This window comes from Metabacillus mesotrionivorans (genome assembly GCF_052171315.1).
GTDB lineage: Bacteria > Bacillota > Bacilli > Bacillales > Bacillaceae > Bacillus_P.
On sequence record NZ_JBQMFF010000002.1, the window covers coordinates 287,187 to 344,857 of the forward strand.

51 protein-coding genes, 1 riboswitch and 1 other annotated feature (2 of these 53 cut by a window edge) are annotated in these 57,671 nt (G+C 43.8%); of the genes, 7 read left to right on the forward strand and 44 right to left on the reverse strand.

The genetic code is table 11. The features are described 5' to 3' along the window. The 6 genes from ACTSEZ_RS06320 to ACTSEZ_RS06345 all read right to left on the reverse strand — a co-directional run. Positions 1–977 carry the 5' portion of a glycosyltransferase gene (locus ACTSEZ_RS06320; protein WP_369733331.1) on the reverse strand. 157 nt of this gene lie to the left of the window's left edge, so only the first 977 of its 1,134 coding nucleotides appear in the window; the start codon lies at positions 975–977; its stop codon lies off the left edge, out of view. After that, positions 940–2,106, reverse strand: a complete 1,167-nt coding sequence (locus ACTSEZ_RS06325; RefSeq protein ID WP_369733332.1) for a glycosyltransferase family 4 protein — start codon at positions 2,104–2,106, stop codon at positions 940–942. The genes ACTSEZ_RS06320 and ACTSEZ_RS06325 overlap by 38 nt, the downstream gene beginning before the upstream one ends. 57 nt (positions 2,107–2,163) lie before the next feature. Beyond that, positions 2,164–3,984 carry a polysaccharide biosynthesis protein gene (locus tag ACTSEZ_RS06330; protein WP_369733333.1) on the reverse strand — a complete coding sequence of 607 codons (1,821 nt, stop codon included), beginning with the start codon at positions 3,982–3,984 and terminating at the stop codon, positions 2,164–2,166. Next, positions 3,971–4,123, reverse strand: coding sequence for a hypothetical protein (locus ACTSEZ_RS06335; RefSeq protein ID WP_369733334.1), 153 nt, complete (start codon positions 4,121–4,123; stop codon positions 3,971–3,973). The genes ACTSEZ_RS06330 and ACTSEZ_RS06335 overlap by 14 nt, the downstream gene beginning before the upstream one ends. Before the next feature lie 222 nt (positions 4,124–4,345). Then, on the reverse strand, positions 4,346–5,002 hold the full coding sequence (locus tag ACTSEZ_RS06340; protein ID WP_369734064.1) for a CpsD/CapB family tyrosine-protein kinase: 657 nt from the start codon (positions 5,000–5,002) through the stop codon (positions 4,346–4,348). Next, positions 4,995–5,723, reverse strand: a complete 729-nt coding sequence (locus tag ACTSEZ_RS06345) for a YveK family protein (protein ID WP_369733335.1) — start codon at positions 5,721–5,723, stop codon at positions 4,995–4,997. The genes ACTSEZ_RS06340 and ACTSEZ_RS06345 overlap by 8 nt, the downstream gene beginning before the upstream one ends. A 346-nt stretch (positions 5,724–6,069) precedes the next feature. Here ACTSEZ_RS06345 and ACTSEZ_RS06350 point away from each other — a divergent pair, with 346 nt between their 5' ends. Continuing rightward, positions 6,070–6,441, forward strand: coding sequence for a helix-turn-helix domain-containing protein (locus ACTSEZ_RS06350; protein ID WP_369733336.1), 372 nt, complete (start codon positions 6,070–6,072; stop codon positions 6,439–6,441). Positions 6,442–6,480: 39 nt separating this feature from the next. Here ACTSEZ_RS06350 and ACTSEZ_RS06355 read toward each other — a convergent pair whose 3' ends face one another. From ACTSEZ_RS06355 to ACTSEZ_RS06390, 8 genes are all read right to left on the reverse strand, one after another. Further along, positions 6,481–6,879, reverse strand: a complete 399-nt coding sequence (locus ACTSEZ_RS06355) for a MaoC/PaaZ C-terminal domain-containing protein (protein ID WP_369733337.1) — start codon at positions 6,877–6,879, stop codon at positions 6,481–6,483. Beyond that, positions 6,876–7,325, reverse strand: a complete 450-nt coding sequence (locus ACTSEZ_RS06360) for a MaoC family dehydratase N-terminal domain-containing protein (protein ID WP_369733338.1) — start codon at positions 7,323–7,325, stop codon at positions 6,876–6,878. The genes ACTSEZ_RS06355 and ACTSEZ_RS06360 overlap by 4 nt, the downstream gene beginning before the upstream one ends. Before the next feature lie 14 nt (positions 7,326–7,339). Continuing rightward, on the reverse strand, positions 7,340–8,515 hold the full coding sequence (locus ACTSEZ_RS06365) for an acyl-CoA dehydrogenase family protein (protein ID WP_029565766.1): 1,176 nt from the start codon (positions 8,513–8,515) through the stop codon (positions 7,340–7,342). Positions 8,516–8,613: 98 nt separating this feature from the next. Continuing rightward, the gene (locus tag ACTSEZ_RS06370; protein WP_369733339.1) at positions 8,614–9,009 is read right to left on the reverse strand and encodes an acyl-CoA thioesterase; all 396 of its coding nucleotides are present in this window, start codon (positions 9,007–9,009) and stop codon (positions 8,614–8,616) included. Then, positions 8,990–10,192, reverse strand: coding sequence for an iron-containing alcohol dehydrogenase (locus ACTSEZ_RS06375; RefSeq protein WP_369733340.1), 1,203 nt, complete (start codon positions 10,190–10,192; stop codon positions 8,990–8,992). Before ACTSEZ_RS06375 ends, ACTSEZ_RS06370 begins: the two co-directional genes overlap by 20 nt. Continuing rightward, positions 10,189–10,680 (reverse strand): GNAT family N-acetyltransferase, encoded by a 492-nt coding sequence (locus tag ACTSEZ_RS06380; protein ID WP_369733341.1) that lies wholly within the window; start codon positions 10,678–10,680, stop codon positions 10,189–10,191. The genes ACTSEZ_RS06375 and ACTSEZ_RS06380 overlap by 4 nt, the downstream gene beginning before the upstream one ends. Positions 10,681–10,731: 51 nt before the next feature. Next, positions 10,732–12,945 carry a DEAD/DEAH box helicase gene (locus ACTSEZ_RS06385; RefSeq protein WP_369733342.1) on the reverse strand — a complete coding sequence of 738 codons (2,214 nt, stop codon included), beginning with the start codon at positions 12,943–12,945 and terminating at the stop codon, positions 10,732–10,734. 200 nt (positions 12,946–13,145) lie between these two features. Then, positions 13,146–14,507, reverse strand: coding sequence for an aspartate kinase (locus ACTSEZ_RS06390; protein WP_369733343.1), 1,362 nt, complete (start codon positions 14,505–14,507; stop codon positions 13,146–13,148). Positions 14,508–14,719: 212 nt separating this feature from the next. Between ACTSEZ_RS06390 and ACTSEZ_RS06395 the strand changes: the two genes are divergently transcribed. Then, positions 14,720–15,946: an MFS transporter gene (locus ACTSEZ_RS06395; RefSeq protein ID WP_369733344.1), complete on the forward strand. Its 1,227-nt coding sequence runs from the start codon at positions 14,720–14,722 to the stop codon at positions 15,944–15,946. 129 nt (positions 15,947–16,075) lie between these two features. Continuing rightward, positions 16,076–17,332, forward strand: a complete 1,257-nt coding sequence (locus tag ACTSEZ_RS06400; RefSeq protein WP_369733345.1) for a 3D domain-containing protein — start codon at positions 16,076–16,078, stop codon at positions 17,330–17,332. Positions 17,333–17,404: 72 nt separating this feature from the next. Here ACTSEZ_RS06400 and ACTSEZ_RS06405 read toward each other — a convergent pair whose 3' ends face one another. Beyond that, a complete protein-coding gene (locus ACTSEZ_RS06405) occupies positions 17,405–18,016 on the reverse strand; it encodes a TetR/AcrR family transcriptional regulator (protein WP_369733346.1) in 612 nt (203 codons plus the stop codon). 575 nt (positions 18,017–18,591) lie between these two features. On the opposite strand from ACTSEZ_RS06405, the gene ACTSEZ_RS06410 reads away from it, so the two are divergent. Next, positions 18,592–20,085 (forward strand): peptide MFS transporter, encoded by a 1,494-nt coding sequence (locus tag ACTSEZ_RS06410; RefSeq protein WP_369733347.1) that lies wholly within the window; start codon positions 18,592–18,594, stop codon positions 20,083–20,085. 43 nt (positions 20,086–20,128) lie between these two features. Here ACTSEZ_RS06410 and metE read toward each other — a convergent pair whose 3' ends face one another. Both metE and ACTSEZ_RS06420 read right to left on the reverse strand, forming a co-directional pair. Beyond that, positions 20,129–22,393, reverse strand: a complete 2,265-nt coding sequence (gene metE / locus ACTSEZ_RS06415) for a 5-methyltetrahydropteroyltriglutamate--homocysteine S-methyltransferase (protein WP_369733348.1) — start codon at positions 22,391–22,393, stop codon at positions 20,129–20,131. A 147-nt stretch (positions 22,394–22,540) separates the two neighbouring features. Further along, positions 22,541–22,731, reverse strand: a riboswitch (cobalamin riboswitch). A gap of 70 nt (positions 22,732–22,801) precedes the next feature. After that, positions 22,802–23,581, reverse strand: coding sequence for a GNAT family N-acetyltransferase (locus ACTSEZ_RS06420; protein ID WP_369733349.1), 780 nt, complete (start codon positions 23,579–23,581; stop codon positions 22,802–22,804). A 120-nt stretch (positions 23,582–23,701) separates the two neighbouring features. Here ACTSEZ_RS06420 and ACTSEZ_RS06425 point away from each other — a divergent pair, with 120 nt between their 5' ends. Continuing rightward, positions 23,702–24,949, forward strand: coding sequence for an ATP-binding protein (locus ACTSEZ_RS06425; RefSeq protein ID WP_369733350.1), 1,248 nt, complete (start codon positions 23,702–23,704; stop codon positions 24,947–24,949). Between the two features lie 437 nt (positions 24,950–25,386). On the opposite strand, the gene ACTSEZ_RS06430 is transcribed toward ACTSEZ_RS06425, so the two are convergent. The 8 genes from ACTSEZ_RS06430 to ACTSEZ_RS06465 form a co-directional block, all read right to left on the reverse strand. Next, positions 25,387–26,253: a Cof-type HAD-IIB family hydrolase gene (locus ACTSEZ_RS06430; RefSeq protein WP_369733351.1), complete on the reverse strand. Its 867-nt coding sequence runs from the start codon at positions 26,251–26,253 to the stop codon at positions 25,387–25,389. Further along, on the reverse strand, positions 26,250–27,020 hold the full coding sequence (gene glcR, locus ACTSEZ_RS06435; protein WP_369733352.1) for a transcriptional regulator GlcR: 771 nt from the start codon (positions 27,018–27,020) through the stop codon (positions 26,250–26,252). The genes ACTSEZ_RS06430 and glcR overlap by 4 nt, the downstream gene beginning before the upstream one ends. 214 nt (positions 27,021–27,234) lie before the next feature. Further along, positions 27,235–29,019 (reverse strand): IucA/IucC family protein, encoded by a 1,785-nt coding sequence (locus ACTSEZ_RS06440; protein WP_369733353.1) that lies wholly within the window; start codon positions 29,017–29,019, stop codon positions 27,235–27,237. A 13-nt stretch (positions 29,020–29,032) separates the two neighbouring features. After that, positions 29,033–30,292, reverse strand: coding sequence for a lysine N(6)-hydroxylase/L-ornithine N(5)-oxygenase family protein (locus tag ACTSEZ_RS06445; protein ID WP_369734065.1), 1,260 nt, complete (start codon positions 30,290–30,292; stop codon positions 29,033–29,035). Between the two features lie 37 nt (positions 30,293–30,329). After that, the gene (locus ACTSEZ_RS06450) at positions 30,330–30,881 is read right to left on the reverse strand and encodes a GNAT family N-acetyltransferase (RefSeq protein ID WP_369733354.1); all 552 of its coding nucleotides are present in this window, start codon (positions 30,879–30,881) and stop codon (positions 30,330–30,332) included. Then, a complete protein-coding gene (locus ACTSEZ_RS06455) occupies positions 30,878–32,659 on the reverse strand; it encodes an IucA/IucC family protein (RefSeq protein WP_369733355.1) in 1,782 nt (593 codons plus the stop codon). The genes ACTSEZ_RS06450 and ACTSEZ_RS06455 overlap by 4 nt, the downstream gene beginning before the upstream one ends. Next, on the reverse strand, positions 32,640–34,151 hold the full coding sequence (locus ACTSEZ_RS06460) for a pyridoxal phosphate-dependent decarboxylase family protein (RefSeq protein ID WP_369733356.1): 1,512 nt from the start codon (positions 34,149–34,151) through the stop codon (positions 32,640–32,642). Before ACTSEZ_RS06460 ends, ACTSEZ_RS06455 begins: the two co-directional genes overlap by 20 nt. 11 nt (positions 34,152–34,162) lie before the next feature. Then, a complete protein-coding gene (locus ACTSEZ_RS06465; protein WP_029565786.1) occupies positions 34,163–35,515 on the reverse strand; it encodes an aspartate aminotransferase family protein in 1,353 nt (450 codons plus the stop codon). Positions 35,516–35,968: 453 nt separating this feature from the next. Here ACTSEZ_RS06465 and ACTSEZ_RS06470 point away from each other — a divergent pair, with 453 nt between their 5' ends. Continuing rightward, positions 35,969–37,618 (forward strand): alkaline phosphatase, encoded by a 1,650-nt coding sequence (locus ACTSEZ_RS06470; RefSeq protein WP_029565788.1) that lies wholly within the window; start codon positions 35,969–35,971, stop codon positions 37,616–37,618. A 42-nt stretch (positions 37,619–37,660) separates the two neighbouring features. Here the strand turns inward: ACTSEZ_RS06470 and thiE are convergent, their stop codons facing one another. The 15 genes from thiE to ACTSEZ_RS06545 all read right to left on the reverse strand — a co-directional run bounded on the left by thiE (position 37,661) and on the right by ACTSEZ_RS06545 (position 51,689). After that, positions 37,661–38,302, reverse strand: a complete 642-nt coding sequence (gene thiE, locus ACTSEZ_RS06475) for a thiamine phosphate synthase (protein WP_029565789.1) — start codon at positions 38,300–38,302, stop codon at positions 37,661–37,663. Continuing rightward, complete coding sequence (gene thiD, locus ACTSEZ_RS06480) at positions 38,283–39,110, reverse strand: bifunctional hydroxymethylpyrimidine kinase/phosphomethylpyrimidine kinase (protein WP_369733357.1); 828 nt, start codon at positions 39,108–39,110, stop codon at positions 38,283–38,285. Before thiD ends, thiE begins: the two co-directional genes overlap by 20 nt. Then, complete coding sequence (gene thiM, locus ACTSEZ_RS06485) at positions 39,107–39,922, reverse strand: hydroxyethylthiazole kinase (RefSeq protein ID WP_369733358.1); 816 nt, start codon at positions 39,920–39,922, stop codon at positions 39,107–39,109. Before thiM ends, thiD begins: the two co-directional genes overlap by 4 nt. 210 nt (positions 39,923–40,132) lie before the next feature. Further along, positions 40,133–41,239, reverse strand: coding sequence for a GerAB/ArcD/ProY family transporter (locus ACTSEZ_RS06490; RefSeq protein ID WP_369733359.1), 1,107 nt, complete (start codon positions 41,237–41,239; stop codon positions 40,133–40,135). A 26-nt stretch (positions 41,240–41,265) separates the two neighbouring features. Then, positions 41,266–42,444, reverse strand: a complete 1,179-nt coding sequence (locus ACTSEZ_RS06495; protein ID WP_369733360.1) for a Ger(x)C family spore germination protein — start codon at positions 42,442–42,444, stop codon at positions 41,266–41,268. A 10-nt stretch (positions 42,445–42,454) separates the two neighbouring features. Next, a complete protein-coding gene (locus tag ACTSEZ_RS06500) occupies positions 42,455–43,933 on the reverse strand; it encodes a spore germination protein (RefSeq protein ID WP_369733361.1) in 1,479 nt (492 codons plus the stop codon). 107 nt (positions 43,934–44,040) lie between these two features. After that, complete coding sequence (locus ACTSEZ_RS06505) at positions 44,041–45,393, reverse strand: sodium-dependent transporter (protein ID WP_369733362.1); 1,353 nt, start codon at positions 45,391–45,393, stop codon at positions 44,041–44,043. A 60-nt stretch (positions 45,394–45,453) separates the two neighbouring features. Beyond that, positions 45,454–45,673, reverse strand: a binding site (T-box leader). 73 nt (positions 45,674–45,746) lie between these two features. After that, positions 45,747–46,013 carry a hypothetical protein gene (locus ACTSEZ_RS06510; RefSeq protein ID WP_029565796.1) on the reverse strand — a complete coding sequence of 89 codons (267 nt, stop codon included), beginning with the start codon at positions 46,011–46,013 and terminating at the stop codon, positions 45,747–45,749. A 205-nt stretch (positions 46,014–46,218) separates the two neighbouring features. After that, entirely contained in the window at positions 46,219–46,881 is a 663-nt protein-coding gene (locus ACTSEZ_RS06515; RefSeq protein ID WP_029565797.1) for a carboxylesterase family protein, read from the reverse strand. Between the two features lie 134 nt (positions 46,882–47,015). Continuing rightward, positions 47,016–47,846: a membrane protein insertase YidC gene (yidC, locus tag ACTSEZ_RS06520; protein WP_029565798.1), complete on the reverse strand. Its 831-nt coding sequence runs from the start codon at positions 47,844–47,846 to the stop codon at positions 47,016–47,018. Next, a complete protein-coding gene (locus ACTSEZ_RS06525; protein ID WP_369733363.1) occupies positions 47,789–48,151 on the reverse strand; it encodes a hypothetical protein in 363 nt (120 codons plus the stop codon). The genes yidC and ACTSEZ_RS06525 overlap by 58 nt, the downstream gene beginning before the upstream one ends. A 132-nt stretch (positions 48,152–48,283) precedes the next feature. After that, a complete protein-coding gene (locus ACTSEZ_RS06530; protein WP_369733364.1) occupies positions 48,284–48,742 on the reverse strand; it encodes a DinB family protein in 459 nt (152 codons plus the stop codon). Positions 48,743–48,764: 22 nt separating this feature from the next. Further along, entirely contained in the window at positions 48,765–50,051 is a 1,287-nt protein-coding gene (locus tag ACTSEZ_RS06535) for a helix-turn-helix domain-containing protein (RefSeq protein WP_369733365.1), read from the reverse strand. A 141-nt stretch (positions 50,052–50,192) separates the two neighbouring features. After that, positions 50,193–50,966, reverse strand: a complete 774-nt coding sequence (locus ACTSEZ_RS06540; RefSeq protein WP_369733366.1) for an SDR family NAD(P)-dependent oxidoreductase — start codon at positions 50,964–50,966, stop codon at positions 50,193–50,195. Positions 50,967–51,122: 156 nt separating this feature from the next. Beyond that, the gene (locus tag ACTSEZ_RS06545) at positions 51,123–51,689 is read right to left on the reverse strand and encodes a YtxH domain-containing protein (RefSeq protein WP_369733367.1); all 567 of its coding nucleotides are present in this window, start codon (positions 51,687–51,689) and stop codon (positions 51,123–51,125) included. Between the two features lie 171 nt (positions 51,690–51,860). Here ACTSEZ_RS06545 and pepF point away from each other — a divergent pair, with 171 nt between their 5' ends. Then, on the forward strand, positions 51,861–53,678 hold the full coding sequence (gene pepF, locus ACTSEZ_RS06550; RefSeq protein WP_369733368.1) for an oligoendopeptidase F: 1,818 nt from the start codon (positions 51,861–51,863) through the stop codon (positions 53,676–53,678). A 40-nt stretch (positions 53,679–53,718) separates the two neighbouring features. Here the strand turns inward: pepF and recQ are convergent, their stop codons facing one another. The 4 genes from recQ to ACTSEZ_RS06570 form a co-directional block, all read right to left on the reverse strand. Then, complete coding sequence (gene recQ, locus ACTSEZ_RS06555) at positions 53,719–55,836, reverse strand: DNA helicase RecQ (protein ID WP_369733369.1); 2,118 nt, start codon at positions 55,834–55,836, stop codon at positions 53,719–53,721. Positions 55,837–55,955: 119 nt separating this feature from the next. Next, positions 55,956–56,153, reverse strand: a complete 198-nt coding sequence (locus ACTSEZ_RS06560; protein WP_029280848.1) for a cold-inducible protein YdjO-related protein — start codon at positions 56,151–56,153, stop codon at positions 55,956–55,958. A 256-nt stretch (positions 56,154–56,409) separates the two neighbouring features. Continuing rightward, positions 56,410–56,619 carry a cold-inducible protein YdjO-related protein gene (locus tag ACTSEZ_RS06565; protein WP_029280847.1) on the reverse strand — a complete coding sequence of 70 codons (210 nt, stop codon included), beginning with the start codon at positions 56,617–56,619 and terminating at the stop codon, positions 56,410–56,412. A 123-nt stretch (positions 56,620–56,742) separates the two neighbouring features. Then, positions 56,743–57,671, reverse strand: partial view of an ATP-binding protein gene (locus ACTSEZ_RS06570; RefSeq protein ID WP_369733370.1) — the 3' portion only. Its footprint extends 181 nt past the window's final position; the window shows 929 of its 1,110 coding nt (coding positions 182–1,110); the start codon falls outside the window, past its right edge — the gene reads right to left on this strand; its stop codon occupies positions 56,743–56,745.

Genomic DNA, 57,671 nt, shown 5'->3' on the forward strand with positions numbered 1-57,671 from the left:
TTCCAGGCAACAGAACAGTGTGAAGTGTTGAATTGCCTTAGCGCACGTTTAATCTGATCATTGCTTATGATTTCTTTCAGCTGGCCTGATCTTTCAGCAAATGAACTTTTGTTTGATTTGCTGATTGTATTCAACCCTAGACCAAGAGTATTTAAGCTGATTCGATTTTTAAGAACCGCTGTGTACTCGTAGCCCAAATTTTTATCTTTAATAAAAGTTTCCATTATTTGATAAAGAGTAAGAAACTGACCGGTTAATTTAGAATTATACTTAGTGGTCACTGAAGATTCATTTGCACGCCAATAGTGATACAGTGGTTTATTGATAAAGACAATAGAGTGAGCGTGATAGACAGCATGTATGTTAAAAAGAGTATCTTCATTGCTGCCGATTAGTTTTAAATCTGTAAAATAGAGATGATGGTTTTTTATCAGTTCAGCTCTGTACAACTTGGACCAAACAGTTCCCCATGAATCAAGATTCTCAGGAGAAGCAGCCTCTTTATCAGTGGGGCCTATAAGTCTCTTCAGAAAAATCGACTGAACTTCAGAGTCCCGATATACGACGACTGGATGACATGAGAATTTTTTTACATTCGAGTGAGTTCCAAATTCCCGTACATACGATGACATTACAATGTCAGCATTTTCTTTTACAGCTGTTTCGTAAAGTTCGTGATACATAGCTGGATGAATCCAGTCATCTGGATCAACAAATCCAATATATTCTCCTTTAGCTATCCTTAATCCGTCATTCCTTGCTTCTGAAACACCGTTGTTTCTTTTATTCATGACGATCAGTTCAGGATGATTTTTTTGAAAATCATGAAGTATGTTCCCGCTTTGATCTGTCGAACCATCATTGATGCAGATTATCTCTGCATCTGTAAACTTCTGATTTAGCAGGCTTTCAAGACACCTTGACAGATATTTTTCTACATTATATATAGGCACGATTATACTGATTTTCGGATTCATTTTTTTCCCTCTGCATGTATGTGTTATAGATTAATTCAAGCTCTCTGATAACAGATGATGTATCATATTTCAAAAGCTTCATTCTGCTCGTTTCTCCGAATTGCTCTCTCAGGACTTTACTGTTGCTTAGTTCCGCCACTCTTTCAAACAATGAAAACTCGTTTTGGTCTGAAATGATAAAACCATTCACCCCGTTCTCCACAAGTTCTCGATGCCCTCTGTTTTCTGTTGCGATGATTGGCAGGCCGCATGCCATTGCCTCCATAATGTTGACAGGAAGACCCTCCCTCAAGCTGGAAGCTACTCCCACATCGCACATGGGGAGGATGTCTGCAATGTCTTTTCTGAATCCCAAGAAATCAACCATTTCCAGGATGCCATTTTCCGCTGCAAACTGTTTGCATTCTTCTAGAAGGTTTCCTTCTCCTGCAAGCAGCAGCTTGGCATTCGGAAGTTTGTCTTTGAGTAGACACATTGCCCGAAGAAGAAGCTTTTGGTTTTTGTTTTTGTTAAATTCTGCAGCGTAAAAGAGAAGAAAGTCGTTTTTTTTGTAGTTGTACGATTGTCTCCTGATTTCTTTATCTTCAGAAGACAGGGGGCTATACTTTTCGACATCAACCCCCACCCCATGTATATGCTCTATTGCTGCCGCTTTAAATTTATGCTGACGTGCAAGTCTGTAATCTTCTTCATTGATTGTGAGGAGGCAGTCCGTTTTTGAGGACAGCCATTTTTCGACTGGATAATATGTGAGCCAGTTTAAGAGTGGGGCACCTTTGCAGAAATGAAATCCATGCGCTGTGTAAATCACTTTGGTCCCTTTTGTTCTGGCTTCTCTGGCTGCCAGTCTTGTTAAAACCCCTCCTACAGGAGTATGACAGTGAACAATTGAGTAATGCTGAGTATCAATCAGCTGTTTCAGCTGTTTGTATGCTTCCAAATTCCTTCTGTTAAATGGTGATCTCTGAATGGAAAGATTGAATTTTTTATCCGTATAGGGAAGATTTATGTTTCCGTTTGCGGCTACATGTACTTCCCATCCCATATCCCGGAACCATTTTAATACAGGAAGATGGAAGCTCTTAAAATGATAATCTACAGTTGCAGTGAACAGTATTTTCTGCTGCATTTCATCACCACCTGTTTAGACATTAAAACCAAAATACAGGTCTTTCTATAAGCTGATTCAGCTGGATATTGGCAGCAGTTTTTCTGGTTTCAAAGAGCAGTTTGCAAGTTCCAGCAGTTTCACCCGAAGATCTTCTTTTGTCATTTCTGAATATGAGCCGATGATTTCATTGATCTCATCGATATACAGGGCTGCTGTTTTTCCGATGTAGATTTTAGGATAGACCTGCTGTTCGTGAACTTCCTCTTCTTTCAAAAGCTCTTCAAAAAGTTTTTCTCCCGGTCTCATTCCCGTTATTTCAATTTCAATATCATCTAAAGAGTGTCCGGACATTTTTATGAGATTCTTTGCCAGGTCAATAATTTTTACTGGTTCCCCCATATCAAGGACAAAGATTTCTCCTCCCTTAGCAAGAGCTCCGGCCTGAAGCACAAGTCTCGAGGCTTCAGGGATGGTCATGAAATATCTGACCATTTCGGGGTGAGTGATGGTGACTGGTCCCCCTCTTTCAATTTGCTTTTTAAATAGGGGAATAACACTCCCTCTGCTTCCAAGAACATTGCCAAACCTGACAGCTACAAACTTTGTGCTGCTGATGCGGTCGAAATGCTGTACAAGCATTTCTGCCAGCTTTTTTGTAGCTCCCATTACACTGGTAGGATTGACTGCTTTATCGGTTGAAACCATTACAAAGGTGTCTACGTTAGCCCAGCTTGCAGCAGCCGCAGCGTTTCTGGTTCCGATTATGTTATTTTTAACTGCTTCGTCAGGGTTGCGTTCCATAAGGGGCACGTGTTTATGAGCGGCAGCATGGTAAACGATATTCGGTTTATGAGCCATCATGATGTCGTGCATTTTCTTTTCATCCTGAAGGTCTGCAATTTCAGTGGCGATTATCGTCCCATTTGCCTCGGCTTCAATAAGCAATTCCATTTCAATTGTATAGATGCTGTTTTCTCCGTGTCCTAAAAGCACCAGTTTTTCCGGCTTAAAAGGAAGAATCTGTCTGCAGATCTCGGACCCAATCGACCCCCCTGCTCCTGTAACCAGTACTGTTTTTCCTGATACCTTCTCTGAAATGCTTTCAATATTCAGCTCAACCGGCTTTCTTCCAAGTAAGTCTTCCACTCTCACTTCCCTGATTTGATTCACAGAAACCTTCCCGGAAATCAAATCCTCAAGCATTGGGATGATTTGTGTTTCTGCCTTTGTTTTAAGGCATTCATTAAAAATGTTTCTCAGTTCTTTTTTCTTTAGTGACGGAATCGCTATTATAATGGTATCAATTTGAAGTTCCGTTACGTTCTTTTCAATGGATGCTACATTCCCTACTACCGGAATCCCCATTATATCGAGCTTATGTTTTACAGCATTATCGTCAATAAATGCGGCGGGATACAGGTCAGATTCCGGATTTTTCAACAATTGCCTTGCTACCATAGTACCGGCTGATCCGGCACCAATGATCATCGTTCTTTTTTTAGAACTAGTTTTTAATATGTATGTATCTCTGAGCATTCTCCACAAGAACCTTGATCCTCCAATAAGAAGCAAATGGATCATCCATGTTGCTGCCAGGAGTCTGAAATCAATACCAGCTTCAGCAGTCACCTGCACCATTCCCGCTGCAGCAACCGATAGTGTAACTGTCTTGAAGATAATGTTCAGTTCCCCTACACTTGCATACTCCCATGCTTTGTTGTAAAGCTTGAAACGGAATGAAAAGAGGTGATGGCAAATAAACAGGGTCAGTGAACTTAAAACCAGCGGAATCGTCCACTCAAACATGTCAAGGAGGAATCTGCTGAAGAAAACGGCAGAAAGGACGATCAATGAGTCAATTAACACTATGAGAGATAATCTTCTATGATAGGTCATCCAGAATTCCTCCCTTTTCTTTTTTTGTGAGAATGAGATGAGTGCTGTTCACTTTTTCCAAAACCGGAGCATTGTATGGTCCATTTCCATTCAGCATTGACACAATGGCAAATTCAGGCTGGAGTTCAACTGATTCCATTTGAAACTCTCCTTTTCGGTCATATAGATTTAAGCGGAGCGTTCCCTAGGGTAACACTCCGGTTAAAACTACATAATTGGGGCATTAAACCCCTCCTCACATCACGCCAGCGACGACCTGCGTCTAAGGCTAATAAGCCCACAGCGTGACCGAGTGCCACCATTGATAACGGATAGGAGACATCACCGAATTCTTTATAAAGAACATATAAGTTAAAAAAATTTACTTGCATTCATTTAAAACGATGCCCAGCAAAGTCGCTCTTGCTGAAGTAAGTATTTTATTTGCTTCTGCTGCTTTTTCTTTATGAGTCTTCCCGTTGTGCACAATCAGCACGACGCCGTCGCATTCATTAGCCAGTATTTTCCCATCAACTGCATCCAGCAGCGGCGGGCAGTCTACTAAAAGATAATCGTACTGTTTCAGCAAAGCTGTCATCAGATCCCTCATGGCCTGAGAAGCGATCAATTCCGACGGATTATGGGGAACTGTGCCGCTTGTCAAAACATCGAGACGGCCAATTTCTGTATGGTGGATTGTTTCTTTTAAGACGGCATTTCCAATGAGCACGTTTGTCAGCCCTTTATCATTGTCTAATTTAAATAATTCGTGCATGGAAGGTTTCCTTAGATCCCCGTCTACAAGAACCACCTTCTCGCCTTGAAGGGCAAGTGAAACCGCCACGTTGGCGACGGTCGTTGTTTTTCCCTCACCATAGCCCGGAGATGTAAACAGCAAAGACCGGAATGACTCGTCAATGGATGAAAACTGCAGGTTTGTGATAATTGTTCTGTACTGGTCAGCAATCACGCTGTTTGGATTCATGTATGCAATCAAGCTTTTTTTTTGTTTGGATACCCTGTTAAATAGACTATGCACCAAAGCCTTCACTCCTTGCCTGCTTCTTCTTTACATTGCTTTTTGCTGTATTGCGCTTAGAGATTTTCGAAACTGCGCCAAGAACCGGCGCATCAAATATTTCCTCCGCATCCTTTTTGCTTCGTATGCTGTCATCAAGTGAATCGAGCAGAAAAACAAGTCCGATCGAAAGGATTAAACCAGCAGCTGCACCGAGCAGGATGTATCGGGAGTGATCTTCATTAATCGGATAATAGTTTGGCTTAGCTTCAGCCAGGACTTTCATTCCGTCAATAACAAGGAAATCAGGAATTTCATCCTTGAAAGTGACAGCTGTTGTATTTGCGATTTGTGCGGCGGTATCCGGATCAGGATCCACAACTGAAAGATTAATAACCTGTGAGGCGCCGATTGTCTCCACATTGATTTGTCCGCTGAGAGCTTCCCCTGAACGGTTCAGTCCTAGTTTCGCAGAAACCTTTTCCAGAACGGCAGGGTCCCTGATAATAACATTCAGAGTGTTAAGTGTATCAGGAGTCGTATTAACAGCTATACGGGTTGACGTTGCGTAAAGCGGATTTGTATAAAAAAGACTGTAAAATGCTCCTAAAAAAGTTGTCAGAGCAGTTACTACAGCAATCATCCAAATCCTTTTTTTCAACACATTGAAAATTTCCTTTAAATCAATTTCTTTCTCCTTTCCTGTTTTTAGAGGTTCATCATGGAAAGTGTGATTTTTCATGGTTTCCACCTTTCAGCCTTATGAGTTCTAAATAATGAACAAATAATATAAATTATGTACGTTTACTTGTTTTATGCTCTCATTGTAGTTCTTTATAAAGAACATGTCAAGCATATAACCTGTATTTTTATCAGCTCTGCATGAGTCTCTTTCTTTTCTCCTGCATTCAGTGAAAGAGAGGAGCAAATATGCTTATTTTCGTTAAAAAGAACAAAAATCACTTGCTTTCTTTATAAAACTCATTCTATCATAGAACTATAATATTTTATATAGAACGAATTTGTTTTCTATAAAGAAAAAGTCGGATTGTGAATCTATCAGCCGAGACTGATTAAGGAGATATGAAATGCTTGGTGATCAAATAAGAGAACTCAGACTTCAAAAAGGGTATTCAATAAGTGAATTAGCAGATCTCGCAGGTGTATCCAAGTCCTACCTGAGCTATATTGAAAGAAATATTCAAAAAAACCCCTCTCTGCAGTTTCTGCAAAAAATTGCTGCAACACTCGAGGTTGAAGCGGAATATTTCCTTGGTCAGGATAAAGAAAATGATGAAAATGATATTGACGATGAATGGAAGGAACTGCTCAATAAAGCCATTGCGGAAGGCTTAAGCAAGCAACAGTTTAAGGATTTTCAGGAGTATATTAAATTTCAAAAGTGGAAAAATGGGAAAAAGCAGATTCTTGATTTTATGGACGAAGAGAAATCTGAATAAATAAGGCCTCTTATCAATTTTAGATAAGAGGCCTTTTATTTACATTCGTTTCATCCTCACCTTCCCGCTCACAACCTCCTCCCCGTTCTGATTAAGCGCTCTAACAAAAAATAATGCAGTATCTCCATTCATTTCTTCTGCAGCTGCTTCCAAAGTAAGCACATCCCCCAAAAACACCATCCCTTTAAAGCGGACCGAATAATCTTCTATAAACCATTCTCCAAGGTATGGCGAGAACAGCTTCCCGAGGCTGCCCATGGTCCACATTCCGTGAGCGATAATCCCCGGCAGTCCCGCTTTTTCTGCTTCTTCGTCAATGGTGTGGATGGGATTGTAGTCGCCGGATGCGCCGGCATATTTTATGAGAGTGAGTCTGTCGACGGGAGGAAGTGTGATGCTTCCTAGTTTTGCGCCCGGCCGGAGTTCACCTATTGTCATACGGTCATCCCCTTTCTGGCGGCTTGCGTCATAATGACTGACTGCGTCATTGTGAAGATGACTTCTCCTTTTTCCGTTTCTCCCGTTCTTTCAATTGTAAGGATGACCATGTTTCCTCCACTTCCAGACCGTTCTTTGCAGTTTGATAGTTTGGAAGAGCACCAGATTTTTTCGCCGGCGTAAAGAGGGTGCTCATAGTGAAAGGTCTGTTCACCGTGGATCAAACCTTTTGAAGGCAAATTCAGGCCTTCGATTGTGCCGTAGTTCAGGGTGACGGGAAAGGTTACCGGTGCGATATTCCTTTTGAAAGCTGACTTTTCACCTGCATCAGTGTCAGTATAAAGCGGATTGTCATCGCCGATTGCCAGGGCAAATCTGCGTATGGCTCCAGGTTCGACCGTGTTTTTCACTTTATCGGAAGCGCTTCCAATTAAGTGTTTATACATTTGACCCTCTCCTTTTAAATGAATTGGCCGATCTTTACGTTTCCTTTGATCAGGTTCCTTGAGAGGATCAGGCGCTGGATTTCATCTGTTCCGTCATAGATTCTCCAAAGTCGGGCTTCGCGGTACCAGCGTTCGATCGGCAGCTCTCGTGTGTAGCCCATTCCGCCGTGGATTTGAAGGACGCGGTCGACAACTCTGTTGCCCATGTTGGAGCCGTAGAGTTTAGCCATGGATGCCAGGTGCCTGTTGTCTTCGCCCTGATCCAGTGTGAACGCAGCATTGAGCACGAGCCATTTCGCAGCTTCGATTTCAGTTGCTGAGTCTGCGATTTGCCACTGGATTGCCTGGCGGTCTGCGATCGGGCGTCCGAAGGTTTCGCGCTCTTTTGAATAATCGATGGCCATTTGCAGAAGCCGTTCTGCTGCGCCTACTGCCGTCGCGCCTACAATCCATCTTGCAAATCCTATCCATTCAAGGCCGAGCTTATAACCCCCATGAAGCTCTCCCAGAATGTTTTCTTCCGGAACGCGCACGTTGTCAAAGATCAGGGCTGCAGGTCCCCACTCACCCATTGTGTGAATGTATTCAGACTTCCATCCCATATCTCTGTCAACTATAAAGCAAGTCACCCCATCACGGCCTGTTGCACGGTGTTTTTCTTTGTCGGTAATCGCAATAACCATGACAAAGTCGGCTTCATTTCCGCCTGTGATGAACGTTTTTTCTCCGTTCAGCACCCATTCGTTTCCGTCTTTGACGGCCGTCATGCGGATATTGCGGGTGTCAGAGCCTGCTGCAGGCTCGGTCATTGCAAAACATGATTTTTTATCGCCATTAATCGTGGGAAGCAAGTATTTTTCTTTTTGTTCTTCGTTTGCGTAGTAAAGAATATTATCGGCCGATCCTCCAAACCTGAAAGGTACGAACGTTTTTGAAACTTCCATCTGTACGATGGCAAGCATCATTTGGCCTAGGTTGACGCCGCCGTACTCTTCCGGTGTGTTGATCCCCCAGAACCCTGCCTTTTTGGCTTTTTGCTGAAGCTCTTCCAATTGTTCTCTCGATAAGCTCGGGCGTCCTTCCAGTTCATTCCTCAGAACCGTATTCTCAAGAGGCATTAATTCATTTTCCACAAATTTTCTGATTGTTTTCTGAACCATTCGCTGCTCTTCTGTTAAACGCAAATGCATTCCATTCACTCCGTTTCTTAGAAATACTAACCAGTTGGTATGTTACTAGTTTATTTTGAAATTTCAGAAAAAACAAGTCTGAATTCAAAAAAAGCCCTCTAATTTTCATAGAGGTGCTTCTCAAGAGCATATCTGATGTCACTTGGAATGGATTCGGACTGTTTTTCATGCACATTGTAGTGGACATAAACAGCGGTCCCTTTTGCGCAAAGTGTACCATCCTGGTGAATCTCTTCATACAATTCAAGGCTTGAGTTTCCGATCCGTTTGATCCAGCAATATACCTCTGCCTTTTTTCCAAAATAAAGCTGGTTTTTAAATTCAACATTCATGCTGATTATAATCATTTTCCAGTCGCTGAAAGAATGACCAGGATTGAATAACTGGAAAAGGCCGTTTCTCCCCGCTTCAAACCAAACAGGTATGACGGTATTGTTTATATGCCCTACACCGTCGGTTTCCGATACTCTCGGTTCAATCACTGTATGAAACACGCCCTGACACCCCTTCTGCTTTCAGATGACCATGAAAGGCAGCAGTATAAATCCGCTTTATGTCATCTCGTAATAATGGCTTGGGACTTCTGGCAAGCAGCCTTGTCTGTTTGGCTCCATTGTCTGCAAGTCTGTCAAGATCTTCTTCTTTTATTCCATACTCTCTTAAACTCAGTGGAAGTCCTGTATCCTTAATCAGGTGCTTCATTTCAATAACAGCCAGGCGGGCAAGTTCTGCATCTGTCCGGCCGTTTTTTTCAATTCCGAGCCGCCCTGATAAAACGGCCATTTTTCCGGTGCAGGTATCCCTGATCTCATCCATTACATATGGAAGGAGGACGGCATTTGATTCGCCGTGAGGCATTTTGAAAAGTCCGCCTAAAGGATAAGCCAGCGCGTGCACTCCTGCTACACCTGCATTAAAAAAGCTTAAACCGGCAAGCATACTTCCCCAGGACATGCTGTTTCTTGCTTCTTGATCAGAACCATTGAGCACTGCTTTTCTTAGACTGGATGCTATTTTACCTGCAGCCTCCAGCGCAAGAGTATCTGTCAGAACATCAGCATGGACGGACAGATACGATTCTATGGCATGTGTAAGGGCATCAATCCCGCTTGAAGCCGTGGCCCTTGGCGGGAGACTGTAGGTGAGCTCAGGATCAATGATGACCGCATCTGCAAGGAGATAAGGATGTGTGATGACATCCTTTGAATCTTCAAGGGAGAAAACGGCAATGTCCGTCATTTCCGCCCCGGTTCCTGAAGTTGTAGGAATTAATAGTTTAGGAAGTCCTTTATTTGACAGTGATTTTGTTCCCGTCAGATTTAAGTAATCCTCGACGGCACCTTCATGGCTTGATAAAACCGCAGCCGCTTTGGCAAGATCAAGACAGCTGCCTCCTCCTATTCCGATAACAAGGTCAGCGCCTGACGCAGCAAGTGCTGCTTTTGCCCGGTTTCCGGCTGCAGCAGTGGGTTCAGGCTGAATGTCAGAAAAAATTTCAAGTTCAATCTTTTTTTCTTCAAATGCCTCAAGGAGCGGTTTCAGCACTTTTAACCTGATCAGCACCGGATCTGCAAAGAGATGCACTTTCTCTGCTTGAAGCTGTTGAACAAGTTCAATGATCTTCTGAAAGGATCCTTCACCTGTAAGGATGATTGACGGGGATCTGAACGTATTCACAGTGCCCCCTCCTTATTGCCGGAGTAAAAGGTTTGGATCTGCAGGCCATCTGAAGAAATGTTTGAATACTCTCCGTCCGCTGACATGGAAATGGTCTTTTCCCAAAATCTCCTGGCCGGCACGTTTCTTTCGATCTGAGTAACTTCCCATTTTCCCTGATGAATCCTGAATAAATCATGTGCAACAGCCGTACCCAGAGAATTTCTTCTGAACTTTTTTAAAATAAAAAATTCCGCTATCGAAAACACGTTATCGGACATATCAAATCTTACGAGGGCAAATCCGGCATACTCGCCGTTTTGCCGGATCAAATACGGAAATCTTCCTTCTTCAACCCAGTACTTCTCCAAATAGGCATACGGATTAAATAATCCGTTATGATTGACTGCCGCATCGTTAAACTCGCTGAAATCATATAAGTAAAACTGCATCAGATTTTCAAATACTGGTTTTTTCGAAACATCTGCCAATGATAGTTGATAAGACATAGCTTCACCCCTTGTTAGGTGAAATTCTAGTTAAACATCATTGTTCCTGCTTCAGAGCGGCAATTGCGCAAGTATTTGCCTGACTGTTTTTTCAGATTGAAGTCTTGCAGCTACATAAGGCGGCTTAATGCGGCCGGCCCCTTCAAAAGGCTGTCCAATCCACATAACCGTGTCATCAATGGCTATGAACGGAAACGGGAGGTCTTCCTGAACCCAGTCCCCTTTTATCGGCTGTTTTACAGAAGAAATGAATGTGACAGCAGCATCGGTCTTGTTCAGCTGTTCTTCCCAGTCTGTGTTTACCCTTACCGATGCAGGAATGCTGAGCACAATTTTTCTGCGGGCTTTCTGAATATCCGTAAAAACAGGTTGGACTTTCAGAGCGTGTATCCACCTGAGCATGGGGTGCTGGTTTTTGATCCAGGTTCCGATTTGCTGATGGGCAACAGTCTGTCCCTCTTTTATTTGATGATCCAAAAGCTGTCTGATGGTCTTTCCTGTATACACTTTTTCTCGAAGAAATTGTGTGTCACTTACATGAATAAACTTTCCTTTTGTCCTTGTAATGGCAACGTTTATCAGTCTCGAACTGTCTTTGCCGGTCAGCAGCATGCCAGCTTTCTTTTCAGGAAAGCTGTCGACACTGTCAAAAACCATCACATCCCGCTCGCTGCCCTGAAATTTATGAACGGTAGCGGCCAAAATATCCGCATGCTGCACTTCAGCCTGATAAAGATCATCAAGAAGCAGCTGCATCAAATGGGTCTGGGCTCTATATGGAGCTGCGTATCCGACTGACTTTGCTCCCGATAGGACGGCTTCATGAATGCTTTGAAAAGAAAGCAGAAGATGCCAGAGGTTAAATTTTGAGTGAGATGTCCGTTCTTTTAGACAATACTGCCCTGTGAAGCTGGCATCAAGGAGGATCGATGCCCTTCCCGGGAACGGAGCAAGTTCTGAAAGACTGCTCCGCCTGTTTAGTACATCGGAATGGTCTCCTACTTTATTCTGATAAATATACCTGTTTGTAAACGATGATATTTCCGGATGCATTCTTCTCTGTTCGTTCAAGAGCAGCATATGGGGATGAAGGCCACCGCTTATGTCTGAAACACCGGATCTTACAAAGATATCTTCTTTTAGCCATTTTTCAGTCAGTTCGTGACGCGATGAAGCGATTGGCGGAAGCTGTTTAAAGTCTCCGCACAGAATTGTCCGTTTTCCAAGGGAAGCAGCAAATGCAGCCTGCGGAACATATGCCATACTCGCTTCATCAACAAACACTGCATCATAGTCGGTTTCATAAATGGCAGGGTCACTTGCAGCTTTGGCAAACGTGGTGCCGATAATTTTGGCTTCTTTTGCAAACTCGGTTTCCTGTCTGCGGATCTTCTCAAGCACCCTGCTGATTTTCGTTTCCAGATCAAGAAGCGCATTTGAATCTCTTTTACTGAAAGAATGGGACAAATCCGATTTTAAAAGCTTCCTTTCGCTGAGAAGGTTCTGCCGTTCTGCCGCAATGGCCGGAGATTGTTCTGCAAGCAGGTCACTTACTGTCAGAGGGACTTTAAATGAATAGCCGCTTCCGGATCCGTAGCGGACAATATCTCCCGCTTTAAACTTTTCCCGCTTCAGGACGAATTGGGCAAGCTCATTCATCAGAACGTCAACAGCATTATTGCTGTGGGACAAAATCAGTATTCGTTTGCCTTTAAAATAGAGATTCGCCGCTGTTCTCGCAAGCGTATAGGTTTTTCCTGTTCCAGGAGGCCCCCAGACAAACGTGATGGGGTTTGAGATCGCTCTTTGCAGCAGCTCATGAACAGCATTTTTAGCTTTTTCAGGATGTTTTGCAGGCATGGAAGAATCCATAAGCTTTTTTATTCTTGCGCGCTTTTGCCTGCTTTTTTTCATCTCTTCAACTCGTGCTGCTAGTTCTTCAAGCAGTTCCCACGGGTCGTGAAAAAGAAAGGCTTCCGGGATCAGGTCTCCAAATGTCCGTTCAAATGAAAGAATGATGCTGTTTCCTTCTGAAGACAGAACACGTCCATTATGTTTCACGCCGTCCCATTCAAGTTTTACCGACGAGCCGACGGGAGCATTGATTTTCCCTGTACCTTCAAAATAATAAGTAAAAGCATCTCCGGAAGAAAGCAGATGCCCGTTTATGACTCTGTATTTTGTACTGCCGTATTTTTTCAAGTAGCCGATTTCAATCCCGATGGCCTGAAGCCATTCTTTTATGTACTGTCTGGTTGTCATCATGTTTGTTTCTCTCCGTTCATGAAAAGAAGCAGGACTCTATGCCTGCCTGTGTGAACTATTAACTATACATGATTTTTCATTCTTCGTCATGGTGAGTGGGTGTATTTCCAGAAATTCATCAGGAAGATGCATCGTGTTTTTTGAAAGGCGCCGGGCGCATAATAAAAAGCACTGCCCGTAACTGTGCAGTGCTTTCTTTGCTAAACTAATACCTTTGCAAAAAATTCTTCATACAGAGCCTGGACAGCCCTTTTTTCCTGCGCTTCTTTTACACCGAACATCATGCTGACCTCAGACGAACCCTGATTGATCATTTCAATATTGACGCCTGCATCAGCAAGAGCCTTTGAAGCTCGTGCCGCAGTGCCGATATTGCGGCGCATGCCTTCCCCTACCATCATGATCAGGGACAGATTGTGTTCAACCTTCACTTCGTCTGGCAGAAGATCTGCCTGGATGCGTTCGAGAATTTGTTTTTCAGTGTCCGGAGTCATCTGCTTTTGTCTCAGGATAATACTTAAATCATCAATGCCCGACGGACTGTGTTCATAAGTAAGGCCAAAGTCTTCCAGGATTGAGAGCAGTTTCCGGCCAAAGCCGATTTCTTTGTTCATTAAATATTTGTTCACATAAATACTGCAAAAATCATCATCGCTTGCTATTCCGATAACAGGCCCGTTCGTATTTTTGCGCTCATTTACGATGCGTGTGCCCGGAGCAGCAGGATTGTTCGTATTCTTGATTTGAACCGGAATGCCGGCTTCAAAGGCAGGAATTAAGGCTTCGTCATGAAATACGGAAAATCCCGCATAGGACAGTTCGCGCATCTCCCTGTATGTCAGCTCGCGGATCTCCTTTGGGTTTGGAACGGTATTCGGGTTAACAGAGTATACTGCATCCACATCTGTGAAATTTTCATACAAGGCTGCTCCGGTTCCGTTTGCAAGGATAGAACCTGTTATATCCGACCCGCTGCGGGAAAAGGTTACAACTTCGCCTGCCTCGTTGTAGCCGAAAAATCCCGGGAAAATAAGAATGCCGGGCCATTCAGAAAGTGACCTGAGATTTGTGTACGCCTCTTTTAAAACAAGAGCTGTTCCTTTAGTTTCTTCGACAAGAAGACCCGCAACTTTTGGATCAACATATGCTGCCTGCACTCCCCTGCTCTGAAAATAAGCAGCAATCAGTCTGGCATTGCAGTCTTCACCGCTAGCTTTAATGGCATCTATGTATCTCGCTTCATTTGTATAGTCATTATGAAGAAGTTCATGCAAATGAGTTTTGATGCTGGAAACGATTTCACCTGAGAGTCCCAGCTCCTCCGCAATTTGAGCATACCTTAGAACAACCGCAGCAAGAATTTCTGCTGTTTCTAGCCCCTTCAGCTGTCTGTCTCCAAGCTCAATCAATAGATCCGTCACTTTGCGGTCATCTGCAAAACGTTTTCCCGGCGCAGATACAACTACAATCTTTCGGTCTGCATCCGACACCACAATGTCAAAAACCTTTTTCACCTGCTTGCCTGATGCAAGCGAGCTGCCTCCAAACTTCACTACTTTCACGCGAACATCCCCTAAAGTTTTATAGTTCAGCTTTGCTGATCATACTTCTATAGAATCCATAACTGCCTGAATTTTAAATCTATTTTACTCCTTTTAAGCGAACAATCAAGGATTTCTTTTGATTCTTTTCAATATTTTGATTTCAAGTGCCGTATGATATGGTAAAATACATTTCGTCTATCGAAATATCATACAAAGAAGGGACTTGTAACATGCAAAGCGCTGCAGCTGTAAATAAACACGCACCTAAACCTTCAACGACTGTTTACAACATTTTGTTCATCATCGGCTTATGTCATTTGCTGAATGACGCCATTCAGTCTGTTATCCCCGCCATGTTTCCGGTGCTTGAAAAATCTATGGGCCTCACCTTTACCCAGCTTGGCCTGATTGCGTTTACCCTGAACATGGTTTCTTCTGTTCTGCAGCCTGTGGTCGGCTGGTACACAGATAAAAAGCCGATGCCTTATGCCCTGCCGGCAGGGTTAACATGCAGTTTACTCGGAATTCTGGGGCTTGCATTTGCTCCTTCTTTTCCGCTTATTCTGCTCAGCGTTTTCTTTATTGGACTCGGTTCTGCTGTCTTCCACCCTGAAGGCTCGAGAGTTGCTTATTTAGCAGCAGGAGAGCGCAGAGGTCTTGCCCAGTCTATTTATCAGGTGGGAGGCAACACAGGCTCTTCTGCAGCACCTCTCATTACCGCTTTGATTCTGGTTCCCTTCGGCCAGTTTGGCGCCATCTGGTTTACCATTGCTGCTGCTCTTGCCGTCCTGTTTCTTCTTTATATTGCACGCTGGTATTCGGCAAAGCTTGCCTTCATTCGAAAAGCTGAGAAGAAAAATGGAACGGCGAAAAACAATGGCCGGCTGTCAAAGGGCGTCCTCTCAGCTTTAGCCGTGATCGTTTTTCTTGTTTTTGCAAGATCCTGGTATGGAAGTGCCATATCAAACTTCTATACGTTCTATGCTATTGAGAAATACCATTTAAGTATTGCGGAATCACAGGTTTATATTTTTGTTTTTCTCGTGATGGGAGCGCTCGGAACATTTGCAGGGGGGCCTCTCGCTGACAGGTTCGGCAAACGAAACATTATCCTTTGCTCACTGATTGCCTCTGCTCCGTTTGCTTTGCTGCTGCCATTTGCAGGTCCAAAAACAGCCTATGTGCTCATTGCACTGATCGGGTTTATACTAAGCTCGAGTTTTTCAGTTACGGTTGTATATGCCCAGGAGCTAGTGCCCGGTAAGATCGGTACGATGTCGGGTCTTACTGTAGGTCTTGCTTTTGGAATGGGTGCCATTGGGTCAGTGGCTTTAGGCTCATTAATCGATGCATTTTCGTTAGCCTCTGTCATGACAGGCACCGCAGCCCTGCCTCTTTTGGGGATTTTCGCTTTCCTTCTTCCAAGGGATCAGACTCTCCTTGAATGGCAGCAATAATCGACAGCCTTTGGCGATTTCGCCGAAGGTTTTTTTCTTGTTTTTGTCGCATTATGAATGATTTAACAGATTTGTAATCTAAAAGACCCCGATTTTGTGATATAACTATAAACAGAAAGGGGTTGTTTTATGAAAGTCTCAATGCGTATGATTGCCGCGCTTTCTGCAGGATTTGTCGCTTTATCATCCTATAGCCCTGCCTTTGCGCAAACAAGCGGGGATTCACTTAAACAGGCTGAAAAGCAGCTGAATGAAAACAGTGAAGCTCTTGACAGGAAAGAGAAACAAAAGCAAGCAGTACATACCGCTGTACAGAAAATGGAACACGAACTTGCAAACACGGAAGCTTTAGTCAAAAAAAATGAGAACGATTACGCTTCCATCCAGAAAAAAATCCAGGAAACAAACGAATTAATTGAGCAAAAGAAAATAGAAATCGTCGCACTTCAGGATAAAGTTATAAACCGCGAAGAAATCATGTACGCCAGGCTTACTGCTCTTCAGGAAAATGATCATGCCGATATCGTAATACATACGCTTGTAAATGCCGAAAGTTTTTCAAACTTTTTTGAGCGCATCGGTGCTGTTGCAACTCTATTGAGTGCAGACAATGATATTCTTGAACAGCAGGAAGCCGACCTGAAGCAAATTGAGGAAGACAAAAAAGAGATCGACAAGCAGGAAGCCCTGCTGAAAGAACAGCAGCTGGCACTTGCAGCAAGCGGCGCCAAGCTTGAGGAGGCTCTCCTTCAAAGGCAGACGCAAATGGCTTCGCTTAAAAGCGAATATGAAAAGATCTCAGCCGAGGTAACCCTTGCAGAGCAGGAAAAAAGCGTCCTGCAGTCACAGGTGAAAGCGATTGAGACAAGCATCAAAAAAGAACAGGATGCAGCAAAAGCACGTGCGGCTAAAGCCCTTGCAGAACGGAAAAAAGAAGAGGCTGCACAGGCAGCTGAAGCAAGTGCACGTGCGGAAGCCGAGAAAGCGCGCAAAGCGAGAGCAGCAAAGGCTGCTCCGGCAAAGAAGCAGACCGCAGCAGTCCCGGCAGTGTCCAAGCCTGCTGAAAAACCTGTGCAGGAAAAGCCTGTTCAGGATGAAAGCAAGGTTTTCTATGTTACAGCTACTGCTTACAGTCATGAAGATACAGCAAGCGACTTCACGGCAATCGGCATCAACATTAAAGAAAATGCCAATATGAAGCTGATTGCAGTTGATCCGAAAATCATTCCGCTTGGCAGCAAAGTCTGGGTGGAAGGTTATGGGGTAGCCATCGCAGGCGATACAGGCGGCGCCATCAAAAATCATAAAATTGATGTACTGATGCCTAACAGTGCTGAAGCACGCAAATGGGGCCGTAAAACGGTAAAAATTGAAATTCTTGATTAAAAAAGAGAACCCGCGGGTTCTCTTTTTTGTGTTATAAATATTCTATTTAAATAGCAAATTATTATACTTATTCTATTTATGGACAAGAACAGGTTCCCCTTTAAACAGCCTTTTCATCATGCCATGAAACTGTTCGAATTCAAATACATAGTCTGATCCGCCGTGTATATTTCTCATTCTCAAACCGGATGCCATGACCACAAGGAACTCCGCTGCCTGACCGGCGGCCACTTCTGAAGAGATAACGCCGTTTTTCTGTCCGGACAGAATCCAGAACCTTGAGAACTCTACCATATAATGATCAAATGCTCTAAGTGCATTCCGTGCTGTCTTAGTGTCGTTCCGTCCAGTAAAGTACAGCAGAATCTGATTGACAATGCCCGAGGAATCGTTCATCGCAGAAAAGCTTTCAGCCAGGACAATCGCCGGATCCATCATATCCTCCCCGCTGCTGCCCATCCTTTTTAAAAAGGTTTCATTTGTTTCTTGTATTTTTTCCTCCAGCACCATCGCCAGAAGATCATCTTTGCTTTTTATGTAATGGTAGATTGCCCCCTTGGACAAGCCTGTCCTGTTCATAATCATGGACAAAGTCGTTTTTGAGCAGCCGACTTCGTCTATCAGCTCTGATGCAGCATGGAGCAGAGCTTTTTCAGAGCGTAATCTTCTTTCAAATTGCTTCATATTCCGACACCCCCTTCACTCATCATAAAAACAGACTGCCGGTTTGTAAAGTAGTTTTCTGTCTTCTTTTGATTGTTTTTGTCATTGCATCTTTTTAACTATTACTCCCGCAAAATTTGTTGTTTTTGCACTTTACCCGTTCCTTTCCGCTCCAGGAACTTGCTTTCCACTGGGAGTGCCTGAAGCTTCCTCGCTGCGCTTGCGGGATCTTCCGTGCCCTCTTCATCCCGTAGAAAAGCGGAAGCGTCCGTTTTGCTCGGGCAGTCAGAACAAAATCCCCCGAAAAGTCCGGGTCCCGCCTTTTTGGGGGATTTTGTTCTGACAGAGGAGCCTGAGCGCTGCAGCTGGACAAGGAGTCAAGTTCCTTACACTTCAGTCCACTAGAGTTTTATGCATGTATTCCAAGATACAAAGAACCTGCAATTATCACAAGAAACCAAAAATTGTCTCATATTGGCATGAATGTTAAGTTATTTCAGAAAAATAGTATAAATAGCAATTTTGGTGATTTTTTTTGACAATTCAATTTTAATAGTAGTATTATTATACATGGTAAAAAGGAGGCTTCTTGTAACATGTCATCACTTGACAAAGACAAAATTGTACAAAGTGTACCGCAAAAAGGTTTTTTCGGTCATCCTAAAGGATTATTCACCCTTTTCTTCACAGAATTCTGGGAGCGTTTTTCCTACTACGGGATGAGAGCAATACTTCTGTATTATATGTACTACTCGATGAAAGACGGCGGCCTTGGTCTTGATCAGCCGACTGCCCTTTCGATCATGTCCATTTATGGATCATTGGTTTATATGTCTGGAATCATCGGAGGATGGATTTCCGACCGATTGCTCGGCAACACGAGAACCGTTTTTTACGGCGGCGTTCTCATTATGCTGGGCCATATTATTCTTGCGCTGCCAGGAAGCATTCCGGCATTTTTTGTTTCCATGTTCTTTATCGTAATCGGAACAGGTTTGCTTAAGCCGAATATTTCGAATATTGTGGGTGATCTCTACAGCAAAGAAGATAACCGACGCGATTCCGGTTTCAGTATTTTCTACATGGGAATCAACCTTGGCGGTCTGCTTGCACCGCTTATCGTTGGTACTCTCGGACAGAAATACAATTTCCACCTTGGATTCGGAGTTGCAGCAGTAGGTATGTTCCTTGGACTTGTTGTGTTCATGCTTACGAAAAAGAAAAACCTTGGACTTGCCGGAACGGGTGTTCCAAATCCGCTTACTCCTGCTGAAAGAAAAAGCGTTTTCGGCAGATTGGCGATTGGACTTGCCGTCATTCTTGTTTTAGGTGCTGTATCCATTTCTACCGGTTACCTGACGATTGACCGCTTTACATTCATGATCAGTATTCTTGGTATTTTGATTCCTGCAGCATACTTTATTGTGATGTACCGCAGCCCGAAATCAACAGATGTTGAGCGATCACGCCTGATCGCATATATTCCTCTGTTTATCGCGGCAATGATGTTCTGGGCAATCCAGGAACAGGGTGCAACCATTCTTGGTGCTTATGCTGATAAACGCACACAGCTGACGTTCGGAAGCTTTGAAATTCAGTCATCCTGGTTCCAGTCGCTGAATCCGCTGTTTGTTGTTCTTTTGGCACCGCTTTTTGCTTGGCTTTGGATTAAGCTTGGAAACCGTCAGCCGTCGACATCCAAAAAGTTTGCTTTTGGACTTTTCTTCGCCGGGTTATCATTCCTGGTCATGATTATTCCAGCTTATACAAACGGCACAGATACACTTGTTCACCCAATGTGGCTTGTGCTCAGCTTCTTCCTTGTTGTTCTTGGAGAGCTTTGCCTGTCCCCAGTCGGATTATCAGCAACAACCAAGCTTGCTCCGGCTGCTTTCTCAGCGCAGACCATGAGTTTATGGTTCCTGACAAATGCATCGGCTCAAGCAATCAACGCACAAATCGTTAAATATTACACACCTGAAACCGAAATTGCCTACTTCGGAATTATCGGCGGACTCGCCATTCTTTTAGGGGCAATCATGCTGATTCTTTCACCAAAGATTCAAGCGTACATGAAAGGTGTAAGATAATACGCAAAAAAAGCCTGTCCTTAAACTGGACAGGCTTTTTGCATTAAACGGTTGTCTCTTGAACGGCTTTCTCTCTGCAGACCTTCGCAGCTCTCACCATAATCTTCAGTGCCTCAACGGCCTCTTTTTCCCCTCTTGTTTTGAGGCCGCAGTCAGGATTCACCCAAAACTGGCCAGAATCGAGCACCTGCAGTGCCCTTTCAATATTTCGGATCATTTCCTTTTCAGAAGGGATGCGCGGACTGTGAATATCATATACGCCAAGGCCAATTCCCTTACTGTAGGAGAATGTTTCAAAAGAACGAATCAGTTCCCCGTGGCTTCTTGAAGTCTCAATGGAGATGACATCTGCATCAAGCGCATCAATTGCTTCGATCATGTCGTCAAAGCTTGAATAACACATATGTGTATGAATTTGCGTCTCAGGTTTCACAGAAGCTATTGATCTTTTAAAAGCAGTGACGGCCTCGTCCAAATACTGTTTCTTCTTTTCCTGTTTAAGCGGAAGACCTTCTCTAAGTGCAGGTTCATCTACCTGAATCATGCCGATTCCTGCTCTCTCTAATGCTTCAACCTCTTCCCTCACGGCGAGAGAGAGCTGATTTAACACTGCTGCTCCAGGTACGTCAGATCTTACAAAAGACCAATTTACTATTGTAACCGGTCCGGTCAGCATTCCTTTTACAGGCTTGTCAGTCAGCTTTTGGGCAAAAAGGGTTTCTTTTAGTGTCATCGGCTCCTTAAAAAACACGTCCCCGTAAATAAGAGGAGGTCTTACGCAGCGTGAACCGTATGACTGCACCCACCCATTTGAGGTGACAGTCATCCCTCCAAGCTTTTCACCGAAATATTCAACCATGTCTGTCCGCTCGAACTCACCGTGAACGAGGACATCAAGCCCCAGGTTTTCCTGGATATCAATCCACTTTTTTATTTCACCTTCAATAAACTGATAATAGTCCGCTTCTGAGAGAGTTCCTTTTTTATACTTCAGCCTAGCAGCACGCACTTCTTTCGTTTGAGGAAAACTTCCGATGGTTGTCGTCGGAAGCAGCGGAAGGCTGAATTTTCTTTGCTGCGCCTCTTTTCTTTGAACTGCTCCAACTCTGACAGTGCTGTACTTATCATATGAAGCATGTACAGAATGCCGGTTTCTCAAGTCTGAAGCCTCAAGATCTGCTATCCCTTGATCATAGGCTGAAAGGGTCTCTTCTTCAAAATTTAAAAATTTTGTCAGCAGGGTGATTTCATGCAGCTTTTCATCTGCAAATGCGAGCGCGTTTTTAACAAGGGGATGCAGAGCCCCTTCGCTCTCTGCTGTTACAGGCACATGAATCAGACTGCATGAAGGCTGAAGAATCAGCCGGTCTCTTCCGACCTCATCCAGAATTCGGTTTACCAGTTTGACTGTTTTCTGAAGCTCTGCCTTCCAGATATTGCGGCCGTCGATGACGCCTGCCGCAAGCACCTTGTCCTTTGGAAAACCGAATGCACTCAAATGCTCCAGCGTTTTGCCGCTGTCATGAACAAAATCCAGGCCTATGCCGTCAACAGGCAGCTGAATGAGCTGTTCATATTGTTCAGGACATTCAAAGTAGGTTTGCAGAAGAAGTTTTGCCCTGCCTAAGCCTTCTTTTATTGTTTCATAGATTTTCTTCGTTTTTTTCATAAAGGCTGCATCTGCTGCAGATGTAACGAATATTGGTTCGTCTATTTGTATCCACTCTGCTCCTTCTTCTTCAAGCTCCTTGAAAACCTGAACATATAAAGGGATGAGTTTTTCAAGAATTTCTTCTTTCTTTTCTCCTTTTGAAAGGGCTGTGAGAGTAAGCGGCCCGATAAGTACCGGTTTCCCCGTAATCCCGGTCTCATTCCTTGCTTCTTTATATAGCTCAAGCAAGCGGTTGTGGATAAGGCGGGGCTCTGTTCCGTCAAGCTCAGGCACGATGTAATGGTAGTTTGTGTTAAACCATTTTGTCATCTCTGATGCGACTTTGTCTTGGCTTCCCCTGGCAATCGCGAAATACGTTTCAAGTGATGATGGGTTCAGATCCCTGAATCTTTCCGGGATCAGGCCGAACATAACAGCCGTATCAAGTACATGATCGTAATAGCTGAAGTCGCCGACCGGCACTAGGTCAATGCCCGACTCGCGCTGTTTCACCAAATGAGAGAGCCTGATTTTCTTCATATCCAAATGAAACTCCTGCTCCGTCAGATCTCCTCTCCAAAACGCCTCAAGAAGCTTTTTCCATTCTCTTTTTTCGCCGATTCTCGGATAGCCAAGGTTTGAATTTCTAATTTTCATTGCGGTTCCCCCGTTTTCATAGTTTCTCAGCTCTAAACGCAAAAAAACTCTCCTTTTTAAAAGAGAGTTTAATGGACACAGCTAACTAGAGTTGAGACACAACAAAGGTTTCAACATACCGCATCACCCTCCCTATTTCGCGTAGGCTTAAAGTGCATACGACAGGCAGGTCTCCTGGCTCTGGTTCACTGCATGCTGCTGCCTTCCCATTCCATTTCAGAACAGTGGCTTTGTGCAGAATGCTCCCCATTACAGTGGCGCGACCGCACCGGATTTTCACCGGCTTCCCTTTTAAGCTTCCGCGTAAACGCGTCAGCACCCATCGCTTGTCAACATATTAAGAATATTTTTGTGATTGTTTTTAACAATAGCTGATGTTTCTCAATCTTGCAAGACATTTCTTATTATTCAGAAAGAAATTCCGATCACTTTCCATTTGGCAGTCTCATAAAATCCAAGCTTTTTATAAAGGTTTTCGGCATCCGGATTATTGTAAAATAAATAGAGCTCTCTTTCAGTTCCGAAATCACGGCAGATTCTCTCGATGACTTTTGAGGCATATCCTTTTCTTCTGTATTTTGTAGGAGTGGCAACGCCGGCAATAACAGCAGTCTTTTCGTGATCTGTAAAAATTCCTGCAGTTGCTGCCATCGTGCCGTTTTCCTCGACGTAATACACACTAAGCTTTCCAGAGAGGATGCTTTCATACTGTTCACCGGCAAAAAAAGCTTCATTTGGACCAGTCATTTTATATTCTTCCACCTGCATAAATAACCGGTAAAGCCTGCGGCATTCATCAAGACTTGTGATTTTGCAGACTTCGCCGGATACGCTGCCGGCTGCTCTATTATCGTATTTCATCATAACAGAGTCACTTTCAATCTCGGTTTTGACAATCTTTTTTAATGCCTCAATAAGTTCCTGTTTCCCAAAAATTCTCCTTATGCCGGTTTTCTGAATGACAGGAATAAAAGCTTCAATATCCGCAGGAATGACGGAACTGCAGAAGTATATTTTTTCAGGATAAACTATAAGCAAAGCCGTTAATTCAGGACCTTGATACTGACCGTAAACCCGGATCTGTTCATCCTTAAGATCTTCTGCTATCAAAGCGTTTACATCATGGTCTTTTTCTAAAAAAGCGGCAGCCTGTGATACCTGTTCTTGCTTCAGCAACTTTATCGCCATTTCTCATCTCCCGGGAAAAATTTTAGCCAGTCTATTAGAATATTCTAACATTTTCTTTCCGTTTGATATATATTTTAATAGAGAGGAAATTTCACTATTTGGAGAATTAGGTGTGTGCCCATGGAAATGAAGGATGTATTGTTAAATCTTTTGCTCGTTTTGTCTCCGCTTCTCATCATTCAATTATTGTATATGAGAAAAGAAACGAACAAGAAAATGAAAAAGTGGCTGTTTGCCCTTCTTCCTGCGCTTGCCATTGTCTTTAGCATGCAGTATCCCTTTATGATTGATGGAGAATTTTTCTTTGATTTCAGGCGAATTCCATATGTTATGGGGCTTTTGTATGGAGGATATCCACTTGGAATCTTTTTATTTATCGTCACAGTCGGAACAAGGGTGATTATTGGCGGCAGCGGCATATATCCGACAATTGTCATGGCAGGAATACTTGTTTTGTTAGTCCCGATGCTGTCTTCATATTATCTGAAAAGCAGGCTTAGAATAAAGCTCTGTCTAGTAGCTGCATTAGTTCTGGGCTCTCTGCTGTTCTCCATTATCCAGATTGAGATGATGTATAAAACGGCTTTTCATCCGTCGCATTATGTGGAACTGATCATCTTTCATATTTTTGCAGCGGTTATTGGAACGATTTTGTTTGAAACGATCATTCAGAATTTTTATCTGCTGAAAAGGGTCATTAAAGCAGAAAAGCTGGAAGTTGTCAGCCATCTTGCAGCAAGCATTTCACATGAAGTGCGCAATCCCCTGACAACAACAAAGGGTTTTCTTCAGCTGCTCAGAGATGATGAAATCAGCAGGGAGAAAAGAGAAGAATACATAAAAATCTCATTAGATGAACTGGACCGTGCTACAAATATCATTAAAGATTATTTAACCTTTGCAAGACCGGAGGCTGAGCACCAGCACCCAATTTCTATTCACAGTGAACTAAAGAACTGCATGAATGTACTGACACCCCTCGCTCAGATGGAAAATGTACAGTTAGAGGAAGATTTCAGCAAAGAAGAGCTGTATGTTCTCGGGGATTCCCTCAAGTTAAAGCAATCCTTTATCAACATGCTGAAAAACAGCATTGAGTCATACAGCAACGGAGGACAGGTTCAAATTTCAACACAAAAAGAAGGTTCATATGTAAAAATCACAATAACAGACCATGGAAAGGGCATGACTGAGGATCAGGTGCTGCGTCTTGGTGAACCTTACTTTTCAACAAAATCAAACGGTACAGGTCTTGGGATGATGGTAACCTACAGCATTGTCCATTCAATGAACGGGTACATCAAAGTGAAAAGCGGTCCTGGTCAAGGGTCTGTTTTTCAAATCTACCTTCCTTCTCTGTCAGCCTGATTTCCTGCCGTCGCAACTGTACAGCAATCTTTTACAGGCTTGAATAAGAGCCGTTGAGACGAACGGAGATCTGGTAAATGTCTGGGGAGACTGCCATATTTCCCTAAAAAGGTCTGTGAGTATTTGTTCAGCTGCATCAGCATTGTCAGTTGCTGAACTAATGATTCTGAGAAGAATTTTTTCATACCTGGCATACAAAACTTCCAAAGCGGCCTGTTCCTTTTGAATAATTAAAGCCAGCAGCTGATGGTCTCTCACCCTACTTTCCTCCCTTGTGAAGAATAGTAATTTATGCCCTTTAATTTAGAAATATAAACCATATTCAGGTGGCTGATGTTCGAGAATGAGATACCTCAGCATGTTTTTATGCTTAATTAGAAAAGGAGTTCTTCACTTTCCTGAAGAACTCCTCTTTCTTATATCCTATGAAGACCTTTTTATTTCACAGTTTGTCTAGCCAATATTCGGCGGATGGCAAGCTCTACTCCGTCCTGATCATTCGTGAGGGTGATATCTGAACAGATTGCTTTAATTTCCGGACGCGCATTGCCCATGGCAATGCTTTTACCTGCTGCCTCAAGCATTGACTGATCATTCATGCTGTCCCCAATTGCAGCGGTATCTGCAAGATCTATCCCTAAATGGCCGGCGAGTTTTTTCAGAGCAATGCCTTTTGAGGCCAGTTTATGTTCAAGTTCAAAGTTATGGTCAGCCGATGTGACCAAGGTAAGATTTTCACGGTCTTTAAACTTCTCCCACCCAGCGTCGAGCTTCTCCTGGTGGAATGAAAAGGCAAGGATATTATATATTTCTTCATTTAAAATTTCATTGCAATTCTCAATAAAGACAAATCCCGACTGACTGTACTGTTTGGAAGCAGCATGAAGGAGCTTAGTGCGGTCAGCTTCTGGATTTGCACTCTTGATCCGGTCTATTTCGATCGACAGCAGCTCTCTTCCATGCTGCGGGGTGAAGATTGCTTTTTCTCCAAAAACTTCGTAGTAGTAGCCGTTTTCTTCAAGAAACTGCAATGCTTCTGCAGCCAATTCCTTTTCCATAGGCTGGGAATGAAACAAGGTTCCGTCCGGCTGGTGGATCGTCGCGCCGTTCGCAGCAATCACCCAGGTTTTCACATTCGCCGTTTTAAAAATTTCCATCACATCAAAATGGGCTCTCCCTGTTGCAATGACCACTTCTATCCCTTCTTCCTGCGCTTTTCTCAGCGCATTCAGATTTTCCGCACTCACTTTGTTTTCACTGTTCAGAAGTGTACCGTCAAGGTCAATCGCGATTAATTTTGTCATGGTGTTTCCTCCTCCGCTACAAGCAGCTCTACATTGTTTTTATCAAGCAGATCTCTAAACGATTTATCCGGCTCTTTGTCTGTAATCAGCAGGTCAATCTCATGCAGATCGGCATAGAGGAAAAAGTCGGTCACTCCAAGCTTTGAATGATCGGCAAGCGCAATCACCTGATTCGCCTGGCTGATCATCTTCCTCTTTACCATTCCATCCTCCTCGTGGGCTATAGACAAGCCCCTTTCAGAAATGCCGACGACCCCAATAAATACTTTATCCACATGATATTTAGAGAGTTTTTCAACGACAGATGATCCGTACAGAAAACGGTGCTCCTTCTGCAGTTCTCCTCCAAGCAGATGAATTTGAATCCCGGGCTTTGTTGAAAGAATATCTGCCTGATTGATTGAGTTTGTAATAACAGCTGCATTCGTGACATCCATATATTCTGCACACGCCTGAACAGTAGTGGAAGCGTCAAGGATAATCCGGTCTCCTTCCCGGATGAGGCTCGCTGCTTTTCTGCCGATCAGCTCTTTTTCGTAAGAAACCGTTTCAAGCCGGTTTTGATAATCTTTAATTTCAGTATGAGAGCTCGGCAGGATGGCTCCGCCCCGCGTCCGGATAATCAGCTTTTGCTCCTCAAGCTTCACGAGATCGCGCCTTGCCGTGTCTTTTGAAACATCATAAAGCGAACAAATCTGATCAGCCGTAATCCGCTTATGCTCTTTTAAATAGTCCAATATCGAAATCAAGCGTTCTTCCTGGTACAAATGACACACCTCACTTTTCAGAAATGTTTGTAAAATAACACTGCGCCTGCACCTTATATAAGTGATTATAAGTTTTATGAATTTAAAATGCAAGTTTTTATAAGTTTATACAAGTGATTTTATGTGATTTTAAGTGTTATGCAAGTTTTAAGAGGTGTTCAAGCAGGTATACAAAAAGACGGCAGCATCTTTTACTGACGCTGCCGTCTTTTCGTTAATTTTTAATTGCTGCAGGTCTGCCTGAAGCAAGCGGATTATTCACCCTGCCAAATTCAGAAGCGTGAGGTCTGTCATCGCCGTCGCCGTACCCATAATCAATCATGCGGTTCCGGTTCAGACAAAGCTTTTTAAAAGATGGCCTCAGAAGATCAAACAGTTTAAACCGGTCGTTCAGTTCAGGAAATTTCGTTTGGTATTCAAGAATGGCATCTCTGAGCATGTTCCAGAAAAAAGCTTCATCCAGCTCACCGCTGCGGTGAAGTATGTCTGCAAGATATCTGAAGTGGCAAACAAACAGGCCGGTAAAGATAAACTGGCAAAGCCCTTCCGGCGCTTCGCTTCTTAACACACTTCTCAGCTCTTCTGATATGTGCTGCAGTTCAGGCAGCTTCTGATCGCTGATATTTACATCATCTACAAAATCTTTCACGGCCAGACGGTGCGGTTTACTGTCTTTCAGGATGAGCACTGTATTCTGTCCGTGCGGCGAAAAGACCGTTCCGTACTGATACAAATAATGAAGCAGCGGCGGAAGGATTACATCAAACATTTGTTTTATCCACTTTTCTGCTGTGAGGCCGGCCTTTTTCGCAAGTTCAAGAGCATAGGACTTACCGTCCTCGCCGACATATAAAAGAGCCGCAAGAGTGATGGCCTGCTCCCCTTCCTCAAGAAATGAACAGAGGTTTTCTCTCCATATAACCCCGAGCATTTCAAGAAATTGATAAGGTGCCCCGTTCAGATTCGAATAATTCGGATGGTCATAATTTATGCTTGCGATCTCACCGGGCAGAACCACCCTGCACACATCCCGAAGAAAAGGGTCTTTGTCCCTTATTCCCTGAATATGCCTGGTGATCTCTGGAGCCAGAACCACTCTCTCTGACGGGAGCCCTCTGAATACGAGAGTATTTAATATACTCATAGGCAGCTTTACATGGTGCTTTTTTTCGTCATTCATGTTGACAAAGGTACGGATTGATTGCTGCGGCAGGTATTCGTCCTCCCCTTTTCCTAGATAAATGATGTTCTGTTCAGCCAGCTCTTCAGCAAACTGCGCCACGATCACATGGTTCCACTGCCATTCGTGCACCGGCATGAAAAAATATTCTTCAGGTTCAATACCTGCCCTGCTCAGATTCCGGTTGAACATCTCCCATGCATTCAAACCAATTTCATCTTTTATTAATTGCTCATAGTCAACTTTTTCAATAGAATGAAACGTGCCTTTCCCTTTGGAAACAGCGATCCAGTCCAGCTGCACGGCCTTTTTTTGTTCAGGGGCATATTGGAGGTAATCAGAATAGGAAAAACCGGTTCGACCTTTGTTGTATGTAATCCACGGATGGCCCGTCATTTCTCCTTCCAGTTCAGCATATCCCAGCTCAAGCAGGGATTCCGTCGACCGGTGTTCCTGCTTTGCCATTATGTGAACATCGGCAAGGAGTGTGCGTTTGTATTCTTCAATCAGATAAGCAGCCGTAAACGGCTTAATTCCAACATCCTGCTGGATCAGCAGCAGGAATTCAACAGCGCTTACCTCTCCAAGCCATTCATTACCCGATTGGACTTGTATGGATCCCGGATTCACCCAGTAGCTGTCCATTAATCTTTTTTCCGCTTTGAATCTGATTTTCTTGCCGCCTGAAGATTCAAGATAATAATAGTCTTCCGATTGAACAGCAGTAATCATATCTTCATATAAAAACTCAGCAATCATTTTGGCGGTCAGCCGGCTATTGGCCTTTAACCAATGTTTCTTATTGATGTTCGCTTCCATATTTCTCACTCTCCTAAACCAGTTCTTTTTTTCCGGCAACATGTTTTGTTCCAAAGTGCTGAAACACATTTTTGTCAGACAAATCAAAAACCGTTTTTCCAGCGATGGTATTAATGATATGTGCGTTTCTATAAGCTCCGAGGCCAAGGTCAGGCGCTCCTACTCCGTGCGTGTGAAGCTCTCCGTTTTGAATAAATACACTGTGCAGAGCCCGAGGCGTGTTCATCTCAGCATGATAGTCCCTTGAAATGACCGGGCGCCCGGCCTCGTCCCATTTCATAGCACCGGCAAGCCTACTAAATGCTTTAGGCCAAACGGTTTTGTAGCCTGTGGCTGCAATAACGGTATCTGCTGAAAGAACAAACGATTCAGCCTGCTCGCGCTGATAACAAGCAAGGTCGAGTTCCTCCCCATTGCATGAAATATCCATCACAGCCGTTTTGGCAAGCAACTGTACGTCAGGCTTCCTTCCGGCAATTGTTCTTTCATACAGCAGGTTATATATTTCTGCAATCGTATCAGCGCTTATCCCTTTATAAAGAGAATCTTGCGCTGGCACAATTTGATCCTTGAGATCCTGCGGCAGCTGATAAAAATAATCCGTGTAGTCCGGAGAAAAATGTTCAAGACCGAGTTTTGTGTACTCCATTGGGAAAAATCCATCCGATCTCGTCAGCCAGTTCAGCTTATATCCGCCGGTTTCCTGACCTCTCAGAAGCTCCAGAAAAATCTCAGCAGCGCTTTGGCCTGATCCGATTACAGCAACCGATGCTCCCAAATCTTCTTTTCTTCTGTCCATGAATTCAGAAGAATGATAAAGATTTCTGCTTCCAGAAGCTGTCCAGTCCGGCATAGAGGGAGCACTTCCCATTCCAAGCACCACATGTTTTGTTAAAAATGTTTCTGTTTCTCCAGTTAAAACATCCTGAACAGCCACTTCAAAGCCTGCAGGATGTTCAGCTGCATCCACCACTCTTTTGCCGAACCGACAGGAAGAAAGCTGTTCCGACAACCACTTAAGATAGTGGTCGTATTCTCTGCGGGGAATGTGAAATGACTCCAGGAAGTAAAAATGATACAAGCGGTTCTGCCCATGCAGGTAATTCAGAAAACTGTATCTGCTTGCAGGATTCACCATCGTCACGGCATCTGCCATGAACGGTACCTGCAGAGTCGTTCCTTCAATTAACATGCCTGGATGCCATGAAAATTCGGGCTTTTGATCAAAAAACAACGCCTCAATACCCTCTGTTTCATCAAGCAGGGCTGCCATCCCAAGATTGAACGGACCGAGCCCTGCACCAATTACGTCATAAATCACCGTTCACCCTCCGTTCAAAGTCTTCTCTTGTACATACCATAAACAGCGCCTGTTTATCAGGCAGATCAAGCTTTCTTTCGGGTGAAAACCCGCACTTTGCGAAAATATGAATCATTTTTTCATTGCGAATGTCAGGCTCTGCGACAATACGCGCCGTTCTGTTTTCTGAAAACATTCTCTGCATGATATTCATAAGCATTGGCGCTGCGAGCCCCCTGCCAAGATAGGCAGGGTCGCCAAAGAGCAGATGCACGCCCTGGTCAAAGGGAGCTGCCTCATAGTACTCGCTGATCGGATCTTCCTTTGCCCAGTACGTTTCAAAATAGCTCATTTCGTTCCCGTTCACTGCGCCAATCCACAGTGTTTGATGTTCATCAGCAAGCAACACCTTTAAATGCTTTGAATATTTACTGAAGGGGAAATTCTGGTTCCAAAAAGGGATGACGTGCGGCTCATGATGCCATCTGTGCAGCATGACGGCATCTGTTTCAAATTCAACTTCTCTGAATGTTATCTCTATATCTGTTATTTGCTCAATCATAATGATGCAACTGCCTCCTTAGAAAAAAGAGGATTCGGTACATTCACATAAACAGACTGCGTTTCGAGAGGGCCGACAAGCTCATCCAAATCGTGATAGCCTGTCATGAGGTTCGCCTTGCATGGCAGTTCCTCTTTTTCAAGAAAGTTCTTGATCAGCTGAGAGGGATGTCCGTTCGGAACTGAGCAGCTTTCCAGTTCCTCCCGAATGATCTTCAGCAGTTTGCGTTCGTCTGCAAGGCCTGCCGTACCGAAAGCATTGACCAGACCAAACAAATGATTGAAAAAGAAATAATAGCTCAGCCTCTCGTCTGCCACTGCATCTGAACAAACGGTTTCACTTCTTTTCCCTGCTCCGGCAAGATAGGATTCAAGAATCTCTTTTTTGGATTCGCAGAAGTAAAACCCTTGATTATCCCTGTAATAGAATCTCTCTGGATATCCTCCCTTCAGCTTCACAATGCTGTTTTGCTGATGAGCTTCAAGCGCAATGCCTTTCTCCAGATACAGCCACAGGACAGGCTTCATGGAAATCGCGAGGTATTTCTTCAGCCAGTCTTCACTCACTGCGTTTGTCGGACGGTTTTCTTCGGCAGCCATTTTCCTGATTACACTTGAGAGTCTGGATAAGCCTCTTTTCAGTCCACCCTGGCATAACGATACAACGGCAGCTGCCTGATTTGCCTTCCCTCCGTAAAATGGGTTTTCCCGAAGAATGACCTCAAAACCAGATTCGTTTCTGTCCGGCAGTTTTAATGTTAAAAAGGCAGGATCGTGCACAAAGCCGAAATTTGGAAACTTATCGGCCATTTCCTGCCCGAGGCGTGTTTCCATCAATTCTTTCACCTCAGCCCCCCGCTCCAGTTCCTTCATTAAATTAGTCCGGACAGAATTTGTAATTTTGATGTTCAGTGAAAATTTCAGCATGAACGGGACATCCGGATGATAAACCGTTCTTAATGAGGAAGTTGCAAAGTATGAACGGCCATGCTGCCCAAGGTTTTCTAAAATGCCCTGATCTGCAAGCTTTCTAATTTCAGCATCCTGCAGAACATAGTGAGCCTGCCATGGATGAAGCGGAAGTAAGGCATACCCGTCCTCCTGTGCGTATTTGCTTTTTAACGCCTCTGAGATTTCCGGATCATCATTTACCATCTTCTTTATTTGCTGTATGGCTGAATACGGAAGCAGGGATTTGGAATAGACTAAATCGGCAGGAACCCTGAAATAGTGAAGCGGGAATGCCCCCTTCAGTTCAGGTGAATAGGTCCTGATATCCTCATCGTTCATTCCTTCCCTGCTTTTTGGCGCGGGATGAAGGAGGTGACCGAAAAGCAGTGCCTGCTCGGCCTCAAGAAATTGAAAATCAGTCTTGTACAACTCCTCTTCATCCGCAGATCTTTCGTAAATAAATTCCGCCATCAGCGTGTAGCTCTGGGAAATGCGCTTAAGCAGATCCTTCTTTTTCCCATCCTGCTCGCCTGTGTTCAATTCATCCAGCGTTTTTTCTGCAAACGCAAGAAAGTCCATTTTTTCAGATTGATAGTAAACAGCATGAAATAGATGTCTGCCAGTCTCTGAAACATAAACAGCAGGTATGTACAAATCCTCCTGCCTTTTTTTGAGAGGAAGATGCAGCCATTTTCCTGAATGAACATTTGCAAGTTCTGATGGTGCATCTTCTGTGAATCTTCCCATTCCGGTTTCTCTTATGTAGCAATTCAAGTAGCTTTGCAGTGCAGCCTGTTCTGCAGCTTTCCTAGCTTCTATTCTGTTCATCCTTCAGCCTCCCCGATTCATATCTTCCAATTTCTTTTATTCGCTGCAGTAAATGCATGAGATGATTTGTCTTTAATAAAGGGTTTAATAGCGTGAATTTGAGACAGACGCGGTTATTCACTTTTGTACGGGCAATAACCGCCTCGCCGTCATTCAGCAGCCTGTCCCTGATCCGGCTGTTAAGGAAATCCTCTGTTTCATTTGAAAACCTGCCCTCACCCGTATATCTGAAAACAACCGTGCTCAGCTCCGGTTCATGCACAGGTGTGAATGCTCCGTCGCTCTTAAGCATCGAGTATGCCTCTTTTGCAAGGTAAAGTGTGCGGGAAATGATATCTGACCACTCGTTTTTACCGATAAGCTGAAACGATAAAAATGGTTTTAGGGCGTCAAACCTTCTTGTCGTCTGCAGAGATTTCCCGACCAGGTTCGGCACATCGTCTTCCTCTGGATTAAGGTAGTCTGCATGGCGTTTCATATATGCAAATGAGCTTCTTTCTTTGACGAGAAACGCTCCGCAGCTGATTGGCTGGTAGAACATTTTATGAAAATCAACCGTTATGGAGTCGGCCTCTTCTATTCCGTTTAATTTGTGCTTATGCAGCTCTGTCATGATGAGGCCTCCCCCATAAGCTGCATCCACATGAAACCAAAGGCCGTATTGTTTTGCGGCCAGGCTCATTTCCATTAGAGGATCGATTGCTCCAAAATCCGTTGTTCCTGCTGTTGCGAATAGGACAAATGGATACTCCCCTGCTGTCCTCATCTCCTGGAGTTTTTCGACTAAGTCCTTCATGCACATTCTGTGGGCATGATCGGTTTTAACCGGAACGACCGCATCTTCTCCGAGTCCTAAAACGGCGGCGGACTGCTGCACAGAGAAATGTGCCGCATCTGAACAGAGAATTTTCAGCCTGTGCTGTTCCGGCGGAAGGCCCAGCTTTTTGACATCCCAGTTCCACAGCTTCATGCAGGCATGCTCTCTTGCCAGCATCAGTCCCATCAGATTGGATTGTGTTCCCCCGCTTGTCATAACTCCGTCTCCTTCTGGAAGTCCAAACAGGCGGCACAGCCCATCCATCATTATTTGCTCTACCATCGTTGCGGCTCCGCTTTGATCCCAGGAATCCATCGAAACGTTTAACCCTGAGATCAGTACTTCAGCTGCAAGACCCGGCACCATGGGCGGACAGTGAAGATGGGCGGCACATGACGGATGATGGACTGAAATGCTGTGCTTCCCGACAGCTGCTTTGAGCCTCTGAAAAAGCAGTTCAGAGTTCATTGCCTCGTCAGGATGCACATTCGGAAAGTGAGATTGGAGTGTTTCTTTTATTAGTTGCGGCTTTGCCCCACTAAAAGGTGTTTGTTCGAGAACAACAGATTTCAGTGATTCCATAGCTTGATTCATGACTGACTGATATTCTTTAAGACTCTCCTTTGTGTTGGTCAGGAAATATCGGTCAAATGCCGTTTGTAAGCTCGTTGTCATTGGTGTACTCCTTATACGAAACTTGGAATGAATTCTTTTTCTGCTGCAAGAGCGGCTTCATAGAAAAGCCCGCAAACCGTCTCAAGCTGTTCTTTTGTGATAATCAGCGGCGGAAGGAATCGGACAGTGCTGCCGTGGCGCCCGCCAAGCTCGAGAATCAGCCCGCGTTTAAAGCATTCCTGCTGTATTCGTTTAGCAAGTTTAGGATGAGCAGGATAGCTTCCCAAACCGTCAGCAGAAGCCGTTTTATCCACGATTTCCGCACCAACCATGAGTCCAAGACCACGCACATCGCCGATACTTGAGAGGTCCTGTTTCATTTGATTTAAACGAAGCATCAAAAAGTCTCCTAGGAGTGAAGCTTGTTCATCAAGTTTTTCCTGTTTGATAAACCTCATCGTTGCGGTACCTGCAGCAATGGCCAGCTGATTTCCGCGGAAAGTGCCGGAGTGAGCGCCAGGGCCCCATTGATCCAGATCTTTATGATAGACGACCACTGCCAGAGGAAGTGTTCCGCCTATCGCTTTTGACAGGACGACAGCATCAGGTGTAATCCCTGAGTGCTCAAAAGCAAACATTTTTCCCGTTCTTCCAAAGCCAGTCTGAACTTCGTCTACAATAAGCGGAATTTGCTGTTCAGCAGTAATCCTCCGCACTTCTCTTACCCATTCGTCAGGTGCAGGTATGGCCCCGCCTTCTCCCTGAACAATTTCCATGACCATCCCGGCCGGCTTAACAATTCCAGATTCAGGATCATTCAGCGTCCGGTCAATAAAGGTTGAACCGACCGCTGCTCCTTCATCTCCTCCAATGCCAAATGGACAGCGGTAAGAGTACGGATACGGCAGGAAGTGCACATCCGGCATTAGATTTTGAATACTGGATTTCGGTCCAAGATTTCCCATCAGGCTGAGAGAGCCATTTGTCATGCCGTGGTATCCGCCCTGAAAAGAAAGCATGCCTCCTCTGCCTGTAGCTGTTTTAACAAGCTTCATCGCAGCTTCAATCGCATCTGATCCAGAAGGTCCGCAAAACTGTATCTTTGCATGTTCTGCAAATGAAGGCGGCAAAGCATTGTAAAGCTCTTCAACAAATTCTTCCTTCATGGGAGTTGTCAGATCCAGTGTGTGAAGTGGCCGTTTTCCTTTAATCACGTTTTCCATCGCTTGGATCACTACCGGATGATTATGTCCAAGGGCAAGCGTTCCTGCCCCTGCCAGACAGTCTATGTAGGTTTTATTTTCAACATCTTTTATATAAATCCCCTCCGCTTCACTGATGGCGATCGGTATTCTCCGCGGATACGATCTTGCATTTGATTCTCTTTTGTTTTGGCTGTTTAAATAAAACTCATTGGTCAGCATGAATAATCACCCTTTTTCATATGATAATAATTCTCATTCTCATTTAAAAATAAAAACGGCATGACCGCCGCTTAAACTATCTGATTACATGTGAATATTAATTGAAAATGATTATCAATGTCAATGGAGTTTTAATGATTCAGTTCATCCTGCCCAGATTGCAGGATTCGCCGCTTCTTTAAAATGGAGCTATTTTCCTGCTTATAATATGGCTTATACGTTTTATTAGGGTCATATAGCCCCTCATGCCTGATGCTATATAGCGGATTCACAAGCGCGTTTTTAGTTAACATAATAATATTATTATTATTAAACCTGTGAGATTCCTCCCCCTCCTTATGCATCACCTTTACATTCCGGTAATCATGTATTTATTTTCCTTTTACAAACCATTCATACGTGCTTAACGTATTACCGATATTCTTTAGTTAGATCAAATATTCGGGAGGCTAAATGATGACTTTAAACAAAAAAATCCTCGGCATCACTCTTGCCGGCACGCTCGCAGCGGGATCCCTGGGATTCACGGCAGCCAATGAAAAAGCAGAAGCAAAGAAAGCTAAACCGCAAGCGCAAAATGTGATTGTTCTTGTCATGGATGGCGTGAGTTCATCGACTACTACTCTATCAAGATGGTATAAAGGCGGTCCTCTTGCTATGGATGAAATATTAACCGGAGGGGTGCGTACATATTCGGCAGAATCAGCGATTACAGATTCTGCTCCTGCAGGCACTGCTATGGCAACCGGAAATAAATCAAATGATAAGTTTGTCGGTGTTCTGCCTGAAACAGTTTCATCACCGGGACTTGACAGTTCCCTTGCCGATCAGCCCCACAAGCCTGTTGCAAATGTGCTTGAAGGTGCTAAGTTAAGCGGAAAAGCAACAGGAATTATCTCTACTTCTGAAATTCAGCACGCCACACCTGCTGCTTTTTCATCTCATGCTTCCCACCGTGGAGAGTATGACAATATTGCCGAACAGCAAATCTATCAGGATATTGATGTTGTTTTAGGAGGAGGAAAAGATTCTCTGACAACAGGAACGGCCAAAAACAGCCGGAAGGATGGAGAAAATCTGGTTGAAGTTGCAGAAGACAGAGGCTATGACATCATTGAATCCCGCGAGGAGCTTTTAAATTCGAGATCAAGCAAGCTTTGGGGGGCGTTCGCACCAGCTGCTCTAGCCTATGATATGGACCGTGAGACTACAAATCCGAATGAGCCCACTCTTGCAGAAATGACGAAAAAGGGAATCTCCACGCTTTCTAAAGATAAAGACGGTTTCTTCCTGATGGTAGAAGGAAGCAAACCGGACTGGGCTGCCCATGCAAATGATCCGATCGGCATGATCAGCGATACGCTTGCATTTGATGCTGCAGTTAAAGAAGCGCTGGATTTTGCAAAAAAAGATAAAAATACTATGGTTATCGCTCTTTCTGATCACGGCAACAGCGGTATTTCAATCGGAAACCAGAATACCAGTGCAGACTACCCTTCCATCCCGGTGTCTGAGTATATAAATCCTTTGAAAGAAGCAGAATTGACACTTGAAGGAGCAATGAAGCAGTTAAAGCCTGATCAGTCAAACAAATTGGAAGTGGCAGCACTTTACGGAATTAAGAACCCGACTGCTGAAGAAACACAAGCGATTAATGACAGCAAAAATCTTGCAAAAACGCTCGTTGAGCTCCTTGCTGAACGTGCAAACATTGGCTTTACTTCAGGCGGGCATACTGGAGAAGACTTATTCATGTATTCGTATGGACCAGGTAAACCGATTGGCTTTGTTGAGAACACTGACATTGCCCATATTACAGCTTCAGCCATGGGCTTTGATTTAAAAGAGCTCGACAAAAAACTGTTTGTTGACGCAAAAACGGCATTTGAAGCAATGGGTGCAAAAGTATCTGTAAATGCTGAGGATAAAAACAATCCTGTACTAGTAGTGAAAAAAGGTAAGACTACAGCTGAATTTCCAGTGAATAAAGATCTTGCCATTGTGAACGGCAAAGAAATTGAGCTCGACAGTGTAACGGTTCAAACGAAAGACAGATTCTATCTTTCCAAGGATGCTGTCCAACTCGTTAAAAAGTCCAAATAAGCAAAACATCGGGCACATCAAATTGAATGTGCCCGATGTTTTTTAATGAACAGATTTCAGTAATTCCTCCGCTGCTCTGCATGGATCTTCGGACAGGCTGATAGCTGAAATAACGGAAACTCCGTCCCCTCCTGCATCTTTAACAGCACGGGCATTGGCTGATGTTATTCCGCCGATGCCGACAATAGGAATGGTAATCCCCGCCTTTCTTATTTCTTCAATCAAAAGGGTCCCTTTTACAGGTTCAGCATCTTCCTTCGTTGCAGTTGGATATATGGGCCCTGCCCCAATGTAATCCGCACCATCTTTCATTGCCTTTTTTACCTCTGCCATCGTATGGGCAGAAACGCCGAGAATCCTGCTCCCGATTCTTTTTCGCACCTCTCCCGCATCAGCGTCATCCTGTCCAATATGCACCCCGTCAGCATCAAGTTCGACTGCAAGGTCAATATCGTCATTGACAATAAAGGGAACGGCATGCAAAGCGCAAATCTTTTGGAGACTTCGCGCAAGTTCGCGTTTATCCATTCCTGCGCGTGCATTTTTTCCTTTTTCACGGTATTGAAACATCGTGATTCCGCCTTTTATAGCCTGGAGCAGCACGTCTTCAGGTTCTTTCAGGCAATTGGTGCTTCCCATGATAAAATACAGGTTCAGTTTCTGCCTAAGTATGCTGCTTTCCATATCGTCCCGTCCTTTTTTCCTGATATGCCCAATGATTCGTTGGACCGTGTCCGTTACCAAGCTTAAGATCTTTTTTTATCGCGGCATGAATAAAATCGGCTGCAAGCTGAACTGCAGCCGGAACACTGCTCCCCTTAGCAAGCTCGGCAGTAATCGCAGCGGCAAACGTGCACCCTGTCCCATGTGTGTTTACAGTTTGAATCCGTTCGTTCTCAAAATAGAAAAATTCGTTGCCGTCATAGAGCATGTCGATTAATTGCTCAGTCTCCTCTGCGTGCCCGCCTTTAATCACCACATATTCTGCTCCAAATGCATGCAGCTTTTCTGCCGCACGTTTCCGGTCTTTTAGCGTATTAATTTTCACTCCTGAGAGAACCTCAGCCTCCGGAATGTTCGGAGTGACAACAAGTGCGAGAGGCAGCAGATGTGTGATCAAAGAGTCAATCGCTTCCTGCTGCAGGAGTGACGCACCTCCTTTTGCAATCATAACAGGATCAACGACAACCTTTTCCCAGCCGAATCGTTTAATCTGGGCAGAAACAGCTTCAATGATTTCACTGCTGAAAAGCATGCCTGTTTTCAGTGCATCTGTTCCAAGATCTGTACCTATCGCTTCTATTTGCCTAATGACCGCTTCTGCCGAAAGCGGGTACACGCCGTGCACGCCAAGGGTATTTTGAGCTGTCACTGCTGTTATAGCCGACATGCCAAATGCACATAGCTCCTGAAATGTTTTTAAATCAGCCTGTATTCCTGCGCCTCCGCCGCTGTCAGAACCTGCTATAGTTAATGCTCTTGCAACACTCATGCAAGCACCTCCTCAAGCTTCATGCGTTCTCTCAAAGCTTTTGGCTCAAGATTATAAAGCTTATTTAAAAACTCGATTTGAAAGCTGCCAGGTTCATGTCTGTTCAGCCTTTCCACTGCTGCTTCTGCAGCACATCCATAGAAAGCGGCAGCGGCAGCAGCGGCAAAAACATACTCTTTTTCAACTGCACAAAACGCTCCGACAACTGAGCTTAACAAACATCCTGTTCCAGTCACTTTTGTTTGAAGCTTGTGTCCGTTTTTGCAGCTGAAAAGCCGTTCCCCGTCCGAAATAAAGTCCGTTGTTCCGGTAATCACAACAACGGTGTTCAGCTGCTTTGCAGCTTTAACGGAAAGTGATGAAGCATCTCCAGCTCCTACTGCACCTGAGTCGACCCCTTTTATCTCCCAGTTTTCACCGGCAAGACTTGCTACCTCTGCAGCATTGCCCCGGATCACTGCAATGTCCAGCGTTTCGGCAAGCATTTTGGCCGTTTCTGTCCTGTATGGTGTTGCCCCTGCTCCAACCGGATCTAAAATAACCGGAACGCCATGCTTATTGGCAGATGCCCCTGCAATCAGCATCGACTCTACTATTCTCTCATCCAAAGTACCGATGTTCAGTACGACTGCACCCGCTATTTTAGCCATATCCGCCACTTCTTCTTTGGCATAGGCCATGACGGGAGAAGCCCCAAGAGCCAAAAGCCCGTTCGCCGTAAAATTTGTGACAACTGTATTTGTTATGTTGTGCACAAGCGGATTTTGTTCTCTCACTTTTTCCAAAATTAATTCTGCCTGAATGGACATCATTGTTTCCCCTCCAATATAAATAAGCACTTTGCCGCGGCAAAGTGCTTACAGGTATCCCTATAATTTCCCTGCGCTGGCATTATCCAACAGGTTCATCCGGTCTGCAGCAGTTAGCCGCACTCTCAGCCTGATTCCACAAGCTCCCGTTATGTTATGTACTTTGTTTCAAAGTCTACTCTTACAAGGAGGATTTTGCAACTATTTCTCCTGCTAAGCTGTCTTCTTTTTCTTCAGCATCATCTTAAGAAGCAGGATTACAAGCAGCACCAGCGGAATTCCGAATTGAAATGGAAGGTGGATATACCTAGGGACAAATTCAAGGCCTGTTTTCGTATGCTCGACTATACTTGAATCCATAAAAAAGGTGGATGCGAAACCAGCAGAAATCACCGCGTACACAAGGTGATTGTTATTTACCCGGGGCATTATCTCGGACAAACTTTTTACGGATGCATAAACGAATAGCACTACTTTTATAAACCCGACAAAGAAAAAAACAATGACAGACAGGATCTCAATATGCTGAAAAAAATCCATCAAATCAATGGTTTCAATTGATTTGATGAGCGGAAAGGAAAAATATACCGCAATTTTTGCTCCGAGCATTCCAATGATTGATTCTGTAATGGCAATAATTATAAGCCCGCTGAATACGACAGCCAGCCAACCTCTTTTAAGCAAGTAGGACTGATCATTCACTGCGGGAAAAATCATGAGGAATGCAATCAGTTCTCCGAACGGAAACGTTATTTTTGCAGGAAATACAGATCCTATTACAGTCTTCCAATCAGGCTTAATAAGAGGAAGAACGTTTGTCCATTCGAACATTGGGGTCAAAATGGTTATTAAAGTGGTAAGCACAATCATCATGACACTTCCGAAAAAGAGTAATTCCGATACTCTTGCAATCGCCTCTAATCCCAGAATACAGGCATAACCTGCCAGAAGAACAAAGACAAGACCAATAACCCAAGATTCAATGTTGTAAAATAGCACCATGCTGATGAAAAATTCGAAATCCTTCACTACTCTCATCCCGATATAAAGAAAGTAAACCGCGTAAAGACCCATGAAGCAGGTCCCTATCCACTTGCCGAAGCTTGTCTTTAAAAGCTCTGAAAAGGTTTTTCTTCCAGGATCAATGCGGAGAATCCAGTTATAGAAAAAATAAATTCCTAAACCTGCCGTCGTAGCTACAGCATTGACAAGCCAGGCCTCTTCCTCAGCATCTAAGCTGAGTCCTACTACAACTGTGCTCCCTAAAAGAAATAGCACCATTAAGGAAAAAACCTGATAAGGTGTGATCTGCTGATTCATCATTCATCATCCTTTGCCTGAAAGGGTTAAGGTATTCGGTTCACATCTCCAATATCTTCAATCTTTAAATCCACTTCTACTTCTACGGGGACTTCAGGATATAATTCTTTCCATCTTTTACTGATATCACTAAATTTATATGGGTTTCTTAAGTAGACTTCTTTTAGAAATCCAAGAAAGTCATTGTTTTCTTCCTGACTTTTGGCAATAAGATTTGCCGTCTCATTTTTTAAGTATGCTTCAGTCTGGGATTCTAAATGATAAAGATCATCCTTACGGCATGTACTTTCAAACAGTTCCCCTTTGACCTTTCGTTTGATTTGAAAAGATAGCATGCCTGCTTTGTAGACAGGCTTTACGCTGGTTTTTGACTTTTTAATGTGAATGGTGAATAATCCTTGATCATCAGATCCGCATGTTGTTTCAACTGTTGTCTTTTTTGTGCTGTTTATTAAGCCCAGATAGATTTTGCTCTCATCTCTGGTTAAATAACCTGCAAGCTTGTCCTTCTTGAAATAAGCCATGCCGTTTATGATCAGGAGAACCTCTGGCTCTGGAGAAGATATGTTATCCTGTGAGGAACCTATCTCTTTGTCGCTGCTGAGAGTTACATATGGAATCGTTATTTCTTTAATGTTTCTAAGGAGCTCGTTCATCACTTTAACAGGATATATGCTTGCAACAGATCCAAGATTTAATTCATTGCTGTGAACAATGTCATTGATTCTTTTAGAGGAAACCTTTTCTGCCGGTGTAATGGTTTTTAAGATTTTGCTTGCTGGATAATCTTTTGAGACCATGATTTTTATACTGGTTGAGATCTCTGATTCTGTTAGAAACAGAGCGATAATCTCATGAATTCCTCTTTCTCTAGCTGTCTGTTCTCCAATGACAATCAGTTCTGCACTGTCGAGAAAAATTTTCTTGGGATTACGGTTTAAAATATTTTTGATAGCCTGAGAAATGGTTCTGCCTGATTGCTGGTAGATAATTGAACCTGGTACTTCTCCCGCTGAATCAGGTTTTGCTGCTGTATTAATCATTTGAAGAGTTATCTCATACCCTTCATCACTGGAGTCAATTCCAATGGCACTGACGATGGAAATCGATTTAATCAGGGTATCCTCTACATTCTTCGAAATAAGCACACTGGAGCCAAGAGTAAGAATAGCAAAAAAGATGATTGCCCATGCTTTTTTTTTCATCATATCCTCCTTACTCATTTTTCAGCTGGTCTTTTTCTTCTTTTGTAAAGATTTTCTTATTATTCATCTGTTCATAAATGGGCACCCTCATTGCAGCATCTTTCTGATCTTCAAGCTTAAAAGGAGCAAACGGAGCAAGATATGGCACCCCGAATGATCTTGATGAAGATAACTGAAGCAGATAATACAAAATCCCTGCAATAATGCCGAAAAATCCTAATACGGATGCCAGAAACATAAATACAACAGTCAGCTTTTGAGAAACGGTCGCAAGAGAATAGACCGGAATGATGCTTGAAAAGATGTAAGAGGCACTTAATATAACAAGCGTAAAAGGCTGAACAAGGTAAGCTTCCACTGCCGATTGTCCGAGTACAATGGCTGCAAAAACAGTGACCGTAAAAACAACGGATTGAGGAAGCCTGAGCGAACTTTCGGTAATAATCAGGATCAGAAAATAAAAAACGATCGTCTCAACAACTGTTGGAGCAGGCACAAGTTCCCTCTGCGTGACAATTCCAACAAGCAGATTTGTCGGGATCAGACCGGGATGATAAATCGTAAAAGCAATATAAAGGGCTGGGAGAAGAATGGAAAAGCAGTAGATGAACATACGTGAAAGTCTCTTTGCCATAATCTTTTTTGTCAAAAAATAATAATCATCCGGTGACTGAAACAGCTGCACAAATACAGTCGGCAAAGTGACCACAAACGGTGTCCCGTCAACGATGAGAGCGATTCTCCCTTCCATAATTTCACTGCAGACAACATCAGGTCTGTCCGTTGAAAGAGTCAGCGGGAAAATGGAGTTTGAAGTTTTTTGCAGCGTCTCTTCAAGATAATTTGAATCAAGAATCACGTCCATTTTTATAGAGGAAAGCTCCTCTTTCAGCTCTTTGATGATTTCCTTGTCGGCTTTTCCTTCTATATAAATGATGCAGATTTTAGTTGTTGAATTGATTTCCGGTGACTCTATTCTGAGTGCAGGATTTCTAATCACCTTTCTGATTAATGCCGTATTTGAAGAGATATCTTCGTTAAATCCGATGTCGGGCCCCTTCAGAGTCCGCTGAGCTTTCGGATTTGAAATACTCCTCTCAGGAAACTTGTCTGTTCCGGCTGCCATGCTGCACGTTTGACCTTCTATTAGAATGACCGTATTGCCAAAAAGCAGTTCATTCACTGCCTCATTCATATCCGTAACTTTTCTAGTGTCCTTTAAAGCAATGACATGATCTAATAGGTAGGCTGTGATGTCTTCAGCCTCACTAGCTTTTTCTGCATCAAATGAAGCAAGTGATGGAAGAATCAGCTCCTCCAGCTGTTTGCTTTCTACAATGGTGCTGATATATACGATTAAAAAAGTAAATCCGTTATTTTTCATTTCTTTAAATTTTAAATCTGAACTGTTACCCAGCATCTCACAAATCAGCAATTTGCCGGCATGCAGAGTTTGGGGTATTTTTTCAGGAGCAACCATTTTTGACATGCGCAGTCCCTCAATTTCAATTTAGTCATGGGTTAATATTCCTTAAATTTCCCTTGAGTATACGCAAAAAGGACCCCGCAGCATGCGGAGTCCTTCCTTCCCATTCCTTATAACAGCTTCCAAACACCCAGTACGTCAAGCAAAACCAGGAAAATGGCAATTGGCGCCACGTACCTCATGAGCAGGAACCACACGTTGAACAATCCTTTGGATAAAGAAGATCCTTTAGAAAGCTCTTCATAAAGAGCTGATTTTTTCATTTTCAGCGGTACAAAAATAGAAATAAGCAAGGCCCCGACAGGCATCAGGATATTACTTACCAAATAATCTGCTGCGTCAAAAATGGTTTTGCCGAAAATGCTTACGTCACTCCAGACCCCGAACGATAAGGCAGATGGTATACCCACTGCAAAGATTAGAAGTCCGATTGCCCACGACCATTTTGTCCGTTTTTCCGCGTCTCCCTTTGATAACACAGATACAATAATTTCAAGCATGGAGAATGCCGAAGTCAAGGATGCAAACAGGAAAAGGACCAAAAATGCCGCAAAGAATACCATACCAAATGCCATTTGATTAAATACTGTCGGCAATACGTTAAAGAGCAGCACCGGACCGGCATCAGGCTTCAGACCAAATGAAAACACGGCCGGAAAGATCGCAAGTCCCGCAAGAACCACAATAAAAATGTTCATCCCGACAATTGAAACCGCAGATTGCGGAAGATTCGACTCTTTAGATAAATAAGAGCTGTACGTTACCATAACGGAAACACCGACACTCAGGGTGAAAAAGGATTGTCCCAGTGCTGCCAGAATGGTTTCCGACGTTAATTTTGAAAAGTCAGGCTGAAACAAAAAGCGGACGCCTTCCATTGCCCCGTCGAGCGTAAGCGAACGGAAAATCAGCACGATAAACAATAAAAATAAGACCGGCATCATAAATTTACTGGTTCGCTCAATCCCTTTTTGAACCCCTTTTGCTACAACCGCAATGGTAATTGCCATGAAGACAAAGTGTGCACCAACGCTTAGCACAGGGTCAGTGATCGTTTCCCCGAACAGCTGCCCATACTGCTCCTTACTGAGCCCGCTTAAATCTCCTGTCAGTGTTTTTACGAGGTAGAGTATAATCCATCCTCCAATAACACTGTAAAATGACAGCAAAACAAAACAAGTGATCATACCTAAATACCCGACGGAAAACCATTTTGTTCCCGGCGCGATTGCTTTATAAGATTGGATCGCATCTTTCTGAGTGCTTCTTCCAACCGCAAATTCTGCCAGGAGCAAAGGCAAACCAAGCAACATTGTGAAGAGAAGGAATATAAAAAAGAAGGCTCCCCCGCCGCTGACTCCGGCTATATACGGGAATTTCCATATTGCCCCAAGTCCAATTGCCGATCCTGCTGCAGCTAAAATAAATCCCAGTTTTGAAGACCACTGCTGATGTTCTCTCATTATGCACCTCTCATGATTGTGTCTTATATTAATGAAAACGCAAAAAAGCCGCCCCCTGAATGTAGGGGCGACTGTTCATCGCGGTACCACCCTAGTTGAGAATACAATACTCTCCGGCTCTTAAGTCGATATCGGGACAACCCGTTCATTCCTTCCGTCAGGTCGAAATAAAAACTCAGGGACCGAAATTCATCCGCATTGTGTGTACTGACTTTCACCTTGCGTCAGCTCTCTAAAACAGGGACAATGTGATTACTGTGTTTCCCATCAACGTTACGCTCCATTAATTTATAGATAATTTAAACATCTCATGACTGCTGATGTCAACCTGTTTTTTTTAATGGAACCTCTCTTCACTCATCAAATAGATCAGGCTCATTAAATACAGTCAGCACTTTTGATGCACAATTCAGCTTGCAGTCGAGGTTCCAGACCGTTTTTTTAAAGCACATGACCTCCGGGCTCTCAAGGTAAAACTTTAAGAGGACATCAGCTTCGGCATCGATAATTGCATAATTTTCCCTGCTTTTGAACAGCTCGAAATCCTTGTGCATCACAAGCTTCCAGCCGTCGCTCAGCGGAAATTCCTTAAAATCCTTAGTGAACTTTTTCAAATTCATGAAGCCCTGCCTCCCCTGCACTGATGTGTTTTTAAAAATCATACTTGTTTCTTTTCATTATGCATGGTATATTACTAGAGCGATGAGCTGAATTGTGTAAGCCGGAGAACATGCGGATTCCCGCACACATGAATGTGGCATGTGGTTCTTCGCCTCAATACGCAAGGAGACGACTGGTTTACCAGCGTCTCCTTTTCTATTTTATTTAAGCCTTGCTCTTGCTCAGCATCCAGTTGTACAGTTCAGGATCATTGTATGCCTGGACCCATGAATCATGCTTGACTCCCGGATAAGATGTGAATGCTACATTGCCGCCTGCCTGCTGTAAGGCATTGACCATATCCAGGCTTTCCTTGATTGGAATGACATCATCGTCTTCTCCGTGAAAAATCCAGACAGGAATCTCTTTCAGCAAGCCTGCTTTTTCCGGACAGCCGCCTCCGCATACAGCAGCAAGGGCTGCGAATGTTTCCGGCATTCTTCCTGCGAGTTCAAAAGCTCCATATGCCCCCATGCTCATGCCAGTCAAATATATCCGGTTCTTATCGACTCTGTAGGTTTCCACAACCTCTTCCAGCAAAGCGGCAGCACCGTCGAGCTCCATGATCCAGTTCGACCTTCTTGCCGTGGATACCGGGCATTGAGGAGCGAGCAGGATGAAGGGAAAATCTTCTCGGTCTGCAACCTCCGGGAGCCCTATTTTTCTGACGTCTTCAGGATTTGTGCCCCGTTCGCCTGCCCCGTGAAGAAACAGAACAAGCGGCACTTCTCCGGTCCCTTCTTCATATCCTTCAGGAAGCTTCAGTAAATAAGAAAGCTTTGCCTCTATTTTTTTCGTGATGGTTTTTTCAAATACGCCGGACTTCATCTGCTATAACCCCTTTTTTCATCGTCTTCTACATACATTCTTCTTTTCATGGCCAAATCCTTTTTTGAAAAGATGAAAAAAGACCGGAGATCAAAGTCTCCGGTCTTTATCATAAAGGAATAGTCGATTTAGGTTTAAACGGGTGCTTCTGCTTTACTGTTTCTGGTGCTGTCCGCATGAAACAATTTTTTTGTCAGGAGAGTCTGCAGAATGACAAACATCCCTCCGATGGTCCAGTACAGCGGAAGAGCTGCCGGTGCTGTCAGCGAGAACATGCCGATCATGACAGGCGACAGATAGCTGAACATGGCCATTTGTTTTTTCTGCGCTTCTTCAAGCCCGACGAGCGATACTCTTGCCTGAAGAAAATAGATGCCCGCTGCCAAAAGTGTCAGGACAAGATTCGGACTGCCGAGGTTGAACCATAAAAAGGAATGCTGGGCGATTTCAGGCGTTCTCTGAATGGCATAATAAAATCCTGTCAAAAACGGAAGCTGAATGAGAAGCGGCAGGCATCCGCCAAGTGCAGCAAGCGGATTGATCTGGTGTTTCTGATACACTTTCATCGTCTCCTGCTGCAGTTTTGTTTTCGTCTCGGCATCTTTTGCTTTTTTCATTTTTTCCTGAATGGCAGACAGCTCAGGCTGCGCCTTTGCCATTTTCCCCTTCATTTGCATTTGGTCTCTAGACTGTTTGAGTGCAAATGGAAGAAGGACAAACCGAATCATTAAGGTTACGAGAATGATTGAAAAACCATAGCTGCCCTGAAACCAATCGGCAAAGGTTTTCAGCAGGACTGAAAACGGATAGACAAAGTAGTGATTAAAAAACCCCGGGGTACCGCTCGTTATTTCCTGTATGCCTCCGGCGCCTGCCTGCTGGCAGCCGCTCAGAAGAATGAGCAGGCCTAATCCAAGCAGTGCAAGGAATACGTTCCGAGAGATGAATGCAGATTTCTTTTCCATGTAAATCCTCCTTGAGTTTCATTGGTTATGAAAGATTCAAGAAGGAAACCTGACGGAGTATCATCTCCTGCATCATACCGCCTCATCTGCCTGATGATCCAGACAATGACCGCATTTGTTTCATTTTGCCTCCGCTGTGAAATCAGTCTGTCTTTATGCTCATGTCTTTGTGCCATTTTCATAGACGGGTGTTTTTTAAAGGACTGATCCAGCAGATAGCCGCAGGCAAAGATCGCAGCTACTGTAAAGAAAAGGCTGATCAGGGTCAAATAAGGTGTCAGTTCGTGTGAAAACTCCATCATCATGTGCTGCATTCACCTCCTTTTATTACTCTAAGTATAAACCTCAAAAACAGAAAAAGAAAGCGGATGTCTATCCATTGCAGGCAGCAGGCAATAAAAGAGCCCGCCGGCTGGAAATTGGCCGGCAGGCTCTAGTTATCCTTTCTTTACATACAGCGGAAGTTCAGTATGCCCGAGGAGACGGGCATACACAAACAAGTTGCCTTTGTGGTTTACCTCGTGCTCAATTCCCATCTTTACAAGAGATGCACCAGTAGTCTTGAATCCAAAAACATTTGTCAGATCAATCTCGCGTGAAAGATCATCATCAGTAAGGGATTCCAGGAGCTGAACGGTTTTCTCCGTGTAAAGCTTAAGGGCCTTAAGCGGGTCTGGTTCCCTGACATCCTCTTTTTCCATAAGCGGTTCAGGGCTTCCCGCTTTGGCAACAGCCGTAAATTTGTACATGGAAGTTGCCATATGAACAGCCAGTTTTGCAGTTGACATAGACGATTCGGAAGGCTTGAAGTCCGGGTCATCGTTTCTCATAATGGAAAGCAGTTCAAGTGTAACAGCTCTGTGTGACATAAAATGACTGATTAATTTCGTGTTCATCGTTATCCTCCGCAGGTTAAGGTTATTTAGCAAATCCCATAAACTGCTTCAGCATCGAAAGGCCATACTTGCGGTCTGCACGTTCCTCTTTTTCTTTTTGCTGCTGTACGAACGCAAGAAATTTTTGTTCTCTTTGTTCAATGTACTGCTTGGCAAGCTCCCGTTCATACTTGACCTCATCCTGGAACATTTCCCGTTCGCTGCTGGCAGATTCATGGATTATGTCCAGTTTATCATGAAGAGATGCATAATGTCCTTCCGCAGCATGCAACTGCGCTTCCTTCATTTCGCTGAGTTTTTCCTTCAGGGCCGAAAACTGGCTTTTTGACATGGTCAGCTGCGTTTTTGCATGTTCGTTTACTTTATTCTGAAGGCCGGAGAATTGGCCTAACTGCACTTTCGTCTGTTCATCCATTTTTGAATGAAGCGAAGCATATTGTTCTTTTGCTGCCTGGAGCTGTGTTTTCGCCTGTTCATTAAGCTTAGTGTTCAACGCAGCAAACTGGCCTTTTACGGCATTGAACTGAGCTTCCTTCTGCTCGTCAAGCTTTGTCTGCAGCGCAGCAAACTGGCCTTTTGATGTCTGCTGCTGGGATTTAGCCTGATCATTCAGTTTGCTTTGGAGGGCTGTGAAGTGAGTTTTGGCCGTTTTCATTTGTGCTTTCGACTGTTCATTCAGCTTATGGTGGATCGCCGTGAACTGGTTTTTAGCGGCATTCAACTGCAGATCCGTCTGTTCTTCGAGCTTTTGCTGCAGCTCTTCCATCTGCTCTTTGGCAGCACTCAGCTGAGCTTTGGACTGTTCATTCAATCTGTGATGAAGGGCAGCAAACTGGCCTTTTGACGTTTGAAACTGTGTTTTTGTCTGCTCGCCAAACTCCTGCTTGACCGTTTTCTTGAGCTGTTCAATTAATGAAAGCTCCAACTGGTCCATTTTCAGTTCAAGTATGTTGATGTCCTGTTTTCCTTTTTCTTCAATCAAACTGAAAATCTCTTCAAGCGCCACTTTAATATTTTTCTTTGCAGAAAGTTCTGCATCCGGATCCATAACGGCAGCTGAGGCTGCAGCGGCTTCGCCTTTTCCGTTCATAGCAAGCATTTGGACGATTGTCTCATGATCGAGCTGGCTATCCTTCATATGTTTAATTTTTCTCAGCATTTCAATATTTTCAGGCGAGTACACCCGGGCATTTTTATGATCCCGTTCGATTTCAAGAATGGCTGTAAACTCTTCTTCCCACATTTTCAAAATGTAGGAGGATTCCCCCAGCATGGAAGCTACCTTTGAAATACTTACCTTTTTAGACATATAAAACCCCGCCTTTTCTCATTTTTTTGTTGCTTACGTTTTCGAGGCGGGGATAAGGAAAATCCTGCAAGTCGACAAAGGTTCCAAAATAAAGTCAACATCTCATGAATTGAGTTGAATTTCGGCATTTTCCGCAAATGATTAGAAACCGTGAATCGTCATGCCGCCATCGACGAACAGCGTCTGGCCGGTTATGTAGCTTGCTGCTTCGGAGCCGAGGAACACGGCAGGTCCCACAAGTTCAGGCAGCTGACCGATCCGCTTCAGCGGTGTTACTGCAAGAATATCAGCTACATACGCTTTATCCTGCAGAATTTTTTCAGTCAGGGGCGTTTCGAAATACCATGGCCCGATAGAGTTCACCTGGATGTTATCCTGCCCCCATTCAAATGCAAGCACCTTAGTCATCTGAATCATGGCTGCTTTTGTCTGTGCATACACAACACCTGTTCTGAGGGCTGTCTTGCCTGCGACGGATGATATATTGATAATTCTTCCGCCTTTCCCGTTTTTCTTCATCCATTCTGCTGCCTTTTGCGACATAAAAAAAGCTGATTTCATATTTGTATTTACAATCGTTTCCCACTCAGACTCTGTCACATCAAGCGCTTTTGAACGGATATTCATACCGGCGTTGTTTATGAGAATATCAACATTCAGCTGCTGTGATTCAATCTCAGCAAATACATTCTTGATACTCTCCGTGCTCGTCACATCTGCAGGAAGCGGATAGGCTTTTCGGCCTTTTGCCCTGATTTCTTCTGCAACAGCCTGCAGCTCATCTTCTGTTCTGGAGAGGAGAATCACATCAGCCCCCGCCTCGGCATACCCAAGTGCAAGTGCGCGGCCAATTCCCCTTCCTGCACCGGTAATCAGTGCTGTTTTATTTTTCAGATCAAATGATGGCAGATACATGTTTGATGCCTTCTTTCTCTTTTTTCTTATATTTTATCATAGAAGTTTGAGTTTTCAGGAAATGATGCTGAGGGAGTTTACCTTCTGCCGCAACAAACTTTACGGAATGCATTTACATAAAAAAGAACTGCCTGAAATCAGGCAGCTCATGTCTATTTAAAATTTCCCTGCATTTGTGCCGGGGATTGACGTTTGGTTTTGCGGTGTTTTCGGAGCTTTTTCTGTATCAGACTCATTCCCGCCTGTCAGTTCAGCACCTGCTTCTTTTACCTTGGAGCCGATGGATGCAAGATCCTGCTGGGCATCCTTGGCAGTTGCCAGCGTTTCGTTCGAAGCTTGAATGACGTCGCTGACATTGCCCCGAACGTCTTCGTTTAAGCGGTCATACAGGCGTTTCGCCTCGTTAATCGCATCTTTAAGTGAATCTGCTGCGGATTTAAACTGCGTCACAACCTGATTTTTAACTTCGCCTGGATTTTCTTTCACTTGTGTGAAAACCTCTGAAGAGGAATCTTTAATGCCGGCAGCTGACTTTTTCACTTGATTCCGTGTATTTTTATCAAACAATGTGACCAATCCGCCGATTACTGCTCCAGCGAGAATACCCGCAGCAAGCTTGCTGCCTTTCGACTTTGTTTTCACTTCCGGTGCTGCTGTGACAGCCGGTTTAACTGCTGTGTTTGTTGGTTGAAGCGTGTTTTCGTTTGTGCTTTGAATCGTCATCATGATTCCTCCCTGTAGATTAATGTCATATTGCGTACATACCCTTAATGATTTCTTTATGAAACATCCTTTTTCCTTCTGTTTATTCAGAATAATCTGTTCATTTTTAAAAATAATCAGTATACTTATTTAGTAGCACGAAATATGTTGATGGAAATTGGAGGAACCCATATGGAAAAAGTGATCGAAAAAAGATTATCCAGAACAGAAGTGCCGGAAGCACTGACTTGGAATCTGGAAGATTTATATGATTCTCAGGCTGACTGGGAAAAGGAACTCGCCGCAATCAAACATGATGCAGCTGAACTTGCAGCATATAAGGGCACTCTGGGAAATTCAGCCGCCTCCCTTCTTGCCTGCCTTGAAGCAGAGGAACATCTGTCAAAAAAACTTGTCAGAGCGGGAACCTACATCAGCCTCCTTCAATCGGCAGATGGAACCTGCCCTGACAACCAGGCAAACTCCTCGCTGTTTGCAGCCTTGCTGTCAGGAGTACAGGGAAAAACATCCTTCATTGAGTCAGAACTTCTCAGCCTTCCGGAAGAAACAATTGGAGCTTTTATGAAAGAAGAAAACAGGCTCCAGCCATTTTCAAGAAAACTGCAGGAATTAGGCGAATTAAGACCCCATCGTCTTTCAGAAGAAACAGAAAGAGTTCTTGCTTCACTCGGAGAGATACACGGGGCACCGTACAAAATCTATCAGAATGCCAAGCTTGCAGATATGACATTTGAATCTGTCGAAGATGCGGACGGCAATCTGCTTTCGAATTCATTCGCTCTTTATGAAGACAGATATGAATTTTCATCAAATACATACGTGAGGAGAAAGGCATACGACTCGTTTGTTTCTACTCTTAAAAACTACAAAAATACAGTCGCATCCGCCTATGCGGCAGAAGTAAAAAAACAGGTAGCTTTATCACGTCTCAGAAACTATCCGTCTGTCACCGACATGCTTCTTAAACCTCAGCATGTCACAAATGAGATGTACCACAATCAGCTTGATATCATTCAGACAGAACTCGCACCTCATATGAGGAGATTCGCTGCGCTTAAAAAGCGCGTTCTGAAGCTTGATGAACTGCGCTTTTGCGACTTAAAGGCACCACTTGACACTGAATTCAGCCCAAAAACAACGTATCAGGAAGCAAGCGACTTGATTCTTGAAGCACTTGAAGTGATGGGGCCTGAGTACACTCAGATTATGAAAAAAGCGCTGTCTGAGAGATGGGTCGATCTTGCTGATAACGTCGGGAAATCAACCGGTGCGTTCTGTTCAAGTCCATATGGTGTTCACCCTTATATTTTAATGACGTGGCAGGATACGATGAGAGGCGCTTTTGTGCTTGCCCATGAGCTTGGCCATGCAGGTCATTTCTACCTGGCCAATAAGCATCAGCGGATCATGAATACACGTCCTTCCACGTATTTCGTCGAGGCGCCGTCAACCCTTAATGAAATGCTGCTTGGAAGACACCTGCTGAAAAAGACTCAGGATAAGCGGATGAGAAGATGGGTGATCCTGCAGCTTCTCGGGACTTATTATCATAATTTTGTGACTCACCTTCTGGAAGGCGAATTTCAGCGCCGGGTTTATGACGCTGCTGAAAAAGGGCAGCCAATTACAGCGAACATGCTTTCAAACCATAAAAGAGATGTCCTTTCCTCCTTCTGGGGAGATTCTGTCACACTTGATGAAGGGGCATCGCTTACATGGATGAGGCAGCCGCATTATTACATGGGCTTATATCCGTATACGTATTCGGCAGGATTGACAGCCTCAACACTTGTCTCTCAATTCATTGAGGATGAAGGAAAGCCTGCTGTCGACAGATGGTTGAACGTCCTGAAATCCGGCGGAAGCAAAAAACCGGTTGAGCTCCTTAAAGAAGCAGGCGTCGACATGACCAGCCCTGATTCAATCAGACAGGCAGTCGCTTATGCAGGTTCCCTGATTGAAGAACTTGAAGAAAGTTTTCTCTCTTAAATAGGTCAAAAAAAAGCTGACTGGTGTCAGCTTTTTTTGATTATTGAACTTCTTTCAGGCTCTCTCTTTTTACGATGACAGCTTTAATCATAAAATAGGTCACATCGTTTGGAAGGCTCTCTTTGATAGGTTTCAGAACCGCTGTTCCGTGTTCGTCAATCGCCGCTTCTATCTCGCCTGCATATTCATCCGGCACCCAGCTGTCCGTGTCGATGTTCAGGCCTTCCTTTGCGCAGCGCAGCAGATGATTTTCAACTGTTAATGGCGACAAATCCCTTTTTCCGGCTATTTCTTTAACAGATAAGCCTTCCTGATAAAGCTTCAATGTATCAAGATGCGAAGATTCTTTCCGCTCTTTTTTTATTCGCACGGGCTCGTCTTTTTCTGGAAAATCCTTCAAAAAGGATGAAATCGCATCTGCAAAAATGCGGCCGTATTTTTGTTGTTTCACTTCTCCTACTCCCTGGACAGAGAGGAATGCTTCTGGCGTTTCCGGTTTCTGAAGACTCATATCCTTCAGCGTTTTATCTGAAAAGATGACAAACGGAGGAACATTTTCTTCTTCGGCCAGCTGTTTCCTTACAGCCTTGAGCACAAGGAAAAGCTCGTCATCAGGAGCCTTTTGAACAATCCGATTTTGCTCTTTTCTAGTAACGGTTTCCAGGCCTTTTAAAACCTGCAGCCCCTTCTCTTCGATGATAAGCACCGGAAATTGTCCGCCTGTTATCGAAATATACTGTTCAGAGGTCAGAAAATCAATAAATTCACTGACTTCTTTTGCTGTTTTATGTTTCAGGATCCCGTAGGTGGACAGTTCATGAAAGTTAAAATCCCTGATTTTTTTGCTGGATGAACCAGTCAGCACCTGGCTGATCATCGTTTTCCCGAATTTCTGCCCCATCCGGATCATACAAGATAAAACCATTTGGGCTTCTTTTGATACATCCTCGCTTGTCCGCTCATCTTTGCAGTTGCTGCACTTTCCGCATGGCTCAGCTGCTTCGTCCCCGAAATAGATCAATATGTAGGATTGAAGACAGCCTTCCGTATAGCAAAAATCACGCATTTGATGCAGTTTAACGAGCTCTGAATGCTGTCTTTCCTTATGAAAGGATGACTGATCGATCAAATAGCGCTGAACCTGAACATCTTGTGCAGAGAATAAAAGGATGCATTCACTTTCAAGCCCGTCACGGCCTGCCCTTCCCGCTTCCTGGTAGTAGCTTTCCATATTTTTCGGCATTTGAAAGTGGATGACATAGCGCACATTTGATTTATTGATGCCCATACCGAATGCATTTGTTGCAATCATGACCTGAACGTCGTCATTTAGAAATAGATCCTGGGCACTGCTCCTATCTGCATCGCTCATTCCTCCATGATATTTCCCCGCCCTGATACCCTTCTTTAAGAGACGTTCATACAGCTGATCTGCAACCTTTCGAGTGGCCGTATAAATAATGCCTGTATCTTCACTGCGGCCGGCAATGTACTTCTCTAAAAAGGGAAGCCTGTCCCCGTCTCTGCTTACGCGAAACGAGAGGTTTTCTCTTTCAAATCCAGTTACAGTAGTATGCTCACTCAATATGCCGAGAGTGCTGCAGATGTCTTCCCTTACCTGAGGTGTGGCGGTGGCAGTCAGCGCAAGAAAAACAGGATTTGAAGGAAGGGATGTTTTCAAATCCGTTATTTTTAAATAGCTTGGGCGGAAATCATGGCCCCACTGAGAAATACAATGAGCTTCGTCTACAGCGACAAGCGAAACGTCCATCGACGCGAGCTGCTCCATAAAAACCGGCGATTCGAGCCTTTCAGGAGCAATATAAAGAATGGTATAAAGCCCATTCTTTAAGTCTGCAAGCCTTGATGATGTTTCCGAATGGGATAGGGTGCTGTTCAGGAAGGTCGCTTTAATGCCTGCTTGTTCAAGTGAATCAACTTGATCTTTCATTAAGGAGATAAGCGGAGAAATGACGAGGGTAATTCCCGGCAGGATCAGAGCCGGAATCTGGTAGCAGATCGACTTTCCGCCTCCAGTGGGCATAATGCCTGCTGCATGCCTTCCATTAAGGACATTTGTAATGATTTCTTCCTGTCCCGGCCTGAATGCGGAATAGCCGAAATAATGCTTCAAGTGTTCTTTTGCCTGATCTAGCACCTTTAACTCACTCCAGTTTACGTTTTTTCTTATTATTTTACATGGGATCATTCTTTCTGGCTATGAAATTGGCGAAAATCAACTTTTGCAGAAATAAAAAAAACTCCGTTATGGAGTTCTTAATATTTTTTATGGTTATTAATGACTTCAAGTTCTTTCGTGCTTGATTTCATTTCGCTCTTGCAAAGCGGGCAGACCGGAATCTCGCTTTCGCTGCTTTTGAAGTTGTCTCTGACCCATCCTTTACAGCTGTCTGATGTGCAGATCCACACCTTCGTTTCTTCGGTAATAATTTCTTCAGGCTTTTTCCTGTACATTCATGACTCTCCTCTCTGATCTTATCAATGTTTACAGAAAATCATAAACGTGATGACAAAAAAAAATTCACTGCTTATAAAAAGTACCCTTGACGTGATGACTCTTTATACCCAGTGAATAGCGTCTTTTCATTATAACAAATTTTTGCAGTTTTCGTCAACAGACCATCTTTCTGCAGCTCTGCTTTCGTGCAAGATAAACTGCATGCCTGACCTTAATTAAAAGTAATAGGCTGCCGTTATAGGCAGCCTGCACTTATTTACTGAAAGGATTATAATCCATTTTAATTTGAGGAAGTTCACGCACTTCTTCTGCCATCGTGCTTCCGCACATCGGACATGACAGATCTTCCGTTGAAAAATCTTTTCTCATCCAGCCGTTGCAGGACTCGGATTCGCAAGCGTATACAGTTGTATCTTCGATGATCGTAACGGGCTCTTCAGCACCCTTTTTAGCAAAGTACATGCGCATAACTCCTTTTTTTAACTAGTATACGCTTAAAATAGAATTTTATTTCTTTTTTTGACTGATCATGCACTTTGTTTTGTTGTGCGAAAAAACCGGATTGCTGCGCAATCCGGTTTTTTCTTATTTAACAGGCAGGGTAATGCTGAAAGCAGATCCATACCCTTCCTCGCTGATGACCTCAATACTCCCGTTATTGGCTTTGACGATTTCCATGCAGACAGAGAGTCCGATGCCGGTTCCTTGTTCTTTTGTAGTAAAGAAAGGTTTAAAAAGAGAATTCAGGGTATCCTGGTTCATTCCGATTCCGTTATCTTTCACCTGAATCACGATTTTGCCGCTGTCAAGCCTCGTCGTAATGGATATGTTACCGCTTTTTTTCTGCTTGCTGATCTGAATAGCTTCCATTGCATTTCGCATCATGTTCAGGAGTACTTGCTTCATCTGTTTAATATCAACATGCAGATAGACTTCCTCATCTATGATGCTGCACGTTAATTCACAATTTGCCAGTATCGCTTCGCTTTTGCAGATCAGGACAATATCATTGAGAAGTTTGCTTAATAGCACAGGCTGTTTCGATTCTATCGGCGCTTTTGAATTATTAAGAAATTCATAGATAATCTCATTTGCGCGGTTCAGTTCTTCCAGGGCAACGTCCGCATAGTGTCCTTTTCCAATCTCAATTAAATGAGGCTTAAGGAGCTGCAGAAAACCTTTCACGCTCGTGAGCGGATTTCGGATTTCATGGGCGATGCTTGCAGCTATCTGGCCTACCGTTGCCAGACTGTCCTGCTTGATGGCTATTTCCTTCATTTGCTGAAGGGACTTTTCGAGCTGTTCCTGTTTTTCAAGAAGATTCAGGTTCGCATACAGCAAATCACCTTCAAGCGTTTTGACTGCCTGATAAATCTGATCTACACTTTCCTCTTTGTCTATGCAGAAAATATGAATGAAATTTTTCCCTTCATATTGAATATAGACATCAAAAAGTGTCATCGGATTTGACTTTGTTTTTAAATTCAGCTCTATTTTCGTAATCGACGGCGTGT

What these genes read in the sequence shown, in the direction of transcription:
- ACTSEZ_RS06510 (WP_029565796.1), bottom strand. Translation starts at nt 46,013, where the DNA reads ATGAATTTGAAAAAGTTCACTAAGGATTTTAAGGAATTTCCGCTGAGC.
- thiM (WP_369733358.1), bottom strand. Translation starts at nt 39,922, where the DNA reads ATGATGTCCATTCAGGCAGAATTAATTTTGGAAAAAGTGAGAGAACAA.
- ACTSEZ_RS06335 (WP_369733334.1), bottom strand. Translation starts at nt 4,123, where the DNA reads ATGGAATCAGTTGAACTCCAGCCTGAATTTGCCATTGTGTCAATGCTG.
- thiD (WP_369733357.1), bottom strand. Translation starts at nt 39,110, where the DNA reads ATGAGTGTTGCAAGAGCATTAACTATAGCAGGTTCTGACAGCGGCGGA.
- ACTSEZ_RS06440 (WP_369733353.1), bottom strand. Translation starts at nt 29,019, where the DNA reads ATGGAAGCGAACATCAATAAGAAACATTGGTTAAAGGCCAATAGCCGG.
- pepF (WP_369733368.1), top strand. Translation starts at nt 51,861, where the DNA reads ATGGAAAAAGTGATCGAAAAAAGATTATCCAGAACAGAAGTGCCGGAA.
- ACTSEZ_RS06530 (WP_369733364.1), bottom strand. Translation starts at nt 48,742, where the DNA reads ATGAACACGAAATTAATCAGTCATTTTATGTCACACAGAGCTGTTACA.
- thiE (WP_029565789.1), bottom strand. Translation starts at nt 38,302, where the DNA reads ATGGAAAGCAGCATACTTAGGCAGAAACTGAACCTGTATTTTATCATG.
- ACTSEZ_RS06325 (WP_369733332.1), bottom strand. Translation starts at nt 2,106, where the DNA reads ATGCAGCAGAAAATACTGTTCACTGCAACTGTAGATTATCATTTTAAG.
- ACTSEZ_RS06330 (WP_369733333.1), bottom strand. Translation starts at nt 3,984, where the DNA reads ATGACCTATCATAGAAGATTATCTCTCATAGTGTTAATTGACTCATTG.
- ACTSEZ_RS06500 (WP_369733361.1), bottom strand. Translation starts at nt 43,933, where the DNA reads ATGTCAAAAATGGTTGCTCCTGAAAAAATACCCCAAACTCTGCATGCC.
- ACTSEZ_RS06465 (WP_029565786.1), bottom strand. Translation starts at nt 35,515, where the DNA reads ATGCTGACCAATGAGTTTTATTTAAACAGCCAAAACAAAAGAGAATCA.
- ACTSEZ_RS06560 (WP_029280848.1), bottom strand. Translation starts at nt 56,153, where the DNA reads ATGTACAGGAAAAAGCCTGAAGAAATTATTACCGAAGAAACGAAGGTG.
- ACTSEZ_RS06565 (WP_029280847.1), bottom strand. Translation starts at nt 56,619, where the DNA reads ATGTACTTTGCTAAAAAGGGTGCTGAAGAGCCCGTTACGATCATCGAA.
- ACTSEZ_RS06515 (WP_029565797.1), bottom strand. Translation starts at nt 46,881, where the DNA reads ATGAAGTCCGGCGTATTTGAAAAAACCATCACGAAAAAAATAGAGGCA.
- ACTSEZ_RS06455 (WP_369733355.1), bottom strand. Translation starts at nt 32,659, where the DNA reads ATGAACAGAATAGAAGCTAGGAAAGCTGCAGAACAGGCTGCACTGCAA.
- ACTSEZ_RS06385 (WP_369733342.1), bottom strand. Translation starts at nt 12,945, where the DNA reads ATGATGACAACCAGACAGTACATAAAAGAATGGCTTCAGGCCATCGGG.
- ACTSEZ_RS06430 (WP_369733351.1), bottom strand. Translation starts at nt 26,253, where the DNA reads ATGACAAAATTAATCGCGATTGACCTTGACGGTACACTTCTGAACAGT.
- ACTSEZ_RS06400 (WP_369733345.1), top strand. Translation starts at nt 16,076, where the DNA reads ATGAAAGTCTCAATGCGTATGATTGCCGCGCTTTCTGCAGGATTTGTC.
- ACTSEZ_RS06420 (WP_369733349.1), bottom strand. Translation starts at nt 23,581, where the DNA reads ATGGCGATAAAGTTGCTGAAGCAAGAACAGGTATCACAGGCTGCCGCT.
- metE (WP_369733348.1), bottom strand. Translation starts at nt 22,393, where the DNA reads ATGAAAATTAGAAATTCAAACCTTGGCTATCCGAGAATCGGCGAAAAA.
- ACTSEZ_RS06395 (WP_369733344.1), top strand. Translation starts at nt 14,720, where the DNA reads ATGCAAAGCGCTGCAGCTGTAAATAAACACGCACCTAAACCTTCAACG.
- ACTSEZ_RS06350 (WP_369733336.1), top strand. Translation starts at nt 6,070, where the DNA reads ATGCTTGGTGATCAAATAAGAGAACTCAGACTTCAAAAAGGGTATTCA.
- ACTSEZ_RS06405 (WP_369733346.1), bottom strand. Translation starts at nt 18,016, where the DNA reads ATGAAGCAATTTGAAAGAAGATTACGCTCTGAAAAAGCTCTGCTCCAT.
- yidC (WP_029565798.1), bottom strand. Translation starts at nt 47,846, where the DNA reads ATGGAAAAGAAATCTGCATTCATCTCTCGGAACGTATTCCTTGCACTG.
- ACTSEZ_RS06535 (WP_369733365.1), bottom strand. Translation starts at nt 50,051, where the DNA reads ATGTCTAAAAAGGTAAGTATTTCAAAGGTAGCTTCCATGCTGGGGGAA.
- ACTSEZ_RS06495 (WP_369733360.1), bottom strand. Translation starts at nt 42,444, where the DNA reads ATGAAAAAAAAAGCATGGGCAATCATCTTTTTTGCTATTCTTACTCTT.
- ACTSEZ_RS06505 (WP_369733362.1), bottom strand. Translation starts at nt 45,393, where the DNA reads ATGAGAGAACATCAGCAGTGGTCTTCAAAACTGGGATTTATTTTAGCT.
- ACTSEZ_RS06490 (WP_369733359.1), bottom strand. Translation starts at nt 41,239, where the DNA reads ATGAATCAGCAGATCACACCTTATCAGGTTTTTTCCTTAATGGTGCTA.
- ACTSEZ_RS06470 (WP_029565788.1), top strand. Translation starts at nt 35,969, where the DNA reads ATGATGACTTTAAACAAAAAAATCCTCGGCATCACTCTTGCCGGCACG.
- ACTSEZ_RS06445 (WP_369734065.1), bottom strand. Translation starts at nt 30,292, where the DNA reads ATGGCAGCCCTGCTTGATGAAACAGAGGGTATTGAGGCGTTGTTTTTT.
- ACTSEZ_RS06365 (WP_029565766.1), bottom strand. Translation starts at nt 8,515, where the DNA reads ATGCATTTGCGTTTAACAGAAGAGCAGCGAATGGTTCAGAAAACAATC.
- ACTSEZ_RS06410 (WP_369733347.1), top strand. Translation starts at nt 18,592, where the DNA reads ATGTCATCACTTGACAAAGACAAAATTGTACAAAGTGTACCGCAAAAA.
- ACTSEZ_RS06545 (WP_369733367.1), bottom strand. Translation starts at nt 51,689, where the DNA reads ATGACGATTCAAAGCACAAACGAAAACACGCTTCAACCAACAAACACA.
- ACTSEZ_RS06355 (WP_369733337.1), bottom strand. Translation starts at nt 6,879, where the DNA reads ATGACAATAGGTGAACTCCGGCCGGGCGCAAAACTAGGAAGCATCACA.
- ACTSEZ_RS06425 (WP_369733350.1), top strand. Translation starts at nt 23,702, where the DNA reads ATGGAAATGAAGGATGTATTGTTAAATCTTTTGCTCGTTTTGTCTCCG.
- ACTSEZ_RS06345 (WP_369733335.1), bottom strand. Translation starts at nt 5,723, where the DNA reads ATGAAAAATCACACTTTCCATGATGAACCTCTAAAAACAGGAAAGGAG.
- ACTSEZ_RS06450 (WP_369733354.1), bottom strand. Translation starts at nt 30,881, where the DNA reads ATGATTGAGCAAATAACAGATATAGAGATAACATTCAGAGAAGTTGAA.
- ACTSEZ_RS06380 (WP_369733341.1), bottom strand. Translation starts at nt 10,680, where the DNA reads ATGTCTTATCAACTATCATTGGCAGATGTTTCGAAAAAACCAGTATTT.
- ACTSEZ_RS06360 (WP_369733338.1), bottom strand. Translation starts at nt 7,325, where the DNA reads ATGTATAAACACTTAATTGGAAGCGCTTCCGATAAAGTGAAAAACACG.
- ACTSEZ_RS06525 (WP_369733363.1), bottom strand. Translation starts at nt 48,151, where the DNA reads ATGATGATGGAGTTTTCACACGAACTGACACCTTATTTGACCCTGATC.
- ACTSEZ_RS06540 (WP_369733366.1), bottom strand. Translation starts at nt 50,966, where the DNA reads ATGTATCTGCCATCATTTGATCTGAAAAATAAAACAGCACTGATTACC.
- ACTSEZ_RS06460 (WP_369733356.1), bottom strand. Translation starts at nt 34,151, where the DNA reads ATGACAACGAGCTTACAAACGGCATTTGACCGATATTTCCTGACCAAC.